Consider the following 56,515-nt stretch of genomic DNA (forward strand, 5'->3'; position numbering starts at 1 on the left):
CCCCTGCGCGATCTGCCCCGCAACGAGGGCTAGCCACGGCTCCGGGCCGCCGGATGCCCCTGTCCGCCTTCGGGCTCCTTGCGGAGGGCATGCCCGGCCACGGCCCGGCCCAAAAGCGCGTCCCCCGTTGACAGGACGGCAGAGCGGCCCTACCTTTAGGCACAAACGAAGATAACGCCGTCCCGTACGGCACAAGCCAAGGAATTGACATGCCTCTGTGCAGCACTGAAGAAGCCATTGCCGAGATCCGGCAGGGCAAAATGATCATTCTTGTGGACGATGAGGACAGGGAAAACGAAGGCGACCTGACCATGGCCGCCGAATTCGTGACCCCTGAAGCCATCAATTTCATGGCCAAGTTCGGCCGTGGTCTCATCTGCCTGCCCATGTCCGGCGAAATGGCCGACAAGCTGCAACTGCCCCTGATGGCCAAACATAACGGCTCGCGTTTCGGCACCAACTTCACGGTGTCCATCGAGGCCCGCGAAGGCATCACCACCGGTATCTCCGCCGCCGACCGCGCCACCACCATCAAGACCGCCGTGGCCGACGGCGCCCGTCCCGACGACCTGGTGACCCCCGGCCACGTCTTCCCCCTGCGCGCCCGTCCCGACGGCGTGCTGGCCCGCGCCGGCCAGACCGAAGGCAGCGTGGACCTGGCCCGTCTGGCCGGTCTCAAGCCTGCCGCCGTCATCTGCGAGATCATGAAGGACGACGGCACCATGGCCCGCATGCCCGACCTGGAAGTCTTTGCCGCCGAGCACGGCCTGAAGATCGCCTCCGTGCGCGACCTCATCTGCTACCGCATGCGTCGCGGCCAGGTGTCCGTCAAATGCGATGCCAAGGCCCACCTGCCCAGCCTGTACGGTGACTTCACGGTCTACGCCTACGAGAGCGACCGCGAGCCCGGCACCCATCTGGCCCTGGTCAAGGGCGACATCACCACGCCCGAACCCGTGCTGGTGCGCGTGCACAGCCAGTGCCTCACCGGCGACGCCCTGGGCTCCCTGCGCTGCGACTGCCGTGGCCAGCTGGCCGCCGCCCTGCGCCAGATCGAAAAGGAAGGCCGCGGCGTGCTGCTCTACATGCGTCAGGAAGGCCGCGGCATCGGCCTGGCCAACAAGATCCGCGCCTATGCCCTGCAGGACGAGGGCTACGACACCGTGGAAGCCAACCGCAAGCTGGGCTTCCCCGATGACCTGCGCGACTACGGCACCGGCGCCCAGATCCTCGTGGACCTCGGCATCACCAAGATCCGCCTGCTGACCAACAACCCCAAGAAGATCGTGGGCCTGTCCGGTTACGGCATGGAGATCGTGGAACGCGTGCCCATCGAGATCGAAGCCTGCCCCGAAAACGAATCCTACCTGCGTACCAAGAAGGAAAAGATGGCCCATCTGCTGACGGGCATCCGCTGCCACTAGGCCGCAGGACGAAGCGTCCGCATGGCGGGGAAGAGGACTTGTGCCTCTTCCCCGCTTTTTTTGTGCCCTTGCTCCATCCCCGGCTGCGGAAGGAGCGGATCGGGCCCTGCCATGGCCGGGCCGCAGGGGCAAACGGGGCTGATGGCGCGAAGATGTACCCGCCATCACAGATGAATGTTTGTAATCGATAGATGAAATGTATAAGATATTTAAAAAAATTTTATAAGAAAATCATTTCACATGATTGCATAAATTATTTTTTATGACAGTCTATCCTCTGATAGAATGATGTTTTTTGCCTGTTCTCTCTTTATTCCTGCATTGGTATCGCAAAAAATGAACAGGAAAAATCGACGCAGTATGCGGATAGTATGCGTGAGACTGCGTTGGCAAACGTCGTTTTCCTGAGAAGGATGATTCCCTTTCACCTCTGCATCCAAACATGGCACAGCGGCGTCAGCCTTGCGGCCGGTCCCGTGTGCGGCCTTTTGGAATGGGCGTATCTTTCCGGGCGTGCCGGAAGGTGGCGTTCCCTTTTTTCTCACAGCAGGTTATGCTCCTGCACTGTCTCGGGATGGCAGGAGGCGGCCTGTGCCGCCTTGCCGTCAGACGGGTATGGGCTCGACCTCACGCCATATTTCACAAAATATTTTCTGAAATATTTCTTGTTGGGCCCCTGCAGCTATGCTATTTTTATGCCGGACCCGGCACCGGTCGGCTGTCTTTTCAGGAGCGTCCCATGCAGTTTCTTTCCCTTTCTTCCACCGATCCTGCTCTCAATCTCGCTCTTGAAGAATGCCTGCTGCAATGGCTGCCCGCGGATCATCCGGGCCTGTTTTTGCTCTGGCAGAACGCCCCCAGCGTCATCGTGGGACGCCATCAGGTCACGCTGGACGAGATCGACGCTGACTTCGTCCGCCGGCGCGGCCTGCCCGTGGTGCGCCGCATGACCGGCGGCGGCGCGGTCTATCATGATCTGGGCAACCTCAATTTTTCCTTCATGGAGAATGCGCACGGGCGCAAGACCGTGGACTTCGCGCGTTACCTGCGTCCTGTCTGCGCGGCGCTGGCCGAGCTCGGCGTGCAGGCCTCCCTTACCGGACGCAACGATCTGGAAGCCGGGGGCCGCAAGATCTCGGGCAGCGCGCAATCCCTGCGGCAGGGGCGCATCCTGCATCACGGCACCCTGCTGGTATCGCTGGATTTTGGCGAGCTGGTGCAGGCCCTGCATGTGGACCCGGACAAGATCCGCTCCAAGGGCATCGCCTCGGTACGCTCGCGGGTGGCCAACATCTCCGAGTTCTGGACGCCGGGCAGCGGCATGGAAGACCTGCGGGCCGCGCTGCTGCGCCACTGCGCCGACGGGGAGGGGAGCCTGGAGCCGGAGGTGCTGCGGGCGGCGGAAGAACTGGCGGAACGCAAATACCGCAGCTGGGACTGGAATTACGGCGCCTCGCCGGCCTTCACCCTGCAGCGGCGCGAACGTTTCCCCTGGGGGCTGGTGGACTGGCGCCTGGACGTGCGGGACGGCATGGTCCGGGACTGCCGCATCTGCGGGGACTTTTTCGCCGCCGCGGACATCGCCGGGCTGGAAGAGCGCCTGCGCGGGGTGCGCTGCCGGAGCGACGCGCTGGCCGGGGCCCTGAACGGGGTGGCCTGGCAGGAATATTTTTCCCATTGCGATCCGCAGCGCATGGAGCAGTTTTTCACGACGTTGTAGGCCATCCCTCCGGGCGTTCCGGGACAGGTCCCGCACGCTTCGGGGAGGAGCGACCTCTCTGCGCTAACATCAGGCCGGTCGGGCCCTGTCCTGACCGTGCCATCCGTCATCCGGCCGGAGCCGCGCCGGAAAGGAGGAAGGAACCGTGGCCGAACTCAAGACCCCGCTCACGGACTGGCATGTGGCCCACGGCGCCAAGATGGCGCCTTTCGCGGGCTGGCTGATGCCCATCCAGTATGAGGGCATCCTCGTGGAGCACCAGCATACCCGTCAGCATGCCGGTCTGTTCGATATCTGCCATATGGGCGAGTTCCGCATCCGGGGCGCCGGTGCCGATGCGGCGCTGGCCGCCGCCGTGAGCCACAACCTGGCCACGCTGGCCCCTGGCCGTTGCCGCTACGGCTTCCTGCTGACGGAAAAGGGGACGGTGCTGGATGACTGCATCGTCTACCGTTTTGGCCCGGACGACTTCATGGTGGTGGTCAATGCCGCCTGCGCCGCCGGGGACTTTGCCACCCTGCGTGCCCGCCTGCCCGAAGGCGTGGCCCTGACCGACATCTCGGAGCAGACCGGCAAGATCGACCTGCAGGGCCCCGAAGCCGTGGACGTGCTGGAGACCCTGCTGGGCCGCAGCCTGCGCGACATGCCCTATTTCGGCTTCCGCAGCGAGGCCTGGCAGGGCTGCGAGCTGCTGGTGAGCCGCACCGGCTACACCGGTGAGCTGGGCTTCGAGCTCTACGTGCCTGCCGGACAGACCCAGGCCCTGTGGGAAGCCCTGCTGGCCGATGAGCGGGTCAAGCCTGTGGGCCTTGGCGCGCGCGATACCCTGCGTCTGGAAGCCGGCCTGCCCCTCTATGGCCACGAGCTGGACGAGAACCACACCCCGGCCGAGGCGGGCATGGGCCGCATGCTGACCAGCACCGCCCCGTATGTGGGGCGTGAAGGCGCGCAGGAAGTGCGCCAGAAACTGCTGGCCCTGAGCATCGAAGGCCGTCGCGCCGCCCGCAACGGCGATGCGCTCCTGCTGGAAGACGGCACCCCGGCGGGCGTGGTCACCAGCGGTTCGTTCGCGCCTTCGCTGGGCCATGTGGTGGCCTTTGCCTGGGCCGACGCCGACAAGGCCGATGCCGCCGCCTATCTGGTGCAGGCCTCGCGCAGCCAGCTCAAGGCTACGGTCACCGAAGCGCCCTTCTACAAGGAAGGCACGGCCCGCAAAAAGCTGGCCTAAAGAGGACGGCCCGGCTCTCGTCGGCCGGTACGGAGCCTGTCCGCCGTCCCTTGTCCGGCGCGGCCGGACGAAGAAAGACGGTACTCCAGCCATATTTCAGGAAAGATCCCGGCAGGGCAGGTGAGGCCCGGCAGCACCATGCGGATGGCGGACTGCCGGGGCCCCTCGCCCCGCCACAGATGCTGACATCAACTTCCGGGACAGCGCATCGCCCCGGACCAAGGAGAAGACCATGAGCAATCCCGAAGACCTCCTGTACAGTGCGTCCCACGAATGGGCCAAAGTCAACGGTGAAGAAGCTGTCCTCGGCATCACCCATTTCGCCCAGGAATCCCTGGGTGACATCACCTATGTGGATATGCCCGCCGAAGGTGACGAACTGACCGCCGGCAGCGAGTTCGGCGCCGTGGAATCCGTGAAGGCGGCCAGCGACCTGATCTCGCCCGTCAGCGGCACGGTGGTGGCCGTGAACACCGAGCTGGAGAACGCTCCCGAAGTCATGAACAGCGATCCCTACGGCGCCGGCTGGATCGTGCGCGTGAAGCTGTCCGCCCAGCCCGAAGGCCTGATGGACGCCGCGGCCTACGAAGAACACTGCAAGAACGAGCAGCACTAGTCCGTGGAGCGGCAGGGCCCCGGCCCTGCCGCCTTTTTTCCACCAGCACGGCAGCCTTCGCTGCAAGGAGCTCCCCTATGCCATTCATTCCCCATACGCCGGACGAAGTGCAGGAAATGCTCTCCGTCGTGGGTGTGCGCAACCTTGACGACCTTTTTGCGGACATCCCGCCTGAAATGCGCCCCAAACATTTCGATTTGCCCAAGGGGCAGAGCGAATTCGCCGTGTGCCGCTACTTCGAGGACCTGGCCGCCGCCAACGTCTCGCCCTCCGTCTCCTTCCTGGGCGCGGGCTTCTACGCCCATTATGTGCCCCGCGCCGTGGACGCCCTTTCCGGCCGCAGCGAGTTCTATACCTCCTACACGCCCTATCAGGCCGAATGCTCGCAGGGCACCCTGCAGGCCATCTTCGAATACCAGACCGCGGTGAGCCGCCTGCTGGACATGGATTGCGCCAATGCCTCCGTCTATGACGGCGGCACGGCCCTGTTCGAGGCCTGCATGATGGCCGTGCGCGCCACCCGCCGCAAAAAGCTGGTGGTGGACCAGTGCATCAATCCCATCTGGCGGGCCATGCTGGAGACCTACTCCTCCAGCCTGGACATCACCCTGGTGACCGTGCCCCACAAGGACGGCCTGAGCGATATGGAAGGCCTCAAGGCCGCCGTGGACGCCACCTGCGCCGCCGTGCTGGTGCAGAACCCCAATTTCTTCGGCGCCGTGGCCGACTTCAGCGAGCTTTTCGCCCATGCCCGCGCCTGCAAGGCCCTGGGCGTCATCTCCGTCTATCCGGTCATGCAGTCCGTGCTCAAGACTCCCGGCGAGATGGGCGCCGACATCGCCGTGGCCGAAGGCCAGAGCCTGGGCCAGCCCCTGAGCTTCGGCGGCCCCTATCTGGGCATCATGACCTGCCGCAAGGAGCATATCCGCCAGTTCCCCGGCCGTATCGTGGGCCGCACCACGGATCTGGAAGGCCGCACCGGCTATGTGCTCACCCTGCAGGCCCGCGAGCAGCACATCCGCCGCGCCAAGGCCACGTCCAACATCTGCTCCAACCAGTCCCTGTGCGCCCTGCGCGCGCTCATGTACCTTTCGCTGGTGGGCCCGGACGGTCTGGCCCGCGTGGCCGAACACGGCATGGCCCTGGCCCGCTACGCGGTGGAAAAGCTCACGGCCCTGCCCGGTGTCTCGCTGCTCAATGACGCCCCCTTCGGCAACGAAGTGGCCCTGCGCCTGCCGCGTCCCGCCGAAGAGGTGGTGCAGGCCCTGCTGCGCCGGGGCGTGGCCGCCGGTTATCCTGTGGGCCGTGCCTATACGGGCATGGACGATGTGCTCTTGCTGGCCTGCACCGAGTGCAACACGCGTGCGCAGGTGGATGCCATGGTCGAAAAGCTGGGAGGTCTGCTGTGAAAACCATCTTTGCCGAATCCGTAGAAGGCCGCCGCGCTCCCGGTCTGGCCCTGCCTGTGGACGACGACGCGCCCCGCGCCGCGCAGATGCTGCCCGAAGCCCTGCTGCGCAAGAGTGCGCCGCGCCTGCCCCAATGCTCCGAACTGGACGTGGTGCGCCACTTCACCAATCTGTCCAAGCTCAACTACAGCGTGGATGCCAATTTTTATCCCCTTGGCTCCTGCACCATGAAGTACAACCCCAAGTTCACGGAATACGTGGCCGCCTTGCCGGGCTTTGCCCGCATGCATCCCCTGCTGGCCCAGCTTTCCGGCGAACTGGCCCAGGGCGCCCTGCAATGCCTGTATGACGCCGAACGGTGGCTGTGCGAGGTCACGGGCATGAAGGCCTTCACCTTCCAGCCCATGGCCGGGGCCAACGGCGAATATACCGGCGTCAAGCTCATTGCCGCCTACCACAAGGCCAAGGGCCGCAACCGCACCAAGATGCTCATCCCCGACTCGGCCCACGGCACCAACCCCGCCTCGGCCGTGCTGGCGGGCTTCGAGATCGTCAACGTGCCTTCGCGTGACGGCATGGTGGACCCCGCCGCCCTTGAAGAAGCCATGGCCAAGTATCCCGACCAGGTGGCCGGTCTGATGATGACCAACCCCAACACCCTGGGCCTGCTGGAGCTGCATCTGCCGCGCATCGTGGAAGTGCTGCGCCGCGAAGATGCCCTGCTGTACTACGACGGCGCCAACATGAACGCCATCCTGGGCAAGATGCGTGTGGGCGACGTGGGCTTCGACGTGGTGCACCTCAACGTCCACAAGACCCTGGGAACGCCCCATGGCGGCGGTGGCCCCGGCTGCGGTCCCGTGGGTGTGGGCGAGCGCCTGCTGCCCTTCCTGCCCGCGCCGCGTGTGCGCAAGGCCGAAGACGGCAGCTATGCCCTGGACTACGATCTGCCGCAGAGCATCGGCCACATCGGTCCCTTCTACGGCAGCTTCGCCGTGGTGCTGAAGGCCCTGGCCTACATGATGCGTCTGGGCGCCGAGGGCCTGACCCGCGCGGCCGAGTTCGCCAGCCTCAATGCCAACTATCTGCGCAAGAAGCTGGAGGGCGTGCTCGATGTGCCCTTCGACCGTATTTGCGCCCACGAGTTCGTGGCCTCCGCTCCCGAAGGCCTGCGCGCCCTGGACATCGCCAAGGCCCTGCTGGACCGCGGTTTCCATGCGCCCACGGTCTACTTCCCGCTCATCGTCCATGAATGCCTCATGGCCGAGCCCACGGAGACCGAGAGCAAGCAGACCCTGGATGCCTACATCGAGGCCCTGCGCGAGATCGTGGCCCTGGGCAAGTCCGATCCCCAGCAGCTGCTGGATGCTCCGGTGAAGATGCCCGTCCGCCGTCTGGACGAGACCGCGGCCGCGCGCCACATGATCCTTACGGAAGATATGGAATAACAGGCAGGACGGCCGTACCCCCTGTGAGGGCGCGGCCTCCCGCGTGTCATGCCTTCGTCACGGCGGCCTTTCGGGGCCGCCGTTGTTTTTGGGAGATGGAGGTTGTGGGAGCCGTGGAGTAGGGGGACGAGAGGGGAAGGGGCGTTTTTTGTAAAAACTGCCCCTTCCCCTCTCGTGCTCTCCCCAACCCCGAAAAAACTTTTGTCAGGGGCGGCCTTCGGTCCCCGTCGTTGTCCGTCAGTTGCCGGCGACTTTTTCGTGACCCGGAAAGGATGGAGGGCGGAGGGGATGCCCGTTCTTCCCGGAGGCAGGGGAGGGGGCTGCCGTGGCTGGGCGTGAAACGCGGGAACGGTATGCAGGGGAATAAGTGACGGTGGCGTCCGTATCACCACGTCACGGGGGAAGCAGGTTTTCCGTCTATGGTTTGGCCGCTACATATCTCGTGACTTCCTGTCCGTTTGCAGAGAACGATGCTGACGCTTTTTGTCCGGCGACGGGGACTTTCCCTATCGTTCAGAGAAAAAGCTTTGGGAGGGGAGGGCGATGCAAGGAGGAGGCCTTTTCCCAAAAAGGTCTTCCCGCCCCCTGCGTGCCCAGCATCTTTCCAGAACACTTGCCACTTTCTTTTTGAGAATATATCCTGATAAAAAAGGAGGTACCATGAACTACTGGTTGTTCAAGAGCGAGCCGGGCTGCTACTCCTGGCAGGATCTGGAGGCCGCGCCCGGGCAGACCACGTCCTGGGACGGCGTACGCAACTATCAGGCCCGCAACTTCATGAAGGCCATGAAAAAAGGCGACCTGGGCTTTTTCTATCACAGCGGTGCCGACCCCTCCATCGTGGGCGTGGTGGAAGTGGTGCGCGAGGCGTATCCCGACCATACGGCACAGGACCCTGAGAACAATCATTTCGACCCCCGGGCCACGCCGGAAAAGCCCATCTGGGAGATGGTGGACGTGCGCCTGCACAAGGCCCTGCCTGCCCTGAGCCGCAAGGAACTGTCCGCGCATGCGGCCCTGGCCGGTATGGAGCTCATGCGCCGGGGCAGCCGTCTCTCCGTTCAGCCGGTGAGCGCAGAAGCCTTTGAATATATTATGCATTTGGCGAATGAGAAAAAATAGACAATCTCAAAGCCTGCATGGGGAGCAGAAAAAGTGTTTCCGGAAGATTCTGGACAGGATATAGAAAAATTTTTTGTTTTGATTTCTTACCGGTAAGATAAGTGTGCCTGAAAGAGACTGCAGTAATGTGCAAAATGAAGAGCATATTGCATATCTATTCTTTCTCTTTTGTGTGGACGTTCTTTGGAAAAGAGTGATTGTATCATCTGTGTTGCCGCTTTTTTTGTACATTTTACCTTAATAAAAGAAGAGAAGGAGTTTATGGTCATATTTTATAAAATATTTTTAAAAATACAAGAAAAAGAGGATCCTCTTTTTTCTTTGCAACAGCAGGTTGGGGAGCAGTTTTACCTTTTCAAAAAAAGAAATTCTTGCTAAAAAAAATCATTCGGCCCGGATCAACCTATTCTTCGGAGCAGGTCTTGCTGCGTGCTCTTTTTTTCGTGTTCCGGGTAGATTGGGTGCAGGCCCGGTCGGGAGCCCGGGTTGATGAGCATATTTCATGAGTAACAGGAGGCCCTTATGGCAAGCCAGGCGCTTATCAAAGAATTTGAAGATCTCCTCGGCAAGGAAAACGTGTTCAGCTCCGAAGCTGACCGCCAGAGTTATTCCTATGATTCCGCGGTGCTGCCCCCCGTGGTGCCCGCCTTTGCGCTGCGTCCCACCACCACTGAGCAGCTCGGCATCTGTGTGAAAAAACTCTATGACTACGGCATTCCCATGACCGTGCGCGGTGCCGGTACCAACCTGTCCGGCGGCACCATCCCGGACAGCAAGGAAAGCGTGGTCATCCTGACCAACGGCCTGAACCGCATCCTTGAGATCAACTCCGACGACCTGTACGCCGTGGTGGAACCCGGCGTGGTCACGGCCACTTTCGCTGCCGAGGTTGCCAAGAAGAACCTGTTCTATCCCCCGGATCCGGGTTCCCAGGCCGTGTCCACCCTGGCCGGCAACATCGCCGAAAACGCCGGTGGTCTGCGTGGCCTGAAGTACGGCGTCACCAAGGACTACCTGATGGGCCTGGAATTCTTTGACGCCACCGGCGAGCTGGTCAAGAGCGGTTCCCGCACCGTCAAATGCGTCACCGGTTACAACCTGGCCGGCATGATGCTGCAGTCCGAAGGCACCCTGGGCATCATCTCCCAGGCCGTGCTCAAGCTGGTGCCCCCGCCGCAGGCCTCCAAGGCCCTGATGGCCGTGTTCGATGACATGCAGAAGGCCGCCGAAGCCGTGGCCGGCATCATCGCCGCCCACGTGGTGCCCTGTACGCTGGAATTCCTCGACAACAACACCATCGTGCGCGTGGACGACTACACCAAGGCCGGCCTGCCCCGCGACGCCGCGGCCATCCTGCTCATCGAAGTGGACGGCCATCCCGCCCAGGTGGCTGACGAAGCCGTGGTCGTGGAACGCGTGCTGCAGCAGACCGGTGCCGTGGCCGTGCATGTGGCCAAGGACGCCGCCGAAAAGTTCAAGCTGTGGGAAGCCCGCCGCCAGGCCCTGCCCGTGCTGGCCCGCTGCAAGCCCACCACCGTGCTCGAAGACGCCACCGTGCCGCGCTCCCAGATCCCTGCCATGATGAAGGCCGTCAACGACATCGCCAAGAAGTACAATGTCGAAGTGGGCACCTTCGGTCATGCCGGTGACGGCAACCTGCATCCCACCTTCCTGTGCGACAAGCGCGACAAGGAAGAATTCGCCCGCGTGGAAGCCGCCGTCGACGAAATGTTCGATGTGGCCATCAGCCTGCACGGTACCCTGTCCGGTGAACACGGCATCGGCACCGCCAAGTCCAAGTGGATGGAAAAGGAAACCTCCCGCGGCACCATCCTCTTCTCGCAGCGCCTGCGCCGCGCTCTGGATCCCAAGGGTCTGCTCAATCCCACCAAGCTGGTGGGCATTTAGGGAGACACGCCATGAGCGACCTGAAGAAACTGGCAAAGCGTCTGATGACGCTTGACGACCGCATCATCGCCTGCATGAAGTGCGGCATGTGCCAGGCTGTCTGCCCCATGTTCGGCGCCACCATGATGGAAGCCGACGTGGCCCGCGGCAAGCTGGCCCTGGTGGACAATCTGGCCCACGAAATGATCGCCGATCCCGAGGCCGTGGCCGACAAGCTGGGCCGCTGCCTGCTGTGCGGCTCCTGTGAGGCCAACTGCCCCTCCGGTGTGAAGATCATGGACATCTTCATGGAGGCTCGCGAGATCGTGAACACCTATCTTGGCCTGCACCCGGTCAAAAAGATGGTGTTCCGTGCCCTGCTGCCGTACCCCGGCCTGTTCAACTTTGCCATGCGGGTGGGCGCGCCCATGCAGCGCGTCATCTTCCGCAGCAACAAGGACACCCAGAACACGGCCTGTGCTCCCATGCTCAACTTCATGCTGGGCGACCGCCACATCCGTTCCCTGGCCCTCAAGCCCCTGCACGCCATCTACGGCAACCTGGACGAGCCCCGCGTCATGGGCGGTCTGAAGGTGGCCTTCTTCCCCGGCTGCATGGGCGACAAGCTGTACGTGGATGTGTCCGAAGCCTGCATCAAGGTGCTGCACCACCATAACGTGGCCATCTACATGCCCAGCAGCTTCGCCTGTTGCGGTATCCCGGCCCTGTCCTCCGGCGACGCCGAAGGCATGGTGAAGCAGATGGCCAAGAGCCTGGCCGCCTTTGGCGAAAGCAGCTTCGACTACGTGCTGACCGCCTGTTCCTCCTGTACCTCCACCATCAAGGAACTGTGGCCCCGCTACGCCGCCCGCCTGGGCAGCGTGGAACAGCATCAGGCCGAGGCCCTGGCCGCCATCACCATGGACATCAACGAATTCCTGGTGAAGGTGCTCAAGGTCGAAGCCGTGGAAAGCCTGCCCGGCGCCAAGACCGTGACCTATCACGACTCCTGCCACCTCAAGAAGGCCCTGGGCCTCTCCGAGGAACCGCGCACCATCATCAAGACCAACCCCAACTACAAGCTGGTGGAGATGAAAGAAGCCGACCGTTGCTGCGGTTGCGGCGGTTCCTTCAACCTCTTCCACTACGACCTGTCGCGTGTCATCGGCCAGCGCAAGCGTGACAACGTGGTGGCCACGGGCGCCCATGTGGTGGCCGCCGGCTGCCCCGCCTGCATGATGCAGCTGGAAGACGTGCTCTCGCACAACAATGACCCCGTGCAGGTCAAGCATACTATCCAGATCTATGCCGAGACCCTCAAATAGGGTGCGGCATTCATTATAAGGAGACATCAATGGCCCCTGAAGAAATCCAGGATCTTGTTCAGGACTTCACCGCCAAAGCCACGGCCGTCAACGCCGTGGTGCAGGAGCTGCCCAACATGGCCGCCGTGCTGCAGTACGTGGTGGACGTGTGCGAAAACAAAGCCCCGTGCGAACTGATGGCGGACGAGGACGTGGAAAAGGGCCCCAACGGCCCCAACGGTGTGCCCACCCGCGTGCAGCGCATCGTGGCCGCTCCTGTCCTGAACGACGAAGACTTCGCCACCCTGGAAGCCGCCTGCAAGGAAAAGGGCTTCCTGTGCATCCGTGAAGGTCTGCGCAACCATCTGGCCGGTATCGACGTGGGGCTGACCTCCGCCGAGATGGGCGTGTCTTCCAGTGCCACCTGTCTGGTGAACACCGACAACGAAAATGCCCGTCTGGCCGGTATGATCAGCGAGATCCATGTGCTGCTGCTGGCCAAGTCCAAGCTGGTGCGCACTCTGCCCGAGATCGCCGGTCGCATGCGTGAGCTGCTCATGGCCAACCCCAAGGGCGGCAACTACACGACCCTGATCAGCGGCCCCAGCCGTACCGCCGATATCGAGCGCGTGGCCGCCGTGGGCGTTCATGGCCCGCTGGAATTGCATATCATTCTTCTGGAGGACTAAGCCATGAGCCACACCGCACCCAAAACCCTTTCGGATTACCGCAAGGATATTGATTCCGCCCTTGAGGACAGCTTTCTGCGCCGTACCCTCGACACCTTTGCCGTGGCCTACCGCGCCAACCGTGAAGCTGTGTTCAAGGAAGTGGACGAACGAGGCCTGATCAAACAGATCGCCGACGCCAAGGACGACGCCTGCAAGCACATGGAAGAACTGTACGAACAGTTCCGCCGTGTGGCCGAAGAGCGCGGCGTGCATGTGCACCGTGCCGCCACTGCCGAGGATGCCAACCGCATCATCGCCAGCATCGCCCGCGAGAACAACGTCAAGCGCGTCATCAAGTCCAAGTCCATGACCGCTGAAGAAATCCAGCTGAACCCCTACCTGGAAAAGGAAGGGTTCATCGTGGACGAGACCGACCTTGGTGAATGGATCATCCAGCTGCGCCACGAAGGTCCCTCGCACATGGTCATGCCCGCCATCCACCTGTCCCGCTATCAGGTGGCCGACGACTTCACCAAGGAGACCGGCGTCAAGCAGGATGCCGAAGACATCCAGCGCCTGGTGAAGGTGGCCCGCGTGCAGCTGCGCCGCAAGTTCATCAACGGCGACATGGGCATCTCCGGCTGCAACTTCGCCGTGGCCGAAATGGGCGCCGTCAGCACCGTGACCAACGAGGGCAACGGCCGCATGGTCACCACCCTGCCTCGCGTCCATGTGGCCATCGCCGGCCTGGACAAGCTGGTGCCCAACCTGGAAGTGGCCCTGACCGCCCTGCAGGTGCTGCCCCGTAACGCTACGGCCCAGCGCCTGACCGCGTACGCCACCTTCATGGCCGGTGCCGGCGAATGCGGCGCCTGTGAGGACAACAAGAAGGTCATGCACGTGGTCTTCCTGGACAACGGCCGTACCGAGATCGCCCGTGATCCGCTGTTCTCCCAGATCTTCCGCTGCGTGCGCTGCGGCGCCTGCGCCAACGTCTGCCCCGTGTTCCGTCTGGTGGGCGGCCACAAGATGGGCTACATCTACATCGGCGCCATCGGCCTGATCCTGACCTACTTCTTCCATGGCAAGGACAAGGCCAAGGTGCTGTGCCAGAACTGCGTGGGCTGCGAATCCTGCAAGAACGTCTGCGCCGGCGGCATCGACCTGCCCCGCCTGATCCGCGAGATCCGCTCCCGCCTGACCGACGAGCAGGGCGGTGGTGTGGAAGGCACCCTGATGGCTGCTGTGATGAAGAACCGCAAGATGTTCCACAGCCTGCTCAAGTTCGCCTCCTACGCCCAGAAGCCCTTCACCGGCGGCACCCAGTTCCAGCGCCACCTGCCTGCCATGTTCCTTGGCAAGCACGGCTTCAAGGCCCTGCCCGCCATCGCCAACGAAGCCTTCCGTGACCGCTGGGCCAAGATCGCCCCGCGCGTGGCCACCCCGCGTTACCGTGTGGCCATCTTCGGCGGCTGCGCCCAGGACTTCATCTATCCCGAACAGCTGGAAGCCTGCGTCAAGGTGCTGGGCGCCCGCGGCGTGGCCGTGGAATACCCCATGGCCCAGACCTGCTGCGGCCTGCCTCTGGAAATGATGGGTCAGCGCAAGACCTCCGTGGATGTGGCCAAGCAGAACCTGGAAGCCTTCGACGCCAGCAAGTACGACGCCATCATCACCCTGTGCGCCAGCTGCGCCTCCCACCTGAAGCATGTGTACCCCCACATCCTGGAAGGCAAGGCCGACGCCGCCCGCGTGCAGCTTTTCTCCGACAAGGTGACGGACTACAGCTCCTTCGTGCATGATGTCCTCGGCCTGACCGAGAAGGACTTCAACAACAGCGGTGAAAAGGTGACCTACCACGCTTCCTGCCACATCTGCCGTGGCCTGGGCGTGACCAAGGCCCCGCGCGACCTCATCGCCGACGCGGCCACCTATGTGCCGTGCGCCGAAGAAGACGTGTGCTGCGGCTTCGGTGGTACCTACTCCATGAAGTTCCCCGAGATCTCCGGTACGCTGCTGGCCAAGAAGCTGAAGCACATTGAAGAGACCGGCGCTTCCCGCGTGGTCATGGACTGCCCCGGCTGCGTCATGCAGCTGCGCGGCGGTGTGGAAAAGCAGGGCATGAAGGTCAAGGTCTCGCACATCGCGGAACTGGTGGCCGAAAACCTGAAAAAATAACTGAAAACGAACGGCGGCGCACCTTGTGGCGCGCCGCCGCCTTGCCATGCGGGCCTGACCTGTCCGGGCCTGCAGGGATCGCCGGCCTTGTGCCGGGCCGGGTGCAGCCCAGGGCGCCCCGGCAGCAGGGACAGGAGGGATTTTTGGGCAGACACCGGGTCTCCCGGGCGGTTTTGAGGAAGACCGCGGTCTGTTCGAAAACGCCGTATGATCAAGGCCTTTTCCTGGCGAACCTGAAGGAGCGCCGGTGGGCCCACGGCCATGCGGCAAGGTCACGACCGTAATGCGGCATGATGCCATGCCGCCGGTTTGGGGAAGGTCACGGCTGCGTGTGGTGCGAAAATATGCAGCCGGGATATATTCACATGAGCACTTGCAGAGGAGGTTTCATGTCTACTGCCCTTTTGGCATTTCTTGCCTTCATCCCGATCCTGATTGCCCTGATTCTCATGGCCGGCTTGCGCTGGCCCTCCACCCGCGCCATGCCCATCGCCTGGCTTGCCGGTGCGGTGCTGGCCTTTGCCTTCTGGGGACAGGAACCCATGCGCTTGGTGGCCCTTTCCATCCAAGGTACCATCACGGCTGTGGGCGTGCTGATCATCGTGTTCGGCGCGCTGCTGATCTACTACACCATGCAGTACAGCGGCGCCATGGAGACCATCCAGGCTGGCATGAGGAGAATCAGTCCCGACAAACGTCTGCAGACCATCATCATCGGCTTCATGTTCGCCGCCTTCATCGAAGGCGCCGCCGGTTTTGGTACGCCTGCCGCCTTGGCTGCGCCCCTGCTGCTGGGCCTGGGCTTTCCGCCCCTGTGCGCAGCCGTTGTCTGCCTGGCCTTCAACAGTGTTCCCGTGACCTTCGGCGCTGTGGGCACCCCCATCCTGCAGGGCTTCAAATCCATTGAAACCGTTGCCATGCAGGCCATGAACTTCTCTGATCCTGCCATGGCTTACAAGACCATTGGTGAATACGTCACCCTCATGCATCTGCCCATGGGCATCATCCTGCCCATCTTCATGCTGGGCTTCATGACCCGCTTTTTCGGCAAGAACAAATCCTGGATGGAAGGTTTCCGCGCGTGGAAGTACTGCCTTATGGCGTCCGTCTGCTTCCTGGTGCCGTATCTGATCCTGGCTTGGCTGGTGGGCCCCGAACTGCCTTCCATGGTCGGCGGCCTGCTGGGTCTCGGCGCCCTGGTCTGGCTGACGCAGAAGGGCTTCTGCGTGCCTACAGACGGTGTGTGGGACTTCGACCAAAAGGATGCTTGGGATGCTGAATGGACCGGCTCCATCGAAGCCAGTTCCGCCACTGAATACAAGGAACACATGAGCCAGACCATGGCCTGGCTGCCCTATGTGTTGTGCGGCCTGCTGCTGGTGCTGACCCGCGTGCCCGCCTTCCACCTGAAGCCCATCATCACCGACCCCATGTTCAGTGTGGGGCTGACCAATATCCTGGGTTACCAAGACGTGACCTCCAAGATCGCCCTGCTCAACCTGCCCGGCACCATCCCCTTCATCCTGGTGTCCATCATCACCATCGGTCTGCACAAGATGAATGGTGAAAAGATCCGCCAGGCCTGGGGCACTGCCCTGGAAAAGATGGTGGCTCCCACCATCGCCCTGGTGGCTGCCGTGGCCCTGGTGTCCATCCTGCGCGGTTCCGGCGTCAATACGGCCGGTCCTGCTGGCGCGGCCTTGCCCTCGATGCCCATGGCCATGGCCATATTCGCCTCTGACGTGGCCGGCGCCGCCTGGCCCATGCTGGCAGCTTTCGTGGGCGGTCTGGGCGCCTTCATCACCGGCTCCTGCACCGTGTCCGACATGCTGTTCGGTAACTTCCAGTGGGATATGGGCGGTCTGCTGAACTATCCCGCTCTCGGCAAGTACATCATCGTGGCTGCCCAGGGCGTGGGTGGCGCTGCCGGCAACATGATCTGCATCCACAACATTGTGGCCGTGTGCGCCGTGCTGGGCATGATCGGCAAGGAAGGCATCATCCTGCGCCGGACCATCTGGCCCTTCCTGCTGTACTGCCTGGTGGCCGGTACGGTCTGCTTCGTCCTGATTGGTCGCGTCCTGTAACGACTGCTGTGATCCTGTAAAAAAAGGCCCGCTCCGGCGGGCCTTTTTTTATGCTGCCTTGAAACATCCGGACAGCGTGCTGCAATAAAAAACCACCCGGCAGGGTGGTTTCGGCATGTAAAAACGAGGGAACTTTAGTGGCTGAGGAGAGCGGCTGATGTCCGCCAGTACCAGTCCGCTACCAGGGTCGTGTCGTCCGGCAGCCATTCCCCGCTGTGCTCGAACTGGAACAGCAGCTCTTCTTCGGCCTCGTCCAGCGGGATGGCCGGATGGGCCAGTTTGCGCAGATGGACCAGGACAGCCAGACATTCGAAAAGCGAGAACAGCGCTTCAGAAGAAAGGTCCGCAGCAGCAATGGTGCGCAGCAACTCGGGATGGAAGGGATTGCTGCTGACACGGGCGGCATCATACAGGTCGCAGTGCCGGCACAGGGAATCCAGAGTATCGGCGACCAGCAGATCCCGTTTTTCCTGAGGGGATCGCTGCCGTAATGCTGTGGCGAACTGGCTGATGGGGGTACGTTTATCGCGAATGGTCACCGGAAACTCCTATTTGCTGATGATTATAGGATAATAGATATACAAAAGCAACATTCTTTAGCACAAGCATGGGGCTAAAGAGCGCGCTTTCCTCTCCGGCGGACTGTAACTGGGCATTCGCAACAGTGCACTACGATGCGGCCTTTTCGCAGGGGCAGGATTCCTTTAGTGGCGATGGTCGAGATAGCGGGGATCGATATGCAGACGATAGCTCCGTGCCGCCGGATTGCGGCGGGGCGGCAGGGAGATGTTGCCCTCGATGGACAGGGGCTTGTCCGAGAGGCCGAAGGGCTGGAGGCCCTGCAGGCCCTGGGGCATGGCGGCCAGCCGGTCGCCCAGGACGTAGAGGACGGGCATGCTGCGCTGGGCGCGGCCTGCCAGGAGCATGCTGCCGCCATGGCTGCTGCCCAGGATGCTGGTGAGCAGGGAGGGCAGGCGCACGTCGGCGCGGCGCAGCAGCTCCAGAAAGTCATTGCCTGTCTGTCCCACGAAGGAGACCAGGGACATGCCGTCGCGGCTCACCAGCAGGCTCACCGGCACGGTACCGCCGTGGATGCCCAGATAGGTGGAGCGGGCGCCCGCGGGCATGGCTGTCCAGCCTTCCGGGAGGGATTGGCCGCTGACAGTGGCCGTTTGCTGGGGCGTATCGGCGGTGGTGCTGCCGGCTGCGGTGAACAGGGAACTTTTGTCCAGCGCGGGCCACGCACAGGCCAGGGCGGCCAGGGCCAGCAGGGCGCAGGCCAGCAGGGATTGGAGATGGCGCATGCCGTTATGTCCTTGATACGGGGGTGATTTCCCTTCCTAGGAAGAATGGCGGGACCTTGTCAAGCCAGGGGCGGTCTACTCGCCGGTACCGAGGGAGAAGAAGCTCTCCGGGCCTTCCTGGGTACCGAGCCATTCCAGGAAGAATGAGGCCAGTCTGCGGGTCAGCGTGCTGAACAGCTGCTGGCGCAGGGGATCCAGCTCGTCATGGCACATCTCGGGCAGCTCATTGGCCAGGCTGGGCGGACAGGGGGCCATGAGCAGCGACATGTCCGCTTTGTCCAGGAACAGATGGGCGGGCTTCCTGTCCATGCGTTCATACAGGGCCTCGGCATGCAGCGAGGAGATGCTCAGGTCGTCATGCTCAAGGCCCACCAGCAGCAGGTGCGGCTGCAGGCCGGCCAGCCCCTGATGGCTGAACAGCATGCCGAAGGTGGGGCCCACGGCGGCGATGGCCTTGACGCGGGGATCGGTCAGGCTGCGCGGATCCAGCGGGAAATGGCCGCACATGCTGTCCATGCGGGCCCGGGGCTGATCATAGCAGTAGGCATCGTCCTGGGGGGCCTTGCGACAGTAGTCCATCCAGCCGGAGCAGTCGGGCAGGGCGCCGCCCAGCAGCAGGGCGGCCGTAGCGCCGCTGCCGTAGCCCAGGACGCCGATGCGCTTGGGGTCGATGCTGGGGCCGATGTCTTTGTCGGCCAGCAGCAGGTCCATGGTGGCCGACAGTTCCAGAGCCCTGTCCTTGAGCTGTTCCCAGAGGAAAAGATGGTCCATGTTCTCCATGCAGTCGCGGGGATGGGTGGGCGCGGCCACCACGAAGCCGCGCGCCGCCAGGGCTGCCGCCGTATCGTGGAAGGAAAAGCGCGTCCCCGACGAGGGATGGGAGAGCAGGATCAGAGGAAAGCGGCCGGGTACGGGCTTGCCGTTGCGGGCGCCGCGGATGGTCCAGGGCGCGTAGGACAGGGAGCGCGGTGCGCGCACGGACGGATACCAGACGTTGACGTCCACGCGGATGCCGCTTTCCTGCTGCCAGAAGCCCAGAGTGCGGAAACCGGGATTGTAGCCGTTATCGGCCAGGGCCGGGACGGTGATGAAAAGGCAGAGCAGGACCATGATGACGGCGGAACGGACAGGCATGGGACCTCGCGAGACAGGAAAAGGGGTGGAGGCGTCCCCGCAGCGGGAGCAGGGCCGCTGTAGGTGTTGTGCCACAGGCATGGCTGGGATACAAGGGAAAGGCTTTCAGTCTCAAATCCCTATCGAGGTGTACATGGAATTTTTGACATATCTGGTGGACTTCATCCTGCATATCGACACCCATCTCTTCGAACTGGTGGAACAGTACGGGATGTGGATCTATGCCATCCTGTTCATCATCGTCTTTTGCGAGACCGGCCTCGTGGTCACGCCCTTCCTGCCGGGGGATTCCCTGCTCTTCGCCTCCGGCGTCGTGGCCGGTGCCGGGCTCATGGGCTACGGCCATGTGCTGCTGGTACTGCTGGCCGCCGGTATCATGGGCGACGCGGTGAACTACTTCATTGGCCGTCATGTGGGCCCGGCCATCTTCCAGCGGGATTCCCGCTTCATCAAGAAGGAGCACCTGCTCAAGGCGCATCACTTTTATGAGAAGCACGGCGGCAAGGCCATCATCCTGGCCCGCTTCGTGCCCATCGTGCGGACCTTCGCGCCCTTCGTGGCCGGTATCGCCCTCATGTGCCCGCACCGCTTTTTCCTGTTCAACATCACGGGCTGTGTGCTCTGGGTGGGCGGTCTGGTCTCGGCCGGCTATTTTCTGGGCAACCTGGAATGGGTACGCCAGAATTTCAGCATCATCGTCTACCTGATCATCATCATCTCCGTGCTGCCGGTGGCCATCGAAGTCCTGCGCGCCAAGCTGGGCAAGAAGCCGGAGCAGGCGGAAGAGTTGAAGAACCCCTTCGAAAAGAAGGATTAAGGCAGTTCTGCGGGGGAAGGGAGGCCCCTTTTGGAAAAGGGGCCTCCCTTCCCCCGGACCCCCATCCCTCTCCGAAAACTTTTCTTCTGGTCCCTGACGGACAGGGCAGCACGGAAGGATGTGCCCTCGGCATCTGTCCCCCGGTGAAGCTGAAAACAGTCTGTCTGTTCTTCACGGTTGTCCGCTATCCCGTCGTCATACTGAAAAAAGCCCCGCATTGCGCGGGGCTTTTTTTGTGGGCGGGTTTTGGGGAAGGAGGGGGGACTGGGGGGAGGAAGACTCTTTTTGCCGCGAGCAAAAGGGTCTTCCTCCCCCCAGAGAATTCTCTATGCCAAAATTTCCAGACGTCCCTGATGCATGCGCGCCCGGCGGTTGATGCAGGACGGCGCATCGCCCTCGAAGTGGGAGACGAAGACCAGCGAGATGCCGCGGGCGGCCAGCTGGTCCAGCAGATCCAGATACTGGCGGCGGGAGTCTTCATCCAGGGCGGAGCAGGGCTCGTCCAGAAGCAGGATGTCCGGTTCGCCCATGAGGGCGCGGGCCAGGAACAGGCGGCGCAGCTGTCCGGTGGAGAGCAGGCGGATGGAGCGGTCCGCCAGATGGCCCACGCCCAGTTCGCGCATGACGCGGCGGGCCTGATCCTGCTCGGCCTTGCTGTAGTCGCGGTAGACGCCCACGGTGTTTTCCAGACCGGTACAGACCAGTTCCAGCGCCGTGATGCTGTAGCCGTAAAGGGCCTGGGAGAGGTCGGAGACCAGACGCACGCCCTTGCGGATCTCTTCCAGCAGCACGGTCTCGCCGCCGTGATGGGGCAGATGACGTACCAGCGTACCGCCCACGGCCACGAATTCGTCCCCGGCCAGCAGGCGCAGGAAGGTGGACTTGCCCGAGCCGTTCTCGCCCTCGATGCGCCAGTGTTCGCCCTTGCGCAGTGTCCAGTCCACATCGTGCAAGATCTCCTGCCCGTCGATGAAGACCGTGGCATGGCGCACGTCCAGCAGCGGCGCGGAGGGTTCCGGGGCGGACGTCACGGCTCCGGCCAGGCTGATGTCCTCATATTCGCCTTCCTGCGGCGGCAGGGCGCTTCCCGGGGCCAGCAGACGGCCCTGATGGATGACGCGCGTCTTGCGGCACCAGTCCGGCACCTGTTCCGGGCGGTGGCTGCTCATGATGACCGTACAGTGCTCGCGCACGCTGTCCAACACTTCGTAGAAGCGGCGGCTGTGGTCGGCATCCAGACCGTCGCTGCATTCGTCCAGCAGGAGCAGATCCGGCTGCCGGACCAGGGCCCGGCCCAGCAGGAGCAGGCGGAGCTGGCCCTGCGAGACTTCCGGCACCATCCTGTCCAGCAGGTCCAGGGCGCGCAGGCGTCGTGCCATGTCTTCCACCTGCGCATGACGCTGCTCGGAAGTGTTGGTGTAGAGCAGGGGGGTATCTTCGAATGCCGTGAGCAGCAGTTCCCGGCCGGTGATGTACCAGCGCTGGCGCTGGTAGTTCTCCTGCTGGTCGGGCGAGACCAGGGCGCTGACGGCACGACCCGCGATGGGCGAGGTCTCCTCGCCTTCGCTGGTGTGCCAGACGATGCGGCCTTCCGCCGGCCAGAGCAGGCCGTGCATGAGGCGCATGAGCGTGGTCTTGCCGGCACCGTTGTGGCCCAGCAGCAAGTGGTGCTCGCCGCGGCACAGATGCCAGTCGATGTGGTGCAGGATCATTTTCTGCCGGGCATCGCCGGGCAGGAACAGGCTCAGGTCTTCGATGTCCACCAGGGGACTGCCGGGAAGGAGGGGAGACTGGGTTTCCATGAGAGGCTCGTAAAACTGGCGGTACGCATCCGTCCTGCGGACCGCTGAGAGATGGAGAACTGTCCGAAGGACAGCCTGAAAACATATGTACGCGACCGGGCGGGGCCTGTAGCCGTCGGGCCCAGGGAGACCGGAGACGGACGGGTCATCGACTGGGGATATGGGGGAGCGGCCTTGCCCGAGGGTGCCCGGGAAATCCGGGCTGAAGAAAGCCCGGGCCCTCCCGCGCGCCATCTTTGGGATAAAGCGCGCCGGGAAGAGGGCGACTGGGGAAAGGGGATCCTTCCCGTGCGGGCAACGACCCAATGGCGGCCCGCAGGGCCGTGCCCGTCAGCGCCGGAGCGGCGTCACGGGCATCGGCAGCGGAGAAGATCTCCCCTTCCCTCCCCAAAATATCCGGGCGCCGTGTCCTTTCCTACAGCGGCAGCACGTACTGCCGGCCCTGCTTGTACCAGACGCTCTGGGTGAAACCAAAGGCGCGGGCGTAGCTTTCCAGGCGGGGGAAGGCAAAGGCCACGTCGGTGGTGATGTGGGCGTCGGAGGCGAAGGTCACGGGCACGCGGAGCTCGGCGGCCAGCTGCATGATGGGCGCGCAGGGGTAGATCTCGCGGCAGGGCTTGCGCAACCCGGCGGACGAGATCTCCATGGCCATGCCCGCATCGCGCAGCTCGGTGAGGGCCGTGCGGATGATGTCGAGGCTGCCGGGCTTGTTGAGCCAGATGTGGAAGCGGTCCACGGAGAAGATCTTGATGAGGTCGGGGTGGGCGGCGATCTGGAACATGCCCGAGGCGATCATCTCGCGCCAGCTCTGGAAGTAGCGCACATAGTTCCGCTCGCACTCTTCCTGCGAAAGGATGTCCCAGTCCGAGGCCTGGTCGTCGAAGCCCCAGTGACCGATGAAATGCACGCTGCCCAGCAGATAGTCGAAATCATAGGCGGTGCAGGCCTGGCGGGCAAAGTCCGCCTGCCCTTCCAGCCAGTCCATCTCCATGCCGAACAACACCTGGCAGGCATCGGGAGCGGCGTTGTCGCGCAGCTCGCAGACCTCGCGGGCATAGGTGGGCATGAAGCGGCTCAACTGTTCGCGGTATTCGTTGGTATAGTCGAAGCCCAGCGGACGCGGGGAATGTTCGGTGAAGCCCAGCAGTTTGAGCCCGGCCGTGCAGGCGGCGGCGTACATCTCCTGGGGCGTGCTGGCGCCGTGGGAATAACGGGTATGGCTGTGGAGGTCGGCGGTGATCATGATGGTCTCCGGGAGCGCCCCGGCCTGTCAGGGACAGACGGGATGGCCGTGATGACGGCAGGTCGCGGACGCGCTGAGATGGGGGCAGGGCCCGAGGGAAAAAAATGGGGAGGGCGGACCCTCCCCGTGATGTGCTGATGCTATGGCCGGTTAGCCGAGCAGACGGCGGCAGATCTCCTGACCGGCCCGGCGTCCGGCGCCCATGGCCAGGATGACCGTGGCCGCGCCGGTGACGATGTCGCCGCCGGCGAAGACGTTGGGCAACGAGGTCTCGCCCGTGGCTTCATCCACCTTGATGTAGCCGCGCTCGGTCTTTTCCAGGCCTTCGGTGGCTTCCAGCAGGATGGGGTTGGAACGGGTGCCCAGGGCCACGATGGCCAGGTCGGTGGCCAGTTCGTAGGTGGCGCCTTCCACGGGCACGGGGCGGCGACGGCCGGAGGCGTCGGGCTCGCCCAGTTCCATCTTCTGCAGGGTCACGGACGTGAGCTTCATCTCGGCGTCCCCGTTGAACTTCACGGGGGAGGCCAGCATCTCGAACTTCACGCCTTCTTCCTCCGCATGTTCCACTTCTTCGCGGCGGGCGGGCATCTCGGCCTTGGTGCGGCGGTAGACGATATGCACGCTTTCCGCGCCCATGCGCAGGGCGGTGCGGGCGGCGTCCATGGCCACGTTACCGGCACCGAACACGGTCACATGCTTGCCGAGGTAGGCGGGGGTGTCCTGTTCGGGGAAGGCATAGGCGCGGCCCAGGTTCACGCGGGTCAGGTATTCGTTGGCGGAGAACACGCCCACCAGGTTTTCGCCGGGCACGCCCAGGAAGACCGGCAGACCGGCGCCCACGCCGATGAAGACCGCGTCATATTCCTTGCGCAGTTCGTCCACGGTGAAGGTGCGGCCGCCCACGCTGTTGAGGTGGAAGTCCACACCGGAACGGCGCAGGCCGTCCACTTCGGTGGCCACCACGTTCTTGGGCAGACGGAAGGAGGGGATGCCGTAGATGAGCACGCCGCCGGGCTCGTGCAGGGCTTCGAACACATCCACCTTGAGGCCGTTGGCGGCGCAGACGCCCGCACAGGTCAGGGAGGAAGGACCGGAGCCGATGCAGGCCACCTTCTTGCCCTTGACGGGCATGGCACAGGAATTGGTGCCGGTCACCTGTTCACAGGCGCTGGTGGCGATGTAGGTATCGGCCACGAAGCGTTCCAGGCGGCCGATGGCGATGGGCTGGCCCTTGGCGTTGAGGATGCACTTGCCTTCGCACTGGTGTTCCTGCGGGCAGACGCGGCCGCACACGGCAGGCAGGCTGTTGGTGGTCTTGATGATGCGGTAGGCGGCGTCGAAGTTGCCGCGGGCCACTTCGGCGATGAAGTCGCGGATGGGCACTTCCACGGGGCAGCCCTTCATGCAGAGGGGCTTTTTGCACTGCAGGCAGCGGGAGGCTTCCTGCATGGCCATCTCTTTGGTGTAGCCGGTGGCCACTTCGTCGAAATTGTGAGCGCGCACGTCCGCGGGCTGGCAGGGCATGTCCACGCGCGGAGCAATGGTCTTTTTGGGCTTAGTTTCCATGGGTGCTCCTGTACTGGTCGATGGAGACCTTTTCCTGATCGCGGTAGGCGCCCAGACGGCGGCGCAGTTCGTCGAAGTCCACCTTGTGACCGTCGAATTCGGGGCCGTCCACACAGGCGAACTTGGTCTTGCCGTCCACGGTCACGCGGCAGGCGCCGCACATGCCGATGCCGTCCACCATGATGGGGTTGAGGCTGACGGTGGTGTGCACGCCGTAGGGACGGGTGGTGTTGGCCACGGCGGCCATCATGGGCACGGGACCCACGGCCACCACTTCAAAGACGTCCTTGTCGGATTCCAGGCGGTCGCGGAGCAGGTCGGTGACCAGGCCCTTGTGACCGTAGCTGCCGTCGTCGGTGGAGATGAGCAGCTCGTCCACGAAGCTGGCCAGTTCCTTTTCGAACAGGAGCAGGTCCTTGTTGCGGGCGCCGATGATGCCCACGACCTTGTTGCCGATGCGCGAATGGCCCTTGGCGATGTGGTGCATGGCGGCAATGCCGGTACCGCCGCCCACGCAGATGACGGTGCCCTTTTTCTCGATGTGGGTGGGCTTGCCCAGGGGGCCGCAAACGTCCAGGATCTCGTCGCCGGCCTTGAGGTCTTCAAGGATGGCCGTACTCTTGCCCATGACCAGATAGACGATGGTGATGGTGCCCTTTTCGGCATCCGTATCGGCGATGGTCAGGGGGATGCGCTCGCCCGTGGGGCTCATGCGCAGCATGACGAAATGACCGGGCCGGGCGTGGCTGGCAATGGCCGGCGCATGCAGCACCAGTTTGCTGGTCTTGCCCGGGATGAGGCTTTCTTTTTCCAGAATGGGGGTTGGCATGATGTTCCTGCACTCCTGCTGCGGGATAATGGAAAGTGCCAGCTTACCCAAGCTTTTTGCCGCTTGCAAGCATTGCGGTATGAAATGAGGAATTGTGAAAAGCGGGGCGTCCTGTGGGCGTGGGGCATGGGTACCCTCGACGTATGCCGCGCAGGCTGGGCAGGGAGGCGGCCATAGCACGCTGCCGTGCATGGCTGGTGACGGATGGGAAGGAAGACGAAAAGAGGAATGATCCGGGAAAGGCCCGGGGCGCTTTCCCCGGGCGCGTCAGTCATGATCGGTGTGCGGGCCGCAGGTGCGCGGTACCGGGGCGTCTTCCCCCTCGCCGGGCAGGACGAGGACCACGGTCTGGCGGGAGAGGCCGTTCTTTTCGATGGTCTCGGCCAGCAGGTCGAGGCGGGTGCGGATGAGCTGCTGGTCGGGCCAGCCCAGGCGGAAGGCGCAGATGACGGGCGTGGCGGCGGGCAGGGACTGTTCCAGCTCCTCCTGCATGGCGCGGGCCTGCATGGCGGAAAGGTAGACGGCCAGCGTGGTGCCGTGCTTGGCCAGATGGCGCAGGGCTTCCTGTTCGGGCATGGGCGTGCGGCCGGGCATGCGGGTCATGATCAGGCTCTGGGTGGCGCCGGGCACGGTGAAGCTGCATCCGGCAGCGGCAGCGGCGGCGCTGGCGGCCGTGATGCCGGGCACCACCTGCCAGGGGATGCCGTCCCTGTCCAGCAGGGCCAGCTGTTCGCGCAGGGCGCTGTAGACGGCAGGGTCGCCGGTATGCAGATGCACCACGGGCTGACCGGCGCGGGCGAACTGGAGCATGAGGGAATGGCATTCTTCCAGATCCAGCGGGGCGGCGTCGATGACGCTGGCCCGGGGCGATGCCAGATCCAGCAGGGCGGGCGGGATCATGGAGCCGGCGTAGAGCAGCAGGGCCGCCTCTTCGATGAGGCGTTTCCCCTTGAGGGTGAGCAGTTCCGGGTCACCGGGACCCGCGCCGACGAAACTGACCATGCCTGGCTGCTTTTCCATAGTCTCCTCCAGTAGGCGGGGCCTGTTGTCTCCGCCCCGCGTCCCCGTAATGTCATGCCGGGGGAACGGCGTCCAGAAGGAGGGCTGCCTCCTTCATAAATATACGCCCCCAATGTCCTTTTTTAGTCTTCGTCCTTCTCCTGTTCGGGCTTGTCCACAGCCAGCAGGAAAACAGGATTGGCGGCGGCCAGGAAAATGTCCTGCCCCAGTGGCCGGGACTGGGCGGACTGTATCTGCATCACCTCGGCGGGCCAGCCCAGGCCCTCGAAGAAGGCACGGCAGCGGGCCAGCGTGTCCAGCAAGATGCAGCTCACCACCAGCCGTCCGCCGGGCAGCAGGCGACGGCAGACCTGTTCCAGCAGGTTGTGGGCCCCGTCGCCGGAAAGCCCGCCGCCGATGAAGACCCGGTGCGGGTCGGGCAGGCGCGGCAGGCACTGGGGCACCGTACCCAGACAGACGTCCACCGAGGCGGCCCCGAAGCGGCGGCGGTTCTCCTGGATGTCCAGAGCGCGGGAAGGGGTCCGCTCCACGGCCACCACGCGGCCTTCGTGGGCCAGGCAGGCCGCCTCCAGCGCCACGGAACCGGAGCCGGCGCCCAGATCCCAGACCGTATGCCGGGGCTCGGGGCGCAACAGGGCCAGGGCGGCGGCACGCACGGCGGGCTTGGTCAGCAGGCCGTCCTCGTGCCGCAGTTCGGCGGGCAGCAGGCCGGGATGCGGACGGCGCATCTCGCCCGCGGGCGTCAGCAAAACGGTACAGACGGCGCCGAAGCGGGCAGCGGCGGCTTCGGCCAGCGTAAGATGATGTTCCTGTTCCCCGTCGCTCCCCATGTGTTCAAAAACATGCATGGCGAACCAGTCCACGCCCCTGTCCAGCAGGTGACGGGCCAGCAGATCGGGCGTCATGCGGGCGTCGGTGAGCAGGCTGATGGGCCGCTGCCGGTGCACGGCGGTGTGGAGGGGCGTCAGATCGTCGCGGCCGTGCAGGGAAAGGCAGATGACGTCATGCCAGGGCAGGCCCAGACGGGCGCAGGCCTGCTGCAGGGAGCTGACCCCGGGCAGGATGCGCACGGCTTCGGGGCCCAGCTGGCGCAGGAGCGTGGTGCCGATGCCGTAGAACAGGGGGTCGCCGTCGGCCAGCACCACCACTTTTTTGCCGCCGGCACGCAGATGGCTGATGCGGGCCAGCACCGGTTCCAGCGGGGCGGTCAGGGGCAGCTGCCGGGCGGGGAGATCATCGAAGGCCGCCAGCAGGCGACGGCCGCCGCACAGGACGTCGGCCTGCTCGATAAGGCGCAGGCGTGCGGGGGCAAGCCCCTCGCGCAGGGGCTGGGCGCAGTCCAGGCCCAGGATCAGGACGGGTTCGGCCGCCGTACCGGCAGGTTCGAAAACGAAGGCGGAGTGCAGCAGGCTCTCCTGCGGGGACCAGGTATCCGTATCGGGCACGGCCGGAGCGGCCGGGGACGGCGCCGGCGGGGTCTCGGCCGGACGGGAAGGACGGGGAGCGGGCAGGCTGATGCCGGGGAGAAGGTTCTGCTGTTTCATGTATCTCTGGTTGAAAAGGAGCGGGGACAGGACGCGCGAAGCGCGCAAAAAAGGGCAGCCGCAACGACCGGACGCAAGCCCGGCGGGCGGCCGCCCCGAAAATCAGGCCTGCGCGTCGGGCAGCCAGACGCGGCCGCGGGCCACGAGGTCCACAGGACCGTCGATGAAGGCCTTGCCCTGGTCATCGTCGGGGATGTGGACATGCAGGGAGCTGCCGCCGGGCTGCATGATGTCCAAAGGCTTGCGGTTGCCCTTGGCGGCCAGCAGCAGGGCCAGGGCCAGGGCGCCGGAACCGCAGGCATTCTCGATGCAGGTGGTGTGGGCATCGCGCACGTGGACCACGGGCAGCATGTCCAGCAGGCCCGCGCGGCGGCCCCACCAGATGACGCCGCTGGCCACTTCGCCGGTCATGCCGTACTGGCGGCGCAGCATGCGCGAGGCGGCGATGCAGTCCTCGGGCTGCATGTGGACCTCGCCGTCCAGCAGCAGGTGGCAGATGCCGGGCAGGCGCACCAGATGGATGCCCTGTTCCGGGTGGGTGATGGGGCAGGGCGGCAGCTGCAGTTCGGCGCGCACCTGCCAGTGGGGGGAGGTGCCGCGTACCTGGAGCCGGATGGGGGTCTGCCAGCCGGAGACCTGCACCTCGTAGCGGTGCTCGTTGGCCAGTTTCTGGCGGGCGATGCCCTGGAGCGTGGCCTCGGGCGAGGCGCTCTCGCGAAAAGCCAGCAGGGCGCCGAAGGCCCGGGTGGCATTGACGCAGAACTCACCGCCCGCCATACGCAGACGGCGTTCCTCCACTGAGACGAAACCGGCCTGTTCCGCCCCCAGGCTGTCAGGACGCATGGCCTGCCGGGCCAGCTCCGCCTGCCGGGCCGCATCCAGGCCTGCGGCGGGGAAGAAGAGCGTCGTGTTGCCGCCGGGGCTCCATTTGGAAAAATCGAGTGCTGGCATAACCCATCCTTTTGTATCTATTCAGTATGCTACAGGCGGGCCCGACTGTCCAGCCACCGGGCATGCCCGGCAGGTGCCGGGTGACCGCCGGACGACTCCGTTCCGTGCCGGGAGCCGCTGTGCAGAGGGCGTTGAAAGAAAGAACGCTTGCCCTTTGTTGCGAAACGCGCTAATTTTTAAAGGTGTCAATACCCTTTCCCATAAAGGAAAAAGGTAGCTGGCGCATATTGCCTGGCATGTTGCAGGCAAAACAATAACTTTTTTGGGAGGCATCATGAAATCTTTCCGCCTGCTGGCCCTTACCGCCGCGGTTCTTCTGAGCTTCGCCGTGGCTGCCGTGGCCGCTCCTGTCTGCAGCAAGAAGGTCAACAGCTTCGACTTCGTCGTGGACTACTCCGGCTCCATGATGATGAAGAATGACAAAATGAAGCAGGACAAGATCGAAGTGGCCAAGATCGCCCTGAAGCGCGTCAACGCCGCCATCCCCGCCCTGGACTTCAAGGGCGGCCTGCACACCATCGCTCCTAACGGCACCGTCATCGAACAGGGCCCCTGGAACCGCGCCGCCATGGATAGCGGTATCAACACCCTGCGCAGCGGCTTTGCCACCTTCGGCCGCATGACCAACATGGGCGACGGCCTGCAGGCCTACGAGCCCTTCCTGAGCTCCATGGAACGCAGCGCTGCCCTGATCCTGGTGACCGACGGCGACAACAACCGCGGTATGGATCTGGTGGAAGTGGCCCGTCAGGTGTACGCCACCCAGCGTAACATGGTCATCCACGTGATCTCCCTGGCCGACACCCCCCAGGGCGAAGCCACCGTCAAGGCCATTGCCGGCATGAACCCCGCCTCCGTGCTGGTTCGCGCTGAAGACCTGGCCACCAGCGACGCCGAAGTGGAACGCTTCGTGCTGGCCGTGTTCTGCCAGGAAGAAACCGTGATCGTGCTGCGCGGCGTCAACTTTGCTTTTGACTCCTATGCCCTGGACAGCAAGGCCATGGGCATCCTGGACGAAGCCGCCGGCCTCATCAAGTCCAAGCCCAACACCAAGATCGTGCTGACCGGCTGGACCGACTCCCGTGGTACCGACGCCTACAACGCCAAGCTGTCCAAGAACCGCGCCGAAGCCGTTAAGGGCTACCTGGCCAAGCAGGGCGTGCCCGCCAGTCGCATGACCGCCATCGGCAAGGGCAAGTCCTTCAAGTACAGCAACGACAGTGAAGAAGGCCGCTACATGAACCGTCGTACGGAGATCTCCTTCGACTAAACGACGCCCCCTTTTCCCCCTTTGAATGAAACCCGGCGGAAACGCCGGGTTTTCCATTAAGGAGTGATGACAGATGAAAAAAATCCTGGCAGTCAGCCTGCTGACCAGTCTGCTGTGCGGCGGCTGCGCCCTGTTCGGCGGGGACGAAGGCTCCAGCCCGGCTACGGCCGCCCCTGCTGAAGAAGCAGCCACCGAAACCGCCAAAGCCCCTGAAAAGGCTCCGGCCAAGGCGGCCCCCGTGTCCCAGTCCAAACTGGAAGCCGATCTGTACAAGACCGGCCAGAGCCTGGTGGGCCGTGCTTCCCGCACGGTGATGCCCTCCAAGGCCCACAAGGAAGTGCGCAAGGTGGGCAAGGAATACGTGGCCACCTATGTGGAAGTGGATACCGACAGCCTGACCACTGAAGTGCGCAAGGGCGCCCGTGGTTATGTGGGCTTCATCCGCTATTCCGAGCATGTCTATGAATGCCGCGGTGCCAGCAAGAGCGCTGCCCTTTCCGCTCCCTGCGAAAAGATCAAGACCCGCAATCTCAATGAAATGATCCGTCACGACGGCAAGAAGTGGCAGTACTAGTCCTGCCGCAGCCTGTCTGATGCCACAGCCCTCTTCCCTGCACGGGAAGGGGGCTTTTTTTCTGGCCTGCGGGCGTCCTTTAAGTGGCAGAGGGGCATGCTGCTATCGCGGACATCCCGGTCAGCGAGAGCCCGTCGGACCGTGGGGCGGCAAAGCGGAGGAGCAGGGAAAAGAGGAAAAGGCGGCAGCACGCGCAGGCGGGCCGCAAGGGGGCGTCCGCGCCGGGAGGGGCGGAGGAGGCCAGCCGTTTTTTGCCGATGCATCCCGTACCGCCCTCGGCTCGTTGCCGGCTCAGGCTCCCGTCTGCGCGCTGCCGGTGTCGATGCGGGTGATGACCGACATGCCGGAGCGGATCTCCGGCAGGCGCTCCTGCCCGGGCTCGAAGGCGATGCGCACCGGGATGCGCTGGACGACCTTGGTGAAGTTGCCGGACGAGGTGTCCTTGGGCAGCAGGGAGAAGGTGGCCCCGGTGGCGGGCGAGATGCTCTCCACATGGCCCTTGAAGGTGTGGCCGGGGAAGGTGTCGATGAGGATCTCCACGGGCTGCCCAGCCCGGATGTTGCCTATCTGGGTCTCCTTGTAATTGGCCACGATGTAGGGGGGCATGTCCAGCACCAGCGAGGCGACTTGCATGCCTTCCCTCACCAGATCGCCCACCTGTATCTTGCGGGCACCGGTGTGTCCGTTGCCCGGGGCGGTGATGATGGTGTGCCCCAGGTCGATGAGGGCGCTCTGCAACTGGGCTTCCGCGGCCCGGAGGTCAGCCTCGCGCAGCTGCCTGTCCGCCTTTTGCAGTTCGAGCTTGCGTTCCTGTACCCGGACTTCGGCCAGGGCCTCGCGGTGGCTGTGCTGGGCCGTGCGCAGATTGATCTCGGCCGAGTCCGCCTCACGGGTGGAGACGGCGTTGCATTTGAAGAGCTTCTGCACGCGGGCGTTCTCGCGGCTGGCCAGATCGAGACGTGCCGCCGCATTTTCCGCAGCCACGCGGGCCTGCCGGATGCAGGCCTCCTGCAAACCTATCTCCAGATCAAGACGCTCCAGGTTGGCGGCGCTCTTGTCCCTGACGGCCCGGGCCTGATCCGTGCGGGCCCGGTAGTCGGCATCCTGCACGCGCAGGAGCACGTCCCCGGCCTTCACCTGCTGGAAATCGCCAAAGCCCACCTGGGCCACATAGCCGTTGACCTTGGCCTCCAGCACCACGCGGTCGAGCTGGGTGTAGGCATTGTCCGTCTCCTGGATGCGCTTGCCGCTCTCCAGCCGGTTGAAGTTCAGCAGGAAGAAAAGGATGACGAGCAGCAGCATGCCCAGGATGATCCACGGCGAGAGCCGGAAAAGGGCCAGCAGGCGGTCATACAGGGCCAGCTTCAGCAGTTCGTCGGCAAAACCGGGTTTGAGGCTGTTCATGACGGTCCCCGTGCGTTCAGTTTCCCGGCGTGCCCAGATCCACGGGGCTGACCGGCGTTGGTTTCATGGCCTTGACGAAGGCCAGCAGCAGCATGGTGCCCAGAGCGATGCAGACGCAGAGGGCAAAGACATCGTTGATCCCCAGGATGAAGGCATCGGTCTGCAACTGTTGTCCGAGCTGGTCCAGCGAGCCGCCGCTGTCCAGAAAACGGGCCACGGCCGGGGCGTCGCCGGTCAGGCGGCTGCCTGTCTGACTGAAGTACAGATCCTCCCGCTGCCGGATGAGCAGCTGGAACAGGGCATTGCCCGCGATGGGCGTGGAGATGCGCGAGACCTGGATATAGGCCAGCAGGCCCACGGCGGTCTTGGCCGTGAAGCAGGCCATGCAGAAGGCCATCAGGGAAAGGAAGACCAGCGGGTGCCCGATGGCGAACAGGATGGCCATGGGGAAAAAGTCGGCGGCCACCCAGTCCGCGGTGATGAAGGTGCCCTGATAGCAGGCCAGCCCCATGAGCAGGACGCCCGTGGCGCAGAGCAGGCGCGTGTCCGCCTTGAGCACCAGAAAGGCACAGAAGGGCGTGGCCAGCAGCTGCAGCAGGGCCACCAGCAGCAGGGGCAGGCCGCTTTGCAGGGGCCGCAGATCGTGCACCGTGTCCAGGAACAGGGTGATGAGCAGGGAATTGGCGGAGAGGATGAATATATAGATGATGACCATGCCCACGGACATGATGATGTTGAAGTCCGCGAACAGCCGGGGCGGGGCCCAGGGGCGTTCCACCAGCGCCTCGTTGGCGAGGAAAAGGAGGAAGCTGACGATACCGCCGGCCAGGAACACCGTGATGATGCCGGAATCGAACCAGCCCAGGCGTTCGCCCTGATCCAGCCCGGCATAGATGAGGACGGCGCTCAGGCAATAGAAGGCCATGCCGGAATAGTCCGGCTTGTGCAGCAGCTCCCTGATGGGCGTATCCGGGGGCAGATGGCGCTGGAGCAGGACGAAATAGACGAACATGATGAGCCCGGACTGCCAGTAGATCCATTGCCAGCCCATATATTCCAGATAAAAGGCCCCCGGCGAGACGCCGGAATTGATGCCCAGGGAGACATGGAAGGTGAAAAAGGCCAGTACCACCACCCACCACGGCGGCGGCAGATGTTTGAGCATGATCTGTATGGTGGCCGTCACGAAGGAGCCGATGAGCAACCCCATGAGGGCGTGGGCCACGAGCAGGTTCTCGTAGCCGGAGATGAAGGGGATGCAGAAAGCGACGCAGACGAAGCCGAGGGAAAGCGGCAGGAGCAGACGCCGCAGGCCCAGCGCTGTCAGGAAAAAGGGCAGTATGGGTGCGAGGATGAGCTGTGATGCTGATGCAACGGTACTGATGACGGAGCCTTCATCATAAGATAATCCCCATATACCACGCAAATCAGGCAGCGATGAGATAAGAAGACGGCCATGAAATGTCGTCATGGCTGCGGCAAGACAGATGGCAACAAGTATACCTGCCTGACTTCCGCTCAGTGGAGGAAGAAGATGTTTGCGCGTATCCATATCTTTACAGGGGTCTAAAAGGCTTTTTGCAGATAAAAGTGCCTATTGACCGATGATACATCGGAAACATGCGTCCGGAAAAATGTCAAGCGGAAAGTGTCATCAACCCGTGGCGGACGTTGGCGGCAGGCCGGGGCGCAATGCGCCATCCCGGTCATGGGAAAAGGGCATAAAAAAAGCCTCCGCCCGGAAAGGCGGAGGCCCGTCATGCGGGGATGGCCGCAAAAAGCGGCAAAGAGTATCAGGCCGTGGGCAGGCCGGGCAGGGGAGGAAGATGCTCGGCGATCCAGCGGGCACACTGCTGGGGCGTCTTCTGGCGGGCGTCACAGCGCAGGGTGGCGTAGTGGTTGTAGAGGGCCTCGCGCTCATAAAAAATGTCGGCCAGGGTCTGCCCCGGGGCGATGGCCAGGCCGCGGTCGGGATTGCGGGCGATGCGCTCTTCGATGGCCTCCAGCGGTACGTCCAGGAAGACCACGGGCCCCAGAGTGGCCAGATGTGCCATGGCCTGCGGCCGGTAGACGGCGCTGCCGCCCGTGGCGATGACCGTGCGCTGGACGCGGATGGAGCCCAGGACCACGGCTTCCAGATCCAGGAAGGCCTCCTTGCTCAGGGCGTCGGTGACGGACTGCAGGCGGTCGGCGTACAGGGCTTCCATAAGATAGTCGCTGTCCATGAAGGCCCAGCCCAGGGTCTGGGCCAGGGCCATGCCCACAGTGGATTTTCCCGCGCCGGCCATGCCGATGAGGACCACACAGGGACAGGCGGGCGGCGGGGGCAGCAGATGTTCTGGCGTGGACATGCGGTCTCCTTGGTGATAATGAAATAAAAATTGTGCCGTCGCAGGCACATCCTGTCAAGGCGCAAAAGGCCTTTACCGACAGGCAGGGAGCGGTCCCGCCGGCGTTTTTTTGTTCATTGTCCCGCCCGGGGATGGTGAACAAGCCTTGACGGCGGGCCTTATGCCGTGTATGTAACCCTTTCAAATTTACAGGCTGCAAGGCGTATTCCGTGCAGCGACAGTGCTGCGGGCACGGGCAAGCCTTCCCGCTTATGTCGCGCAAACCTCGCGCCGGGCCACTTGGCCTGCTGTCCGTCGCCGCAGCCACACGCAAGGAGCTAGAGCAATGAAGAGAACATACCAGCCCAGTAAAGTCAGAAGAGCCCGCACCCACGGTTTCCGCGCCCGCATGGCCACCCCCAGCGGCCGCGCCATCCTGCGCCGTCGTCGCGCCAAGGGTCGCAAGCATCTGAGCGCCTAGTCGATTGGGGGCTGCGCCCCGCGATCCCAGAAGCGAGCCATCATGGCCGAACGCCTTTTTCTGCCCCGCCAGAGCCGCATCCGCAAACAAGCGGAGTATTCCGCGTGCTACGAGCGGGGCAGGCGTTACCATACGGAGCATTTCCTTGTTTTTGTACGGCCCCGCGAAAACGGGGCCTGTACGCGTATGGGCATGGCTGTATCCCGCAAGGTGGGCAAAGCGGTCACGCGCAACCGGGTCAAACGTCTGCTGCGGGAATTCTTTCGCCTGCACCGGGCACTTTTGCCCGAACATCTGGATATCGTCGCTGTGGCCAAAAAGCACACCGGCGCGGCGGACCTGAGCCAGGACCGCGTCAACGCCCAGCTGCTGCCGCTGCTGCAGCGCCTGCCGGGCCTGCACCCGGCCAGGAACAACGGCGGCCGGAACAGGGACTAGCCATGCTGCGCCGTCTCTTCGTCCTGCCCATCCGCTTCTACCAGCTGTTCATCTCTCCGGTCCTGCCCCCTGCCTGTCGTTTTTACCCCACATGTTCCGCCTACGCCCTGGAAGCCATCATGACCCACGGCGTATTGCGCGGCGGCTGGCTGGCCTTGCGTCGTCTGGCCCGCTGCCATCCCTGGGGCGGCTCGGGATATGATCCCGTGCCCCCTGCGCGGCGTCACCCGTAGTCTCTGCTTCATGGAGTACCTCCCCGCATGCAAGACGGCAAAAATCTTATCATGGCAATTGTCCTGTGTCTGCTCGTGGTCGTCGGCTGGAGCTATCTGGCCGACTATATGGGTTGGGTGGTCAAACCCGATCCGGCCGAGATAGCCAAGATGGAGGCTGCCCAGGCCGAGCAGGCCCAGAAGGCCCAGGCTGAAGCCGAAGCCAAGCAGAAGGCCCAGGCCGAGCCCCTGCCTGCCTTCACTCCCGCCCCCGGCGTGGACGTGACGGTGGACGCCCCCCTGTACAAGGCCGTGCTGCATTCCGGCGGCGGTGTGCTGCGCTCCTTCGAGCTCAAGAAGTACACCTCCGGCCTGGACGAGGATTCTCCCCGCATCAATATGGTGGATCCCCAGACCGCCGCTGTGGCGCCTCTGGGGCTGGTCATCAACGGTCAGCCTTCGTGGAGCACCGGCAAGTGGGCCCTGGAGTCCGACAGCGGTGTGACCGTGGCTGAAGGCGGCAAGGGCGTCGTCCGCCTGGTGGGCGAGGTCGACAACCTGCGCGTGACCCGTGAACTGACCTTCAATTCCGAAAATTACCTGATCTCCGAAAAGGTGAGCCTGGCCACCCTGGGCGCCGACACCCGCAGCGTGCGCGTGCGCTACACCGTGGCCGCCGACACCAGCAATGCCGCCAACACCAACTACGACGCCATGCGCGTGGCCTGGGACAACGGCGGTTCGCTGGGCGAAGAGACCTCCACCGACAAGCTGGCCAAGGAAGGCGTGGAAGCCAGCGGCAAGCTCTACTGGGCCGGCCCCATGAGCACCTACTTCCTGTCCGCCGTCATGCCCGGTGACGCCGATGAGGCCCGCATGGTGGGCCGCATGCAGGGCAGCGTCTACCGCGTGGCCCTGGAGCCCAAGGAAGTGGTGGTGGCCCCCGGCCAGGAGACCACCCTCGAAGTTTCCTACTGGATGGGTCCCAAGGAGCGCAAGATGCTGGCCGCCGTGTCCGACCAGCTGGCCCTCAGCGTGGACCTGGGCATGTTCAGCATCATCGCCAAGGGCCTGCTGTGGCTGCTGGAATTCTTCCAGCAGTACACCCACAACTGGGGCCTTTCCATCATCATGCTGACCATCGTCATCAAGGCCGTGTTCTGGCCCCTGACGGCCAAGAGCTACTCTTCCATGGAAAAGATGAAGAAGCTCCAGCCCATGATGGCCAACATCCGCGAAAAGTATAAGGACGACAAGGAAGCCATGAACAAGGAAGTCATGGCCCTGTACAAGACCTACGGCGTCAACCCCGCCAGCGGCTGCGTGCCCATCCTGGTGCAGCTGCCCGTGTTCTTCGGTCTGTATCAGGCGCTGCTGACCTCCATCGAGCTGCGTCACGCGCCCTTCATCACCTATCTGCCCGGCACGGACCTGATCTGGCTGGCTGACCTGTCCTCCAAGGACCCCTATTACATCACGCCCATCATCATGGGCATCACCATGTTCCTGCAGCAGAAGATGAGCCCGCCGGCCACCGATCCCACGCAGCAGAAGATCATGATGTTCCTGCCCATCGTCTTCACCGCCCTGTTCCTGAGCTTCCCCTCCGGTCTGGTGGTGTACTGGCTGGTCAACAACATCCTGTCCATTGCCCAGCAGTGGCGGATGGGCCGCAGAAGCAAGCTGCTGGCCCAGTAGGGTCACGGCCCATGACCGCGTGAGCGGTCTTGCGACACGGAAAAGAGTCCATATGTGGTGGCAGCGGGGTCTCCCCGCTGCCGCCCCTTTTGGGAGAGTTTATGGACGGATTCAAAGAGTTTCAGGGTAAGAATCTGGATGCCGCCATTCAGGAGGCCTGCAGCTATTACAATGCCGCCCGCGAAAAGCTGGAGATTGAGATAGTTCAGGACGCCAAGAGCGGCATTTTTGGTATCGTGGGGGCCCGCAAGGCCAAGATCCGTGCGCGCCGTGCCGCTCTGCGCGAAGCCGTGGAGAGCGTCCTCGGCAAGAAGCGCTGCGATGTCCGGCTGGAACGGCCGTCCCTGGGCCGTGAGGAAGCGCCCCGTCGCCCTGCCGAAAAGGTGTCCCCTGCCGCCCGCGAGGAAAGCGTGGCCGCTCCGGCCGCGCCCGCCCCGGAAGAGGCGCGCAAGGAGGCCGCTCCTGCTGAAGAACGGCCCGCCCGCAAGGACGAGAAGGCTGAGAAGAGCGAAAAGCCCGCCCGGGCCGACAAGGCCGAACGGCAGGAAAAGCCCGCCGAGAACGCCCGTCAGCCCCGTGGCCGCGGTCGTGGCCGTGACCAGGCCCGTGCCGCCGCTGCGGCCGAAGCCCCGGCCGAGGAAGCCCCTGCCGAAAATGCGGCTCCTGAAGCCGGCAACCGCCGCGGCGAGGGCCGCCGCGCCCGTCCCCGTCCTTCCGTGCGCGGTGAGGGCGAAGGCCGCCGCCGCCAGCGTCCGCAGGCCCCGGCCGTGCCCGCGCCTGTGGAGAACACCGAAAACGTGCTGGATGAAGTGGAGGAGAGCCTGCCCTTCACCCCTGTGGAGGAACTGGACCCCCAGCGTCTCGAAGCCCTGACCAAGGAAGCCGTGCGCCAGCTCGTCCGCCCCATCGTGGGCGAGGAAGTGACGCTGGAAGTGACCGTGGCCGACGGCCGTGTGCGCGTGGCCGTGGACTGTGAGGAAGATTCCGGCCTGCTCATCGGGCGCGAGGGCCAGACCCTGGCCTCCCTGCAGTATCTGGCTTCGCGCGTGGTCTCGCGCGGCATGAACGCCGCCGTGCGCGTGCAGCTGGATGCCGGACGCTACCGCCAGCGCCAGGACGAGAAGCTGCGCGAGATGGCCCTGGCCCTGGCTGAAAAGGTGCGCCAGACCGGCCGCTCCTATTCCACCCGTCCGCTCAGCTCCTATCATCGCCGCATCGTGCATCTTTGCCTGCAGGATGCCGAGGAAGTGCAGACCCGCAGTTCCGGTGATGGTCCCATGAAGCGGGTCGTCATCATGCGCCGCCGTCCCGAGCGTTCCTGATGCCTACCATCGCCGCCATAGCCACGGCTCCCGGTGCGGGGGGCATCGGCATCGTCCGCATCTCCGGGCCGCAGTCCCGGGAGATCCTTTCCCGCATGTTCAGCCCCGCGTCGGCAAAGTTCTCGGGCTTCCGGCCCTGGGTGCTGCACCGCGGGCGCGCCCTGGACCATGAAGGCGCGCCGCTGGATGATGTGCTGGCCGTGTTCATGCCCGGCCCGCGCACCTTCACCGGGGAAGACGTGGCCGAGATCCATTGCCACGGCGGCCCCTTCATCGTGCAGGCCATTCTGGAAACGGCCCTGCGTCTGGGGGCACGGGCCGCGGAGCGGGGCGAGTTCTCGCGCCGGGCCTTCGTCAACGGCCGCATGGACTTGAGCCAGGCCGAGGCCGTGGCCGAACTCATCGCCGCGCCTTCGCGCGAGGCCCTGCGCTACAGCCTCAACCGTCTGGACGGCCTGCTGGGCCGCAAGGTCACGGCCCTGCGCCGGCGTCTGGAAGAGCTGCGCGTGCAGATGAGCCTGGCCGTGGATTTTCCCGACGAAGAGGTGGAATGCCTCGCCCCCGAAGCCTTCGCCGCCGTGGTGGAGGACGTGGCCGCCGCCGTGCGCGGCCTGCTGACCGGCCAGCGCCGTGCGCAGGTCATGCAGCAGGGCGCCGTGGTGGTTCTGGCCGGTGCCGTCAATGCGGGCAAGTCCAGTCTGCTCAATGCCCTGCTGGGCCGCAACCGCGCCCTGGTCACGGACATCCCCGGCACCACGCGCGATTTCCTTGAGGAAAGCTGCCAGCTGGACGGCCTGCCCGTGCGCCTGACCGATACGGCGGGCCTGCGCGAGACCGACGAGAGCGTGGAAGAGATGGGCGTGGCCCTGAGCCGCCAGAAGGTGCGTCAGGCCGACGCCATCCTGCTGCTGGTGGACGGCGGCCGTCTGGGGCCTGCCGGGGCCGCTGCCGACTTTTGTCCCGACGAGGCCGTGCGCGAAGTGCTGGAACAGGCCGGCGACATCCCCGTGCTGCTGGTCTGGAACAAGGTCGATCTCGCCGAACCCGCCGTCTGGCCGCCTGTCTGGGGCCACGGCCGTCCCTGCGTGCGCATCAGCGCCAGCACCGGCCACAACGTGGATACCCTGGCCCGCCGTCTGCGGGCCCTGCTGCTGGACGACGGCAGCCATACGCCGCCCTCCGACGGGCTGGCCCCCAACGCCCGTCAGTCGCTGGTGCTGGAACGTGCCCTGCACGAGCTGGACGCCCTGCTGGCGGACATCGCCGCAGGCAGTCCTTATGACTGCTGTTCCGTCCGTCTGGACGCCGCGGCGGCCCTGCTGGGCGAGGTCACCGGCCTGGACAGCCCGGAAGAGGTCTTGAATCGCGTCTTTTCAAGCTTTTGCATCGGCAAGTGATTTGTGTTATAAGGGGCAGGTATGCGCGTACCGCAGGTACGCGGTACCTCCCTTAGGACACAAACCCCCGAACGGCATGAATCTGGAAAGTCTGCGTCGCCGCCTGAGCAGCGACGAAATCAACGCCCTGCCCCTGTGCCATTACGAAGGGTCCATCCATCTGGTGCGCAGCCTGGAAGACTGGGAAAAAGCCCTGCCGGATCTGCAGCAGGAACAGGTGCTGGGCTTCGATACCGAGACCCGTCCTTCCTTCCGCAAGGGCCGGGTCAACACCCCTTCCCTGGTGCAGCTGGCCACGGCCCGGGCCGTGTATCTGGTGCAGCTTTCCTGGTGGCCTTTCGGGCCCGAATTGGCGGGCCTGCTGGCCGACCCCGCGGTCATCAAGGCCGGGGTGGCCATCGGCGACGACATGCGCGAGCTGGCCCGTCTGTATCCTTTCAAGCCTGCGGGCATGGTGGATCTGGGCATGGTGGCCCGGGCCCATCAGCTGACCACGCAGGGCCTGCGCACCCTGGCCGCCAACCTGTTCGGGCAGCGCATCTCCAAGGGGCCCCAGTGTTCCAACTGGAGCGTCATGGAGCTGAGCAAGCGCCAGGTCATCTACGCTGCCACCGATGCCTGGATCGGCCGCGCCATCTACCTCAGGATGCGCGAACTGGGCATGACCGGAGAAGCGGCGTGAGCGTCCTCCTGCCCGCCCTTGGTCCCCGGCTGGTCTTCTTCACCGGCGGTACGGCCCTCAGGGGCCTGAGTCGCAGTCTTACCCGTTACATCCACAATTCCGTCCATCTGGTGACGCCCTTCGATTCGGGCGGCAGTTCCGCCGCCCTGCGCGAAGCTTTTGCCCTGCCCGCCGTGGGGGACATCCGCAACCGTCTGGCCGCCCTGGCAGACAGCATGATCCCGCAGAGCGTGCTGGACTTCTGGGAGATGCGCCTGCCCGCGGAAGGAGATTCCGAGGCCCTGCGCGCCCGTCTGCGCGCCATGGGCAGCGCCGGGCATCCCTGCTGGCGTCCCCTGCCGTCGGTCATGGCCGATGTGATGCGGGTGCATCTGGGCTATTTCCTGGAGCGCATGCCCGATGATTTCCGCCCCCAGAAAGCCAGCATGGGCAACCTGCTGCTTGCCGGGGGCTATCTGCATTTCCAGCGCAATTTCACGCCGGTGCTGAGCCTGTTCAGCCGTCTTTTGCAGGTGCGCGGCGTGGTCCTGCCCATCGTCAATGCCTGTCTGCACCTGGCTGCCGAGCTGGCCGACGGCTCCGTCCTGGTGGGGCAGCACCATTTCTGTCGCCTGACCCAGCCGGTACGGCGCCTCTACCTCACGGTCCACGAACCGGGGCGCACTTCCACGGCCCTCACGCCCTGCCGTCCGCCCCTGTCGGCCACGGCGGCCACCTATCTGCAAAGCGCCGGGGCCATCTGCTATCCCATGGGCAGTTTCTACACCAGCGTGCTCTCCAATCTGCTGCCCGACGGCGTGGGCCGTGCCGTGGCCGCGGCGCGCTGCCCCAAGATCTACATCCCCAATTCCGGCAAGGATACCGAGGCCCAGGGCCTGACCCTCACCGCCCAGGTGGACATGCTGCTGCGTCACCTGCAGCAGGACGCGCCGCAGGCGGGCCCCGGCGACCTGCTGCATGCCGTGCTGCTGGACAGCCGCCACGGCCGCTATCCCGGCGGCATCGAATGGAAGGAGCTGGAACGGCGCGGCATCGAGGTGGTGGACAGGGAGATGGTCTGCCCCGACGATCCGCAGCATCACGATCCCGAACGAGCCTCCGTGGCCCTGCTGGAACTGGTGGAAGAGCTGCGCGCCCGTGAGCGTGCCCCGGAAGCGGGGACGGCCGCGATCCCGGAAGAGGATGCCTGATGGACGCCCTGCACCAAGACTGTCATGTGGCCGATGCCGCCCTTGCCGGCCAGCGGCTGGACGCGGCCCTGGCCGTGGTACTGGAAGCCCTGGGCCGGCCTGTGCCCGGCCTGCGCGGCCGTCGGCGCCTGCTGGAAGAAGGGCGGGTGCGGGTCAACGGCCGTCAGGCCCCCGCCGCCTACCGTGTCCGTCAGGGCGACAGTATCAGCCTTTTCCCGGCTCTCCCGGAAGTTTTTCCTGATCCTGCTGCCGGTGGAGAAGCTCCCCGTGCGCTTTCCCGTCAGGGGCGCTGGCAGGCTTTTTTCAAACCCGCAGGCTGGCACAGCGTCAGTCTGGCCGGGGGCAGCGGCCGCAGCCTTGAGGCCGCCATCCCTTCGCTGTGGCCCGAGGGCGCCGTCCCTTCGGCCTGGGCCCTGCTGCAACGCCTGGATGCCCGGACGTCGGGCATCGTCTGCGCCGCCGTGGCGGATGATGCGGGCGGCCTGGACGCCACGGTGCAGGATTTTCGCCAGGCCGAAGCCGGGGGGCGGTGCTGCAAAGGTTATCTGGCCCTGCTGTCCGGTTGTCTGGAGCAGGAGGCCTGCGTGCGCCGAGCCCTGGATATGGCGCAGCGCCGTGTGGTCCGTGTGCTGGATGCCGAGACCGCTGATGCCACCCGCTGGACCTGGTTCCGGCCCCTGTACCGCTGGCAGGGCGAGTCCTGCCGTGCTTTCGCCCGCGAACTGTGCCGGAGTTTTTCTTTGTCCATCCCCTCTTTGCCCGACAGTCTGACCCTGGCGGGCTGTACCATCCATCGGGGCGCCCGACACCAGATCCGGGCCCATGCCGCCGCTCTGGGCCATGCCTTGTGGCTGGATGGCCTGTATGCTTCCTCCCTGCCGCAGTCCTCAGAAGACGGGCAGGGATATTTTTTTCTGCACCACGGCGCCTTGCATCTGCCGGAGGCCCGCTGGCTGCTGCCGCCTGACTGGCTGCCGGAAGGGGAAATCGCAGCCGCAGGCCGGAAATGGCTTGAAAACGATTTCATGGACACCGTATAATCTCTGCAAAGATAATAAACAGATATCATTATCTATTGTAACAAAAGGCGGTACCCGCCCGGAAACACGCATACCGGGCGTACACGATAAGGAATGAAGTCAGGGGATCCCGGTAATACATCCCGTGCGGCCGTTTGCCGCAGGGGCAGGGGGCCCCGTCCAGGGATCTTTCACATCAAGAGGAGGGCGCATGTTCGCATCCCTGCTTCCCAAGTCCGCTCCGTTCTTTGAAATGCTGCTGGAGCAAAACAGCCATTTGCGCCACATGTCGCGACTGTTGCTCGCCATGCTGGAGGACCTGTCCAAGATGGACGAGGCCCACAAGGAGATCGCCCTGATCGAGGAAGAGGCGGACAAACTCCATGTGCGCATCATCCGCGACCTGTCGCAGACCTTCATCACGCCCATCGACCGTGAGGACATCCTGCGCATCAACCAGGAACAGGAAGAGGCTCTGGACGGCCTGCACACCCTGAGCACCCGTCTGCACATCTTCGAGTTCCCCACCATGCGCTTCCCCGCCGTGCAGCTGGTGCGCACCATCTGCTCCATGCTGGAGCTGACCGGCGAGATGCTGGACGGCCTGACCCGGCGTGAGGACTGCCACAAGACGCGCGCCTTCCGCTACCTGCGCGGCGAGTGCGACATGCTGCTGGCCGTGGGACTGGCCGAGCTCATGGACGACCAGCAGGAGATCACCCCCGCCCGGCTCATGAACATCATGAAGTGGAGCCAGGCTTACGACCGCATCAGCATGCTTCTGGAAAACGTCAATAATCTGGCTGAAACCATCGAAGAAGCGGTGCTGAAGAATGTTTGAGATCCCTCTCCTGCTCATTCTGATCGTCCTTGTCGCCCTGGTATTCGACTTTACCAACGGCGCGCACGACTGCGCCAATGCCATCGCCACCGTGGTCTCCACCAAGGTGGTGACGCCCCGCTTTGCCGTGGGCATGGCGGCCGCCCTCAACCTGGCCGGGGCCCTGCTGGGCACCGAGGTGGCCAAGACCCTCGGGGCGGGCCTTGTTCTGCCCGAAGTGGTCCAGGGCAGCCATATCCTCGTGCTGGCGGCCCTGCTGGGCGCTATCTTCTGGAACTGCCTCACCTGGTATTTCGGCATCCCCTCGTCGTCCTCCCATGCGCTCATCGGCGGCCTGGTGGGTGCTGCCCTGGCCCATGCCGGGCCCGATGCCCTCAATTTCGCCGGTATCGTCAACAAGGTGCTGCTGCCGCTGGTGCTCTCGCCGCTGGCGGGCTTTGGGGTGGGCTTCCTCATCATGTGGCTCATCTACTGGATCTTCGCGCGGGTCATGCGCAGCAAGGTCAACCGCATCTTCCGCAAGATACAGCTGGTGTCCGCGGCCTTCATGGCCACCAGCCACGGCCTCAATGACGCCCAGAAGACCATGGGCATCATCACCCTGGCCCTGTTCATCTTCGGCGAGATCGACGAAGTGGCCGTGCCCCTGTGGGTCAAGCTGGCCTGCGCCATGGCCATGGCCGCCGGTACGGCCATCGGCGGCTGGAAGATCGTCAAGACCATGGGCCACCGCATCTTCAAGCTGGAGCCCGTGCACGGCTTTGCCGCCGAGACCTCGGCCGCTCTGGTCATCTCCGGGGCATCCGTGCTGGGCGCTCCCGTGAGCACCACGCACACCATCTCGGCCTGCATCTTCGGTGTGGGGTCCACCAAGCGCCTTTCCGCCGTGCGCTGGACCGTGGCCGGACAGTTGGTCACGGCCTGGGTGCTGACTCTGCCCGCTGCGGCCACCGTGGGCTTCTGTTCCTACTGGTTGCTGCATCTGATCTGGAACTAAGCGGATACCGCCCTGCGGGCCCGTTGCTGAAAAGCCCCGTGCTGTCGTCATGGCGGCGCGGGGCTTTTGGCTGTTCCGGGGCAGGGGGGTATCTCGGGGCGCGGCCCGGCTGCGGTCAGGCTTTTTTGCGGCGCAGGGGCAGGCGGCCTTCGGAGATGACCAGACCGAGGATGATGAGGGCCATGCCGGTAAGGGCCAGGCCGGTCAGGCGTTCGCCCAGCAAAAGGGTGGCGGTGATGACCGAGACCACGGGCACGGCGTAGATATAGACGCTGGTCTTGATGGCGCCCAGGATGCGGATGGTGAAATTCCAGGTGGCGAAGCACAGGGCCGAGGCCCCCAGGCCGAGGAAGAGCAGGTTGGCCAGCATCTCGGGCTGCGCCAGACGCTCCAGCCCCCAGCGGAATCCGGACAGCGGCAGGGTTGGCAGCATGAAGAGCAGGCCCCAGCAGAAGATGCGGCGCGTCACCTGCAAGGTATTGTAGCCGTAGTCGCCTATCTTGCGGGTCAGGATGGAATAGAAGGCCCAGGTCAGGGCCGCCAGCAGGGCCAGGACATCGCCCAGCGGGTTGAGCCGGAGCACGGCATTGCTGTTGACGGCGATGCAGACGATGCCGGACATGGCGCAGACGAAGCCCACGAAAAAGCCGGGATGCAGGCTCTCGCCCAGGACGATGCGGGCCAGCAGGGCCGTCAAAAAGGGCGATATGCCCACCAGCACGCCCACGTTGGACGCCGTGCTGTAGCTCAGGGCGATGTTCTCCAGCAAAAAGTAGAGGGTCACGCCGCACAGGCCCGCCAGGGCAAAGGTCACTTCCCGGCGCCGGTCACGCACATGCAGCAGGCGGGGGCAGGCCAGCAACAGGGCACAGGCCCCCAGCAAAAAGCGCAGGAAAAGGATCTCGATGGGCGCAAAGGCCTGCAGCAGCACCTTGGTGGAGGTGAAGGTGGCGCCCCAGATGAGGATGGTCAGGATGGCGGCCGCGTGGGCGGCAAGAGTGGGATTCATGGGGCTGCCTCCTTGGGCAGACGTGCGCCGGGGCGCTCGGAACGGGGCCGCTCCCGGCACGGGCCGGAAACGAAAAAGCGCGCTGCCCGGGGACAGCGCGCCTGAAGGCAAACGGAAGGGGCAGGGATCAGGCTTTGGCGTGCTGTTCCATGCCCAGCTCGATGAGTTTTTCCAGCAGCTGGCCAAAGTCCATGCCCAGCTGGGCGGCCTCCTGCGGCACGAGGCTGGTGGGCGTCATGCCGGGCAGGGTGTTGACCTCCAGCAGGTGCAGGCTGTCGTCGGGGCCGAGGATGAAGTCGGCGCGGCTGTAGCCCTTGAGGCCCAGGGCCTTGTGGGCGGCCAGGGCCAGGCGCTGCACCTCGGCGGTGACGGCCGGGGAAACGGGCGCGGGGCAGAGCTCGCGCGCGCCGCCGCTGGCGTACTTGCTCTCGTAGTCGAAGTAGTCGCCCGCCACGGGCTCGATGAGGATGGGCGGCATGGCTTCCTCGCCCAGGATGCCGCAGGTGATCTCCTTGCCGGGCAGCTGGGGTTCGATGAGCACACCTTCACCGGCGGCGAAGATCTCGTCCATGAGGGCATCCAGTTCCTGCCGGTTGGTGGCACGGCCCAGACGCAGGGAAGAACCGCCCGTGGTGGTCTTGACGAAGAGCGGCCAGGGCAGGCGCGGTTCCCAGCCTTCGGCGGGACGCACGGGCAGGAATTCCCAGTCGGCCGTGGGCAGGCCGGCCATGCGGAAGATCTGCTTGGCGGCGGCCTTGTTCAGGGCCAGGAAGGAACCGGAAGGCCCGGAGCCCTGGTAGGGACAGCCGGCCTTTTCCAGCATGGCCTGCACCAGACCGTCCTCGCCCGGCGAACCGTGCAGGTTGATGAGGGCAAAGTCATGCTGCCGGGCGGTCTCCAGCAGCTCGTCGAAATTTTCCAGCAGGTCGAAGAAGGTCACGGCGTGACCGCGTTTGAGCAGGGCTTCCTGCATGCCGCGGGCACCGGTCAGGGAGACCTCACGCTCGCTGGACCAGCCGCCCGCTATCAAAAGAATCTTCATGGATGGCATACCCCAGATGCGCCTCGAAGGCGCGTTCGATACATTCGCCCTGCTGCCACGAAAGGCGGATGCCCTTGCGGGCCTTTTCCGTATGGCCGTAACGCACCAGCAGGTCTTCATAGCGCTGGCGCAGGGGCACGCACTGGTCGTGCTTGACCCGCTTGTCAGCGTAGATCACGAAAAACGGGATGGAGAACAGGCGCTCGGGCTCCTGCTCCGGGACGGCCCAGGGCCAGTGGACGTGCAGCAGCACGCCCTGCGCCAAGGCATGGTTGCGGGTCTCGGCCACCACCCAGCTGGCCCCCAGCTGGGCATGGCTGCCGCCGTGCAGGACGCTGTAGGTCTTGGCGATGTCGTGCAGCATGGCGCTGGCGCGCACAGCGGCCACATTGACCGGGAACCCGGCCGCGCGGGCCCGCTGGGCCAGCTCGGTGGCGATATGGGCCACCATGCGCGAATGGGCGCGGATATTGTCCAGCATGCCATATTTGTCCCAAAGGGCCATGCAGGCGGCATCGTCGGGGATGCTGCCCTGCGTGGGGGACTCCAGGGCCGGTTCGGGCAGGCAGGCCAGCGGGTGCACCAGAGGCCATTCGCCGTTTTCCGGCGTGCCGATGACGGGAGTGGATGTGGTGAAGATGGACATGGCGGCAGTATGCCACCGGCCCGGGGGGAAGGCAACGTAAAAGAGGTTCGCCGCTGCGGCAGGAGGAGGATGGACACTGCGCCGTGCCGGGATAGAGCCGCGTGACGCGGAGGGCTGCCGCACGATGAGCGGCCGTTGCCCGACATCCGGGCTGGTCTGCCTGCGCGGCGAGCGGCAAGGGGCCGGGGCTTGGGCAGCCCCAGGCCCCCTGCACCCCCTGCCCCGCCTCGGTCCCCGGTACTGCGCGGGCGCGCCGGGGCAAGGGCGGCACGACGCCTTCGGCGTACGCCGCCCGATCGGCGCGCTCAATGGATGGGGAAGAAAAGTTGCCGTGATGGCAGAACGGCCGCTGGTTGGGTGGGGGATGCGTAGAGCGTATGCGGAGAGGATACTGTTATTCAAGGCAGGACGCAGATGGCTTTTAGACAGAACGGGATAGAAGACATGCCTGTCCGTGATAGGCATACCAGGGGCGGGAGGAGGGACTTGCGAAAGTGGTGGCTGCGTTTTTAGCAGTGAAAAGAGGCTCGCTCGAATGGCGGCCTGCAAGGGGCGTGCTCGTTGCGATGAAGGAATCTACGGGCATCGAGGGCAGAGCTGACGGCATGGGGCCGGGGAAGCGCGGCACGTTTTTTATCCGCCCCGCAGGACAGAATAAAACGCGCTGGGGAGGGGGAGGGGAGTTTGAGGGGAGGGGAAGCCCCTCTCGCGTCGGCAGAGGGGGTTCCCCTCCCCTCACCTATCTTTACAGCACGTCTTTTTCCGACTTGAGGCGCAGCAGGCCGTCGAGGATGCTCCAGGGGCTGGGCGGGCAGCCGGGCACGAAGAGCTGCACGTCGCACAGGGGCGGCAGACCGCCGCAGCATTCGTCGCTGTCGGCGAAGAGGCCGCCGGAGATGGCGCAGGAGCCCACGGCGATGGCGATGCGCGGCTCGGGCACGGCGGCCCAGGTGGCCAGCACGGCTTCGCGCATGTTGCGGCTCACGGGGCCGGTGACCAGGATGCCGTCGGCATGACGGGGCGAGGCCACGAAGTTGATGCCGAACTTGCCCAGGTCGTAGACCAGGGTGCCCAGCACGTTGGTATCGGCTTCACAGGCGTTGCAGCCGGCGGCGCTGATCTCGCGCAGCTTGAGCGAGCGGGAGAACAGGCCGTTGCAGGCCCTGGGCTTGTGCAGGGGCCGGGGCTGGGCCGTGACGATGAGGTCCTCACGGGCAAAGGCGGCCACGCGATAGTCCTTGGTGAAGCGGATCAGGCCCTCGCCGCGTGCCGCGGTACAGGCACGGGCACAGGCACCGCAAAACAGGCAGCGCCCCATATCCAGGGCGATGCCGCCGGTCTCTCCGGCGGGGCCGGGTTCGGCGGGCGAGAGCTTGCGCAGGGCCCCGGTGGGGCAGACGTCGAGGCAGGCGCGGCAGGAGCCGCAGTCCCCGGCCGCGATCTCGGGGCGTCCCATGTAGCGGGGCGAAAGGCCCGGCGCCTTGCGGGGGAAATCCAGCGTCCTGTATTTCTGGTGCAGGCGTTCCTTGAAGATGTCCAGCATGTCAGTCCTCCTGCCTACAGGTCGTGGCCGCAATAGGAAAGGTTGAAGCTCTTGTTGCAGAGCGGGAAGTCGGAGATCTGTTCGCCGCGCAGGGCCATCTCCAGACCGCTCCAGTTGTGCCACGAAGGATCATAGATCTTGTAGACGCCGAAGCGGCCTTCCGCATCCGTGACGGCCACATGGCACAGCTCGCCGCGCCAGCCTTCCACCTGGGCCACGGCCAGCATGCCGCCGGGCAGGGTATCGGGCATGGGTGCACGCCAGAGGGCGGTATCGCTTTCGCCCTCGCGGAGCTTCTCCTCCTCGCCCAGACGGGCCAGATGCTGGAGATCGGCTTCCACCAGACGCACGGAATCGGCCACTTCCAGACGGCGCACCGTGGCGCGGCCCAGCACGTCGCCGCCCTGGGCGGTACGGATGTCGGTATCTTCCAGCGGCAGGCGGGAAAGGGGCGCATGGCGCCGGGCATCGCGCGGCAGGCCGCAGGCACGCGCGGCCACGCCCACCATGCCGAAGTCCTCGGCGGTGCGCAGGCTGACACAGCCCGTGCCGGTCAGACGGTCCAGCACGCTGGGCGAGGCGAACATCACGTCCACGGCGCCCTTGACGTCACGCCAGCCCGCACGCAGGCGATCCAGCAGGCCGCGGCAGGCAGCGGGGTCCAGATCCCAGTTGACGCCGCCGGGGCAGACCAGGCCGCGCCCGAAGCGGTTGCCGCAGATCTCGGCGGTCATGTTGAGGAAGTCGCCGCGGATGCGGCCGTTCCAGGACGAGGTGGGCAAAAAGCCCGTATCGCCCGCGATGGCGCCCAGGTCGCCGGTGTGGTTGGCCAGGCGTTCGAACTCCAGGCCCATGCGCCGCAGCAGCTGGGCGCGCAGCGGCACGCTGACGCCCGCCAGACGCTCCAGCACCACGCTGTAGGCCGTGCAGTGGCCCACGCTGGTGTCCCCGGCCACGCATTCCATGAGCGCGGCATCACGCAGGTGCGGGCCGCCGGCCAGCATCTTTTCCACGCCGCGGTGCTGGAAGCCCAGGCTGATCTCCAGATTGAGCACGTTCTCGCCGTAGCACTGGAAGCGGAAGTGACCGGGTTCGATGATGCCCGCATGCACGGGGCCCACGGCCACTTCGTGGACCTGGCCGCCTTCCACGCGGTAGTGGTCGCACTGGGCCGGGCCGGGACGTTCCGCGCCCGAGGCGGGCGTGGTGTAGCGCACGGGCTTGAGCCAGGGGTGGCCCTCGGGCACGATGCCCCAGGCCTCGCAGACTTCACGCTCGAAGCGCTGGAGCTGCGGGCATTCCTGGCTCATGGACGCATAGCGTTCCAGCGGCAGGCAGCGGGAGGCCCACAGCTCCTGCCGCTGGTCATGGGCCATGACGCAGCACAGGCCGGCGGCGGCCGTATTGCCCGCCACCAGCGCCAGTTCGCCCTGGGCGTACAGGGCCCGGGGCAGGCCAAAGAAGGCCAGCACGCGCCAGCCGTGCGCCACCTGCGTCAGGATGGCGGCCCGCAGGGAGGCCGCGTCAAGACAGGGGATGTCGGCCAGTCTGGCCGGGGAAGCATAGGAAAAACGCATGGTCTAGCCTCCAATGAGGGCCGCGCTGGCGCGCAGCAGCTTTTCGACGCCGTCGGGCATCCAGAAACCCAGCAGCAGCACGCACAGGCCCAGGGCCATGGGCGGCAGCACGCTCAGGGCGGACTCACGCGGGCACTCGGGCATGTCGGTGGGGCGGGTGCCCTGGAACATGCGCAGCACGGCCACGGACATGCCCACGAAGATGATGGCCAGGGCCAGCATGTACAGGGCGGCCACCAGCCACTGGCCCTGCTGCAGGATGCCCTTGAGGATCAGGAACTCGCTGACGAACAGGCCGAACGGCGGCGAGCCCACGATGGCCAGGAAGCCGCCCATCCACAGGGCGCCGGTGACGGGCATGGTCCAGCGCAGGCCGTGCACGTCGTAGCTGGAATAGGTGTGGTAGCGGGCCAGGATGTTGCCGGCCAGCAGGAAGAGCATGCACTTGGTCAGCGAATGGCACATGGCGTGCAGCATGCCGCCGAAGGCCGCGGCGCCGCCCAGGCCCACGGCCAGGGCCAGGATGCCCATGTGCTCCACGCTGGAGTAGGCCAGCATGCGCTTGTAGTGGCCCTGTCCCACGATGAAGATGGCGGCCACGAACATGGAGACCAGGCCGAAGAAGACCAGCAGCGTGCCGCTGAACCCGCCCAGGCCCGCGCCCAGCATGATCTGATGTCCGCGGAGGATGCCCAGGAAGGCACAGTTGAGCAGGGCGCCGGACAGCAGGGCCGAGACCAGCGAGGGGGCCTGGCTGTGGGCGTCGGGCAGCCAGTTGTGCAGGGGCGCCAGGCCCATCTTGGTGCCGTAGCCCACCAGCAGGAAGATGAAGGCCGCCTTGAGCCAGGGCAGATAGGTCGCCGCGCTCTGGGGCGCATCCAGCACGGCCAGGGCTTCGGCGCGCTGCCGGGCCAGATGGCGGAAGGCCTCCACCTGGTCCATGCTCTCCACCGGCGGCACGCCGGGCTCGTAGAAGGCCACGGAAAGCAGGATGTTGCCCAGCAGGGCCAGGGCGATGCCCACGGAACAGATGATGAGGTATTTCCAGGTGGCTTCCAGCGACTGCTTGTGGCGGTGGAAGTAGATCAGGGGCGCGCTGGACAGGGTGGTGATCTCGATGCCCACCCACAGGGCGCCCAGATGGCGCGTGGTGGTGACCAGCGTCATGGCCGAGAGGAAGAAGCACAGGCAGGCCGTGAAGCGGCGTTCCGGGGCATTGGTGAAGGCACGGCCGTCCAGGATGCTGGTGCGTTCGGTGATCAGGGCCTCGTCGCGCAGGTAGCCCACGCCGTAGACCGAGGCCACCAGGAAGAGCACGCTGGCCAGCACGAGGAAGAGCGTGCCCAGCGCGTCAGGCGCCAGCAGACCGGCCAGGGCCTGCGGATGCAGGCCGCCGCTCACGTCGGCAGCCAGTTTGACGGAAAGAGCCGTGTGCAGCACGGCCGTGAGCAAGAGCAGGCCGCGGCAGACGGTGGTATTGCCCAGCAGCAGCATGAGCAGTCCGGCGCACAGGGGCGCAAACAGCAGACATTCCAGCATGGTCGCCCCCTAGTCGCGCAGGTCGTGGAAGCCCACGTCGATGGATTCGAACGTGTGGCTGATGTGGTTGATGGCGATGCCCATGACGAAGACCGCCACGAAGATATCCAGCAGCAGGGTCAGCTCGAACCAGACGGCACCGGCCGTCATGAGCGGGATGCCCAGCAGGAAGATGCCGTTTTCGGCCACCAGATAGCCCATGACCTGCGAGAGCGCCGTGGCACGGCCCACCACCAGCAGAAGGCCGCAGAACAGCGTGGTCAGGCCGGCGGGCAGGAGCAGAGGCGGGAAAAGGCCGGGCGTCATGGGCAGGCGGCCTTCCAGCCAGAGCGAGAAGACCAGGCAGGCCAGGCCGGTGAGCACGGCCAGGCCAAAGCCCAGACGGGGCTTGATGTGCGGATCGGCACCGATCTGGCGCCGGGTGCGGTGCAGCAGCCAGGGCAGCAGGCCGCCCTTGATGAGCAGCACGGCCACGGCCAGCAGGGCATGGTCATGGATGAGCAGCAGGCCGCCCAGCAGGATGCCCTGCGCGGTCACCAAATTGATGAGCGTGCGCAGGCGGCCCATGCCCAGCAGGGCCAGGTTGTTGAGCGTCAGCAGGAAGAGGAAGAACTGGAAAAGAGCGCTCATGATTTACCTCACCTGGGTCAGGATCAGGGCCAGGGCCGAAAGCACGGCCGCGCCGCCCAGCAGCACGGGCACCTTCTGCATGCGCAGACGGGCCATGACGGATTCCACGATGCCCACCAGCACGGCCACGGCAAAGATGCAGGCCAGCCAGCACAGGCTCTGCTGCCACAGGGGCAGGTCGGGCACCAGGATGCCCGCGGGCAGGGCCGCGAAGAACCACAGCTTGAGGGCCGCGCCGTACTCGATGAAGGAGAGGCTGGGGCCGGAGTGGTCCAGGATCATGACCTCGTGGATCATGGTCAGTTCCAGATGGGTGGTGGGGTCATCCACGGGGATGCGGCTGTTCTCCACCAGCAGCAGCACGAAGAAGACCACCGGCACCAGCAGCAGCTCGGCACGTCCCAGCAGCCATTCGTGGGCCGGACGGCCACCCAGCATGCCGGACAGGGAAAGCGCATCGTGCATGCCCAGGGTGGAACCCACGCCCACCAGGGTCAGCAGGCAGAGGAAGAGCACCGGCTCGGACAGGGCCGAGAAGGCGGCCTCGCGGCTGGCGCCCATGCCTTCAAAGGACGAACCGGTATCCAGGGCGGCCAGCATGGTCAAAAAGCGGCCCAGGCCCAGCAGGTAGGCGGCCAGCAAAAAGTCGCCGGAAAAACGCAGCGGCGAGGCCATGCCGCCCAGGGGCAGCAGGGCAAGGGCGCAGAGCACCGTGGCCAGGCCCACCACCGGGCCCAGGGTGAAGACAGGCGTGGTCACCTGGCTGATGACCTCGCCCTTGCGCAGGCCCTTGAAGATGTCGAAGTACAATTGCAGCACAGGCTTGCCGTGCCTGCCTGCCACCTTGGCCTTGATACGGGCTATGATGCCCGGCAGCAGCGGCGCCAGCAGCAGGGCCAGCGCATACTGGAAACAGTAGAAGGCGAGATCGCTCATGCGTGCAGCCCCCAGGCCAGCAACGCCACCAGCGTGGCGAGGATGTAAAGGATATAGAGATGGATCTTGCCGTGTTGCAGGATCTTGCACATGTTGCAGAGCTTTTCCACGCCTTCGAACAGCGGCGTGAACAGGCCCGTACGCAGACGGTCAGGGGCGGAGATGGCCACGGACGCCTTGCCGGGGAAGTAATGGGCATCCAGCTCCTGATGCACTTTCAGGCCCATGGCGCCGCCGAAGATGCGGCCCAGCGGCTCGGAGAAGGAAGCGTCCGTGTACTGCACGCGCGGGGTCCCGTACTGGTAGCCGCAGCCCCAGGTCTCCTCACGGCGCAGGCGGCCGGCGATGCAGACCTTGCGCAGCAGCCACAGGGCGGCCACCAGGGCCAGCAGCACCATGCCCACCAGCGAGACCGTGCCCAGCATGTCGGCCACGCGCAGCATGACCTGCTGCCCGGCTACCGGATCGGGCAGGGGCGCGTTGACCGTGCTGATGAGCCAGCGGAAGCAGTGGCCGGAGGCCAGACCGCCGGCCACGCAGAGGAAGGCCGGGATGGCCAGGGGCCAGAGATCGCGGGGACGGGGGCGGTGGGCTTCTTCCACACAGCGGCTGCGCGGCGCGCCCAGGAAGGTGATGCCGTAAGCCTTGGCATAGGTGGCGGCGGCCAAACCGGAGACCAGGCCCAGCACCACCAGCGCCATGAGCAGGCCCAGCTGCTGTTCCACGCCGGGCAGGCTGGAGCCGTCCAGCAGGGAAAGGGCCAGCACGAACTCACCGGCAAAGCCGTTGAAGGGCGGGAAGCAGGCGATGGAGACCGCGCCGATGCCGAAGGCCGCGCCCACCAGGGGCATGCGCTGCTGCAGGCCGCCCAGCAGTTCCATGCGCACGGTGCCGGTGGCGTGCAGCACTTCACCGGCGGTGAGGAAGAGCAGGCCCTTGAAAGCCGAGTGGTTGAGCATGTGGAACATGGCACCGGCCAGACCCAGGGTCCCGATCCAGCTGTTGCCGCTGTGGCTGCCGATGAGCCAGGCGCCCACGCCCATGAGCATGAGGCCCATGTTCTCCACGCTGGAGTAGGCCAGCAGGCGCTTGAGGTTGCTCTGGGCCAGAGCCTTGAGGATGCCCATCAACGCCGTGCCCAGACCCAGGAACAGGGTCAGCCAGCCCCACCAGGCCGGGGCGGCGCTCAGGGGGGCCACGAATTCGCAGCTGCGGATGATGCCGTACAGACCGGCGTTGATCATGGCGCCGGAGAGCAGGGCCGAGATGTGGCTGGGCGCGGCCGGGTGGGCCTCGGGCAGCCAGACGTGCATGGGCGCGATGCCGGCCTTGGCGCCGAAGCCCAGCAGGGACAGCACGAACAGGACCGAGGCCAGCGGCACCACGGGGCCTTCCTTGAGGGCCAGGGTAGCAAAGGCCGTATCGCCCGCGTTCTGCCAGAGCAGGCCGAAGAAGGCCAGCAGCAGCACGGCACCCAGGTGGGCGGCCACCAGATAGACCCACGAGGCGTCGCGCACGTTGCGGTCGCTGTCGTTGAAGTCGATGAGGAAGAAGGGCGACAGGGACATGACTTCCCAGGCCAGCAGGAAGAGCACGGCGTCACGGGCCATCATGACCACGGCCATGCCCAGCACCAGCAGCAGATAGAAGAGCCAGTGGGCGGCCAGGTTATGTTCGCTGGCGCGGGTATGGCGCAGCGAGATGCCCCCGGCACAGGCACAGACGAAGCCCAGGCCGAAGACCGGCAGCAGGAAGACGCGGGAAAGGGCGTCCAGCCCCAGACTCAGACCGCCCACGGGCAGGCCCCAGGCCTGGGTCCACAGCAGGCTGCCTGTCCAGCTGTCCGTGAACAGGCCCGCCATGCCCAGGGCACAGCCGCAGGCGGCCCCCAGAGGGCCGAACAGATCGGCCAGCCGGGTCGTGGCGGGCGTGGGGCGGGCAAAGGCCAGCAGCCCCAGACCGGCGGCGCTGACCGCCAGTACACACAGAGCCAGTAAAATCAGAAACATGAGCACACTCCGACATTCAGACCGTCAAAGTACACGATGCGGCCCTGCCGTGGGCAGGACCGCATCTGTGAAAACTTTTCTGGCGGCATGGTCCGAGCGCTCCTTCCCCGGAGACTTGCAGCGCCCATGCCGGACGGACAGACGGACTCCCTATCCGTCAAGGGTTATGGTTGCGCGTCCGTACCGGCCGGTACGGATCCCCCTGCGTCGCCTTCCCCGGGCGGCGCATCCATATATGAATTCGACCGGAGCGGGGGCGGCGGCGCGCTGCATGCGCAAAGGCGGCTGCGTGCTCGCCGCTATCCCCTGTTCCGGACACGGACATCTAGGCCAGACCCTTGCGGATCTGCTCGTCGAAATAGGCGATGGTCTTTTTCAGGCCTTCTTCCAGCTGGACCTTGGGCTCCCAGCCCAGGACCTCGCGG

Annotated in this window: 50 protein-coding genes (2 of these 50 running past the window's edge); 27 read left to right on the forward strand and 23 right to left on the reverse strand. The window is 64.9% G+C overall.

All coding sequences use genetic code 11. The annotated features are described in order from the left end of the window. The 13 genes from Q4I12_RS06500 to Q4I12_RS06560 form a co-directional block, all read left to right on the forward strand. Positions 1 to 33: the 3' end of a YkgJ family cysteine cluster protein gene (locus tag Q4I12_RS06500; protein WP_297158630.1), read on the forward strand. It extends 594 nt beyond the left edge of the window; the window shows 33 of its 627 coding nt (coding positions 595-627); the start codon falls outside the window, past its left edge; it ends in the stop codon at positions 31 to 33. Between the two features lie 176 nt (positions 34 to 209). Further along, complete coding sequence (locus tag Q4I12_RS06505; protein WP_204625544.1) at positions 210 to 1,424, forward strand: bifunctional 3,4-dihydroxy-2-butanone-4-phosphate synthase/GTP cyclohydrolase II; 1,215 nt, start codon at positions 210 to 212, stop codon at positions 1,422 to 1,424. A gap of 739 nt (positions 1,425 to 2,163) precedes the next feature. Continuing rightward, positions 2,164 to 3,144 carry a lipoate--protein ligase gene (gene lplA, locus Q4I12_RS06510; protein WP_168936089.1) on the forward strand — a complete coding sequence of 327 codons (981 nt, stop codon included), beginning with the start codon at positions 2,164 to 2,166 and terminating at the stop codon, positions 3,142 to 3,144. A gap of 145 nt (positions 3,145 to 3,289) precedes the next feature. Further along, on the forward strand, positions 3,290 to 4,372 hold the full coding sequence (gene gcvT / locus Q4I12_RS06515; protein ID WP_302261102.1) for a glycine cleavage system aminomethyltransferase GcvT: 1,083 nt from the start codon (positions 3,290 to 3,292) through the stop codon (positions 4,370 to 4,372). A gap of 232 nt (positions 4,373 to 4,604) precedes the next feature. Further along, positions 4,605 to 4,988, forward strand: a complete 384-nt coding sequence (gene gcvH, locus Q4I12_RS06520; protein WP_040369793.1) for a glycine cleavage system protein GcvH — start codon at positions 4,605 to 4,607, stop codon at positions 4,986 to 4,988. 77 nt (positions 4,989 to 5,065) lie between these two features. After that, positions 5,066 to 6,397, forward strand: coding sequence for an aminomethyl-transferring glycine dehydrogenase subunit GcvPA (gcvPA, locus tag Q4I12_RS06525; protein WP_302261103.1), 1,332 nt, complete (start codon positions 5,066 to 5,068; stop codon positions 6,395 to 6,397). Further along, on the forward strand, positions 6,394 to 7,845 hold the full coding sequence (gene gcvPB, locus Q4I12_RS06530; protein WP_204625884.1) for an aminomethyl-transferring glycine dehydrogenase subunit GcvPB: 1,452 nt from the start codon (positions 6,394 to 6,396) through the stop codon (positions 7,843 to 7,845). Before gcvPA ends, gcvPB begins: the two co-directional genes overlap by 4 nt. Positions 7,846 to 8,505: 660 nt before the next feature. Further along, the gene (locus tag Q4I12_RS06535) at positions 8,506 to 8,967 is read left to right on the forward strand and encodes an EVE domain-containing protein (protein ID WP_006007954.1); all 462 of its coding nucleotides are present in this window, start codon (positions 8,506 to 8,508) and stop codon (positions 8,965 to 8,967) included. A gap of 522 nt (positions 8,968 to 9,489) precedes the next feature. After that, positions 9,490 to 10,875 (forward strand): FAD-binding oxidoreductase, encoded by a 1,386-nt coding sequence (locus tag Q4I12_RS06540; RefSeq protein WP_006007961.1) that lies wholly within the window; start codon positions 9,490 to 9,492, stop codon positions 10,873 to 10,875. Between the two features lie 11 nt (positions 10,876 to 10,886). Beyond that, positions 10,887 to 12,179 carry a (Fe-S)-binding protein gene (locus Q4I12_RS06545; protein ID WP_006007962.1) on the forward strand — a complete coding sequence of 431 codons (1,293 nt, stop codon included), beginning with the start codon at positions 10,887 to 10,889 and terminating at the stop codon, positions 12,177 to 12,179. Between the two features lie 29 nt (positions 12,180 to 12,208). After that, on the forward strand, positions 12,209 to 12,847 hold the full coding sequence (locus Q4I12_RS06550; protein ID WP_302261104.1) for a lactate utilization protein: 639 nt from the start codon (positions 12,209 to 12,211) through the stop codon (positions 12,845 to 12,847). A gap of 3 nt (positions 12,848 to 12,850) precedes the next feature. Continuing rightward, positions 12,851 to 15,007, forward strand: a complete 2,157-nt coding sequence (ldhH, locus tag Q4I12_RS06555; RefSeq protein WP_297137682.1) for an L-lactate dehydrogenase (quinone) large subunit LdhH — start codon at positions 12,851 to 12,853, stop codon at positions 15,005 to 15,007. 389 nt (positions 15,008 to 15,396) lie between these two features. Further along, positions 15,397 to 17,094 (forward strand): L-lactate permease, encoded by a 1,698-nt coding sequence (locus tag Q4I12_RS06560; protein WP_302261105.1) that lies wholly within the window; start codon positions 15,397 to 15,399, stop codon positions 17,092 to 17,094. A gap of 134 nt (positions 17,095 to 17,228) precedes the next feature. Here the strand turns inward: Q4I12_RS06560 and Q4I12_RS06565 are convergent, their stop codons facing one another. The 3 genes from Q4I12_RS06565 to Q4I12_RS06575 form a co-directional block, all read right to left on the reverse strand. Continuing rightward, positions 17,229 to 17,633: a hypothetical protein gene (locus Q4I12_RS06565; protein WP_302261106.1), complete on the reverse strand. Its 405-nt coding sequence runs from the start codon at positions 17,631 to 17,633 to the stop codon at positions 17,229 to 17,231. A 165-nt stretch (positions 17,634 to 17,798) separates the two neighbouring features. After that, the gene (locus Q4I12_RS06570) at positions 17,799 to 18,398 is read right to left on the reverse strand and encodes a hypothetical protein (protein ID WP_297158639.1); all 600 of its coding nucleotides are present in this window, start codon (positions 18,396 to 18,398) and stop codon (positions 17,799 to 17,801) included. A gap of 75 nt (positions 18,399 to 18,473) precedes the next feature. Continuing rightward, positions 18,474 to 19,532 (reverse strand): alpha/beta hydrolase family protein, encoded by a 1,059-nt coding sequence (locus Q4I12_RS06575; RefSeq protein WP_302261107.1) that lies wholly within the window; start codon positions 19,530 to 19,532, stop codon positions 18,474 to 18,476. Positions 19,533 to 19,665: 133 nt separating this feature from the next. Between Q4I12_RS06575 and Q4I12_RS06580 the strand changes: the two genes are divergently transcribed. Continuing rightward, positions 19,666 to 20,349, forward strand: coding sequence for a DedA family protein (locus Q4I12_RS06580; protein ID WP_302261108.1), 684 nt, complete (start codon positions 19,666 to 19,668; stop codon positions 20,347 to 20,349). A gap of 326 nt (positions 20,350 to 20,675) precedes the next feature. On the opposite strand, the gene Q4I12_RS06585 is transcribed toward Q4I12_RS06580, so the two are convergent. From Q4I12_RS06585 to Q4I12_RS06615, 7 genes are all read right to left on the reverse strand, one after another. Next, complete coding sequence (locus Q4I12_RS06585) at positions 20,676 to 22,151, reverse strand: ATP-binding cassette domain-containing protein (RefSeq protein WP_302261109.1); 1,476 nt, start codon at positions 22,149 to 22,151, stop codon at positions 20,676 to 20,678. Between the two features lie 415 nt (positions 22,152 to 22,566). Beyond that, on the reverse strand, positions 22,567 to 23,394 hold the full coding sequence (locus Q4I12_RS06590; RefSeq protein WP_204674748.1) for a histidinol-phosphatase: 828 nt from the start codon (positions 23,392 to 23,394) through the stop codon (positions 22,567 to 22,569). A gap of 150 nt (positions 23,395 to 23,544) precedes the next feature. Continuing rightward, on the reverse strand, positions 23,545 to 24,960 hold the full coding sequence (gltA, locus tag Q4I12_RS06595) for an NADPH-dependent glutamate synthase (protein WP_204625875.1): 1,416 nt from the start codon (positions 24,958 to 24,960) through the stop codon (positions 23,545 to 23,547). After that, positions 24,950 to 25,789 (reverse strand): sulfide/dihydroorotate dehydrogenase-like FAD/NAD-binding protein, encoded by an 840-nt coding sequence (locus Q4I12_RS06600; RefSeq protein WP_040369795.1) that lies wholly within the window; start codon positions 25,787 to 25,789, stop codon positions 24,950 to 24,952. The genes gltA and Q4I12_RS06600 overlap by 11 nt, the downstream gene beginning before the upstream one ends. A 267-nt stretch (positions 25,790 to 26,056) precedes the next feature. Then, entirely contained in the window at positions 26,057 to 26,809 is a 753-nt protein-coding gene (cobM, locus tag Q4I12_RS06605; RefSeq protein ID WP_204625873.1) for a precorrin-4 C(11)-methyltransferase, read from the reverse strand. A gap of 122 nt (positions 26,810 to 26,931) precedes the next feature. Further along, positions 26,932 to 28,353 carry a precorrin-6y C5,15-methyltransferase (decarboxylating) subunit CbiE gene (gene cbiE / locus Q4I12_RS06610; RefSeq protein ID WP_204674744.1) on the reverse strand — a complete coding sequence of 474 codons (1,422 nt, stop codon included), beginning with the start codon at positions 28,351 to 28,353 and terminating at the stop codon, positions 26,932 to 26,934. A 102-nt stretch (positions 28,354 to 28,455) separates the two neighbouring features. Further along, a complete protein-coding gene (locus Q4I12_RS06615; RefSeq protein WP_204674742.1) occupies positions 28,456 to 29,304 on the reverse strand; it encodes a histidine racemase CntK family protein in 849 nt (282 codons plus the stop codon). A gap of 274 nt (positions 29,305 to 29,578) precedes the next feature. Here Q4I12_RS06615 and Q4I12_RS06620 point away from each other — a divergent pair, with 274 nt between their 5' ends. Continuing rightward, positions 29,579 to 30,574: an OmpA family protein gene (locus Q4I12_RS06620; protein ID WP_297137689.1), complete on the forward strand. Its 996-nt coding sequence runs from the start codon at positions 29,579 to 29,581 to the stop codon at positions 30,572 to 30,574. Between the two features lie 73 nt (positions 30,575 to 30,647). Then, entirely contained in the window at positions 30,648 to 31,148 is a 501-nt protein-coding gene (locus Q4I12_RS06625) for a translation initiation factor 2 (RefSeq protein WP_168935638.1), read from the forward strand. 291 nt (positions 31,149 to 31,439) lie between these two features. Here the strand turns inward: Q4I12_RS06625 and Q4I12_RS06630 are convergent, their stop codons facing one another. The 3 genes from Q4I12_RS06630 to thrB all read right to left on the reverse strand — a co-directional run bounded on the left by Q4I12_RS06630 (position 31,440) and on the right by thrB (position 34,903). Further along, the gene (locus Q4I12_RS06630) at positions 31,440 to 32,552 is read right to left on the reverse strand and encodes an HlyD family secretion protein (protein ID WP_204674740.1); all 1,113 of its coding nucleotides are present in this window, start codon (positions 32,550 to 32,552) and stop codon (positions 31,440 to 31,442) included. Between the two features lie 16 nt (positions 32,553 to 32,568). Then, entirely contained in the window at positions 32,569 to 34,104 is a 1,536-nt protein-coding gene (locus Q4I12_RS06635; RefSeq protein ID WP_302261111.1) for an MFS transporter, read from the reverse strand. Between the two features lie 241 nt (positions 34,105 to 34,345). Then, the gene (thrB, locus tag Q4I12_RS06640) at positions 34,346 to 34,903 is read right to left on the reverse strand and encodes a homoserine kinase (RefSeq protein ID WP_302261112.1); all 558 of its coding nucleotides are present in this window, start codon (positions 34,901 to 34,903) and stop codon (positions 34,346 to 34,348) included. A 325-nt stretch (positions 34,904 to 35,228) separates the two neighbouring features. Here thrB and rpmH point away from each other — a divergent pair, with 325 nt between their 5' ends. The 11 genes from rpmH to Q4I12_RS06695 all read left to right on the forward strand — a co-directional run bounded on the left by rpmH (position 35,229) and on the right by Q4I12_RS06695 (position 45,159). Beyond that, positions 35,229 to 35,363, forward strand: a complete 135-nt coding sequence (gene rpmH / locus Q4I12_RS06645) for a 50S ribosomal protein L34 (protein ID WP_006007995.1) — start codon at positions 35,229 to 35,231, stop codon at positions 35,361 to 35,363. Positions 35,364 to 35,405: 42 nt separating this feature from the next. Further along, positions 35,406 to 35,801, forward strand: coding sequence for a ribonuclease P protein component (gene rnpA / locus Q4I12_RS06650; protein WP_168935642.1), 396 nt, complete (start codon positions 35,406 to 35,408; stop codon positions 35,799 to 35,801). Positions 35,802 to 35,803: 2 nt separating this feature from the next. Then, positions 35,804 to 36,034, forward strand: coding sequence for a membrane protein insertion efficiency factor YidD (yidD, locus tag Q4I12_RS06655; RefSeq protein ID WP_006007998.1), 231 nt, complete (start codon positions 35,804 to 35,806; stop codon positions 36,032 to 36,034). A 27-nt stretch (positions 36,035 to 36,061) separates the two neighbouring features. Beyond that, a complete protein-coding gene (gene yidC / locus Q4I12_RS06660; protein ID WP_302261113.1) occupies positions 36,062 to 37,711 on the forward strand; it encodes a membrane protein insertase YidC in 1,650 nt (549 codons plus the stop codon). A 101-nt stretch (positions 37,712 to 37,812) separates the two neighbouring features. After that, positions 37,813 to 39,033 carry a protein jag gene (locus tag Q4I12_RS06665; RefSeq protein ID WP_302261114.1) on the forward strand — a complete coding sequence of 407 codons (1,221 nt, stop codon included), beginning with the start codon at positions 37,813 to 37,815 and terminating at the stop codon, positions 39,031 to 39,033. Then, the gene (gene mnmE, locus Q4I12_RS06670) at positions 39,033 to 40,430 is read left to right on the forward strand and encodes a tRNA uridine-5-carboxymethylaminomethyl(34) synthesis GTPase MnmE (protein ID WP_302261115.1); all 1,398 of its coding nucleotides are present in this window, start codon (positions 39,033 to 39,035) and stop codon (positions 40,428 to 40,430) included. Before Q4I12_RS06665 ends, mnmE begins: the two co-directional genes overlap by 1 nt. Positions 40,431 to 40,506: 76 nt before the next feature. Then, entirely contained in the window at positions 40,507 to 41,112 is a 606-nt protein-coding gene (locus tag Q4I12_RS06675; RefSeq protein WP_302261116.1) for a 3'-5' exonuclease, read from the forward strand. Then, complete coding sequence (locus Q4I12_RS06680) at positions 41,109 to 42,302, forward strand: GAK system CofD-like protein (RefSeq protein ID WP_302261117.1); 1,194 nt, start codon at positions 41,109 to 41,111, stop codon at positions 42,300 to 42,302. The genes Q4I12_RS06675 and Q4I12_RS06680 overlap by 4 nt, the downstream gene beginning before the upstream one ends. After that, positions 42,302 to 43,342 carry an RNA pseudouridine synthase gene (locus Q4I12_RS06685; protein WP_302261118.1) on the forward strand — a complete coding sequence of 347 codons (1,041 nt, stop codon included), beginning with the start codon at positions 42,302 to 42,304 and terminating at the stop codon, positions 43,340 to 43,342. Before Q4I12_RS06680 ends, Q4I12_RS06685 begins: the two co-directional genes overlap by 1 nt. Before the next feature lie 190 nt (positions 43,343 to 43,532). Next, entirely contained in the window at positions 43,533 to 44,162 is a 630-nt protein-coding gene (locus Q4I12_RS06690; protein ID WP_204625862.1) for a DUF47 domain-containing protein, read from the forward strand. After that, positions 44,155 to 45,159 carry an inorganic phosphate transporter gene (locus Q4I12_RS06695; RefSeq protein ID WP_297158726.1) on the forward strand — a complete coding sequence of 335 codons (1,005 nt, stop codon included), beginning with the start codon at positions 44,155 to 44,157 and terminating at the stop codon, positions 45,157 to 45,159. Before Q4I12_RS06690 ends, Q4I12_RS06695 begins: the two co-directional genes overlap by 8 nt. A 115-nt stretch (positions 45,160 to 45,274) precedes the next feature. On the opposite strand, the gene Q4I12_RS06700 is transcribed toward Q4I12_RS06695, so the two are convergent. The 10 genes from Q4I12_RS06700 to Q4I12_RS06745 all read right to left on the reverse strand — a co-directional run. Next, complete coding sequence (locus Q4I12_RS06700; RefSeq protein ID WP_297158727.1) at positions 45,275 to 46,168, reverse strand: DMT family transporter; 894 nt, start codon at positions 46,166 to 46,168, stop codon at positions 45,275 to 45,277. Positions 46,169 to 46,295: 127 nt separating this feature from the next. Then, positions 46,296 to 47,210 carry a D-alanine--D-alanine ligase family protein gene (locus tag Q4I12_RS06705; protein WP_168935652.1) on the reverse strand — a complete coding sequence of 305 codons (915 nt, stop codon included), beginning with the start codon at positions 47,208 to 47,210 and terminating at the stop codon, positions 46,296 to 46,298. Continuing rightward, on the reverse strand, positions 47,167 to 47,856 hold the full coding sequence (locus Q4I12_RS06710; protein WP_204625860.1) for an HD domain-containing protein: 690 nt from the start codon (positions 47,854 to 47,856) through the stop codon (positions 47,167 to 47,169). The genes Q4I12_RS06705 and Q4I12_RS06710 overlap by 44 nt, the downstream gene beginning before the upstream one ends. A gap of 745 nt (positions 47,857 to 48,601) precedes the next feature. Continuing rightward, on the reverse strand, positions 48,602 to 49,399 hold the full coding sequence (locus tag Q4I12_RS06715; RefSeq protein ID WP_204675274.1) for an NADH-quinone oxidoreductase subunit B family protein: 798 nt from the start codon (positions 49,397 to 49,399) through the stop codon (positions 48,602 to 48,604). Positions 49,400 to 49,413: 14 nt separating this feature from the next. Continuing rightward, on the reverse strand, positions 49,414 to 50,976 hold the full coding sequence (locus Q4I12_RS06720) for a hydrogenase large subunit (protein ID WP_204625601.1): 1,563 nt from the start codon (positions 50,974 to 50,976) through the stop codon (positions 49,414 to 49,416). A gap of 3 nt (positions 50,977 to 50,979) precedes the next feature. After that, entirely contained in the window at positions 50,980 to 52,515 is a 1,536-nt protein-coding gene (locus Q4I12_RS06725; protein WP_168935550.1) for a proton-conducting transporter transmembrane domain-containing protein, read from the reverse strand. A gap of 9 nt (positions 52,516 to 52,524) precedes the next feature. After that, positions 52,525 to 53,145 carry a hydrogenase-4 component E gene (locus tag Q4I12_RS06730; RefSeq protein WP_204625602.1) on the reverse strand — a complete coding sequence of 207 codons (621 nt, stop codon included), beginning with the start codon at positions 53,143 to 53,145 and terminating at the stop codon, positions 52,525 to 52,527. Between the two features lie 3 nt (positions 53,146 to 53,148). Beyond that, a complete protein-coding gene (locus Q4I12_RS06735) occupies positions 53,149 to 54,081 on the reverse strand; it encodes a respiratory chain complex I subunit 1 family protein (RefSeq protein WP_006008038.1) in 933 nt (310 codons plus the stop codon). After that, positions 54,078 to 56,090, reverse strand: coding sequence for a proton-conducting transporter transmembrane domain-containing protein (locus Q4I12_RS06740; protein ID WP_302261119.1), 2,013 nt, complete (start codon positions 56,088 to 56,090; stop codon positions 54,078 to 54,080). Before Q4I12_RS06740 ends, Q4I12_RS06735 begins: the two co-directional genes overlap by 4 nt. A gap of 325 nt (positions 56,091 to 56,415) precedes the next feature. After that, positions 56,416 to 56,515 carry the 3' end of a UDP-glucuronic acid decarboxylase family protein gene (locus Q4I12_RS06745; RefSeq protein WP_168935547.1) on the reverse strand. The gene runs 857 nt beyond the window's last position, so only the last 100 of its 957 coding nucleotides appear in the window; the start codon falls outside the window, past its right edge; it ends in the stop codon at positions 56,416 to 56,418.

This window comes from Desulfovibrio piger (assembly GCF_951793255.1).
In the GTDB taxonomy this organism is placed as follows: domain Bacteria; phylum Desulfobacterota; class Desulfovibrionia; order Desulfovibrionales; family Desulfovibrionaceae; genus Desulfovibrio.

What these genes read in the sequence shown, in the direction of transcription:
- Q4I12_RS06505 (WP_204625544.1), top strand. Translation starts at nt 210, where the DNA reads ATGCCTCTGTGCAGCACTGAAGAAGCCATTGCCGAGATCCGGCAGGGC.
- lplA (WP_168936089.1), top strand. Translation starts at nt 2,164, where the DNA reads ATGCAGTTTCTTTCCCTTTCTTCCACCGATCCTGCTCTCAATCTCGCT.
- gcvH (WP_040369793.1), top strand. Translation starts at nt 4,605, where the DNA reads ATGAGCAATCCCGAAGACCTCCTGTACAGTGCGTCCCACGAATGGGCC.
- gcvPA (WP_302261103.1), top strand. Translation starts at nt 5,066, where the DNA reads ATGCCATTCATTCCCCATACGCCGGACGAAGTGCAGGAAATGCTCTCC.
- Q4I12_RS06535 (WP_006007954.1), top strand. Translation starts at nt 8,506, where the DNA reads ATGAACTACTGGTTGTTCAAGAGCGAGCCGGGCTGCTACTCCTGGCAG.
- Q4I12_RS06540 (WP_006007961.1), top strand. Translation starts at nt 9,490, where the DNA reads ATGGCAAGCCAGGCGCTTATCAAAGAATTTGAAGATCTCCTCGGCAAG.
- Q4I12_RS06545 (WP_006007962.1), top strand. Translation starts at nt 10,887, where the DNA reads ATGAGCGACCTGAAGAAACTGGCAAAGCGTCTGATGACGCTTGACGAC.
- Q4I12_RS06550 (WP_302261104.1), top strand. Translation starts at nt 12,209, where the DNA reads ATGGCCCCTGAAGAAATCCAGGATCTTGTTCAGGACTTCACCGCCAAA.
- ldhH (WP_297137682.1), top strand. Translation starts at nt 12,851, where the DNA reads ATGAGCCACACCGCACCCAAAACCCTTTCGGATTACCGCAAGGATATT.
- Q4I12_RS06560 (WP_302261105.1), top strand. Translation starts at nt 15,397, where the DNA reads ATGTCTACTGCCCTTTTGGCATTTCTTGCCTTCATCCCGATCCTGATT.
- Q4I12_RS06570 (WP_297158639.1), bottom strand. Translation starts at nt 18,398, where the DNA reads ATGCGCCATCTCCAATCCCTGCTGGCCTGCGCCCTGCTGGCCCTGGCC.
- Q4I12_RS06575 (WP_302261107.1), bottom strand. Translation starts at nt 19,532, where the DNA reads ATGCCTGTCCGTTCCGCCGTCATCATGGTCCTGCTCTGCCTTTTCATC.
- Q4I12_RS06580 (WP_302261108.1), top strand. Translation starts at nt 19,666, where the DNA reads ATGGAATTTTTGACATATCTGGTGGACTTCATCCTGCATATCGACACC.
- Q4I12_RS06585 (WP_302261109.1), bottom strand. Translation starts at nt 22,151, where the DNA reads ATGGAAACCCAGTCTCCCCTCCTTCCCGGCAGTCCCCTGGTGGACATC.
- Q4I12_RS06590 (WP_204674748.1), bottom strand. Translation starts at nt 23,394, where the DNA reads ATGATCACCGCCGACCTCCACAGCCATACCCGTTATTCCCACGGCGCC.
- gltA (WP_204625875.1), bottom strand. Translation starts at nt 24,960, where the DNA reads ATGGAAACTAAGCCCAAAAAGACCATTGCTCCGCGCGTGGACATGCCC.
- Q4I12_RS06600 (WP_040369795.1), bottom strand. Translation starts at nt 25,789, where the DNA reads ATGCCAACCCCCATTCTGGAAAAAGAAAGCCTCATCCCGGGCAAGACC.
- cobM (WP_204625873.1), bottom strand. Translation starts at nt 26,809, where the DNA reads ATGGAAAAGCAGCCAGGCATGGTCAGTTTCGTCGGCGCGGGTCCCGGT.
- cbiE (WP_204674744.1), bottom strand. Translation starts at nt 28,353, where the DNA reads ATGAAACAGCAGAACCTTCTCCCCGGCATCAGCCTGCCCGCTCCCCGT.
- Q4I12_RS06615 (WP_204674742.1), bottom strand. Translation starts at nt 29,304, where the DNA reads ATGCCAGCACTCGATTTTTCCAAATGGAGCCCCGGCGGCAACACGACG.
- Q4I12_RS06620 (WP_297137689.1), top strand. Translation starts at nt 29,579, where the DNA reads ATGAAATCTTTCCGCCTGCTGGCCCTTACCGCCGCGGTTCTTCTGAGC.
- Q4I12_RS06625 (WP_168935638.1), top strand. Translation starts at nt 30,648, where the DNA reads ATGAAAAAAATCCTGGCAGTCAGCCTGCTGACCAGTCTGCTGTGCGGC.
- Q4I12_RS06630 (WP_204674740.1), bottom strand. Translation starts at nt 32,552, where the DNA reads ATGAACAGCCTCAAACCCGGTTTTGCCGACGAACTGCTGAAGCTGGCC.
- Q4I12_RS06635 (WP_302261111.1), bottom strand. Translation starts at nt 34,104, where the DNA reads ATGGATACGCGCAAACATCTTCTTCCTCCACTGAGCGGAAGTCAGGCA.
- thrB (WP_302261112.1), bottom strand. Translation starts at nt 34,903, where the DNA reads ATGTCCACGCCAGAACATCTGCTGCCCCCGCCGCCCGCCTGTCCCTGT.
- rpmH (WP_006007995.1), top strand. Translation starts at nt 35,229, where the DNA reads ATGAAGAGAACATACCAGCCCAGTAAAGTCAGAAGAGCCCGCACCCAC.
- rnpA (WP_168935642.1), top strand. Translation starts at nt 35,406, where the DNA reads ATGGCCGAACGCCTTTTTCTGCCCCGCCAGAGCCGCATCCGCAAACAA.
- yidD (WP_006007998.1), top strand. Translation starts at nt 35,804, where the DNA reads ATGCTGCGCCGTCTCTTCGTCCTGCCCATCCGCTTCTACCAGCTGTTC.
- yidC (WP_302261113.1), top strand. Translation starts at nt 36,062, where the DNA reads ATGCAAGACGGCAAAAATCTTATCATGGCAATTGTCCTGTGTCTGCTC.
- Q4I12_RS06665 (WP_302261114.1), top strand. Translation starts at nt 37,813, where the DNA reads ATGGACGGATTCAAAGAGTTTCAGGGTAAGAATCTGGATGCCGCCATT.
- mnmE (WP_302261115.1), top strand. Translation starts at nt 39,033, where the DNA reads ATGCCTACCATCGCCGCCATAGCCACGGCTCCCGGTGCGGGGGGCATC.
- Q4I12_RS06675 (WP_302261116.1), top strand. Translation starts at nt 40,507, where the DNA reads ATGAATCTGGAAAGTCTGCGTCGCCGCCTGAGCAGCGACGAAATCAAC.
- Q4I12_RS06685 (WP_302261118.1), top strand. Translation starts at nt 42,302, where the DNA reads ATGGACGCCCTGCACCAAGACTGTCATGTGGCCGATGCCGCCCTTGCC.
- Q4I12_RS06690 (WP_204625862.1), top strand. Translation starts at nt 43,533, where the DNA reads ATGTTCGCATCCCTGCTTCCCAAGTCCGCTCCGTTCTTTGAAATGCTG.
- Q4I12_RS06695 (WP_297158726.1), top strand. Translation starts at nt 44,155, where the DNA reads ATGTTTGAGATCCCTCTCCTGCTCATTCTGATCGTCCTTGTCGCCCTG.
- Q4I12_RS06700 (WP_297158727.1), bottom strand. Translation starts at nt 46,168, where the DNA reads ATGAATCCCACTCTTGCCGCCCACGCGGCCGCCATCCTGACCATCCTC.
- Q4I12_RS06705 (WP_168935652.1), bottom strand. Translation starts at nt 47,210, where the DNA reads ATGAAGATTCTTTTGATAGCGGGCGGCTGGTCCAGCGAGCGTGAGGTC.
- Q4I12_RS06710 (WP_204625860.1), bottom strand. Translation starts at nt 47,856, where the DNA reads ATGTCCATCTTCACCACATCCACTCCCGTCATCGGCACGCCGGAAAAC.
- Q4I12_RS06715 (WP_204675274.1), bottom strand. Translation starts at nt 49,399, where the DNA reads ATGCTGGACATCTTCAAGGAACGCCTGCACCAGAAATACAGGACGCTG.
- Q4I12_RS06720 (WP_204625601.1), bottom strand. Translation starts at nt 50,976, where the DNA reads ATGCGTTTTTCCTATGCTTCCCCGGCCAGACTGGCCGACATCCCCTGT.
- Q4I12_RS06725 (WP_168935550.1), bottom strand. Translation starts at nt 52,515, where the DNA reads ATGCTGGAATGTCTGCTGTTTGCGCCCCTGTGCGCCGGACTGCTCATG.
- Q4I12_RS06730 (WP_204625602.1), bottom strand. Translation starts at nt 53,145, where the DNA reads ATGAGCGCTCTTTTCCAGTTCTTCCTCTTCCTGCTGACGCTCAACAAC.
- Q4I12_RS06735 (WP_006008038.1), bottom strand. Translation starts at nt 54,081, where the DNA reads ATGAGCGATCTCGCCTTCTACTGTTTCCAGTATGCGCTGGCCCTGCTG.
- Q4I12_RS06740 (WP_302261119.1), bottom strand. Translation starts at nt 56,090, where the DNA reads ATGTTTCTGATTTTACTGGCTCTGTGTGTACTGGCGGTCAGCGCCGCC.